The sequence below is a fragment of the Pseudarthrobacter sp. Hb11 genome (assembly GCF_059383655.1).
This window is the reverse complement of record NZ_JBWZCM010000003.1, coordinates 1-55,342: the sequence shown is the minus strand read 5'-3', so window position 1 is coordinate 55,342 and position 55,342 is coordinate 1. Positions and strand designations below refer to the sequence as shown.

At 65.4% G+C, this 55,342-nt stretch carries 54 protein-coding genes (1 of these 54 cut by a window edge); 30 read left to right on the top strand and 24 right to left on the bottom strand.

Annotation, left to right across the window (positions count from 1 at the left end):
- Positions 1-445 carry the 3' portion of a DnaJ family domain-containing protein gene (locus tag AC50X7_RS06850; RefSeq protein WP_494978596.1) on the top strand. 149 nt of this gene lie to the left of the window's left edge, so the window shows 445 of its 594 coding nt (coding positions 150-594); its start codon lies off the left edge, out of view; its stop codon occupies positions 443-445.
- A gap of 67 nt (positions 446-512) precedes the next feature.
- Here the strand turns inward: AC50X7_RS06850 and AC50X7_RS06845 are convergent, their stop codons facing one another.
- Together AC50X7_RS06845 and AC50X7_RS06840 are read right to left on the bottom strand one after the other, a co-directional pair.
- Positions 513-596, bottom strand: a complete 84-nt coding sequence (locus AC50X7_RS06845; protein ID WP_494978595.1) for a hypothetical protein — start codon at positions 594-596, stop codon at positions 513-515.
- 63 nt (positions 597-659) lie between these two features.
- Positions 660-2,825, bottom strand: coding sequence for a transglycosylase domain-containing protein (locus AC50X7_RS06840; protein WP_494978594.1), 2,166 nt, complete (start codon positions 2,823-2,825; stop codon positions 660-662).
- Between the two features lie 178 nt (positions 2,826-3,003).
- On the opposite strand from AC50X7_RS06840, the gene AC50X7_RS06835 reads away from it, so the two are divergent.
- Positions 3,004-3,618 carry a PadR family transcriptional regulator gene (locus tag AC50X7_RS06835; RefSeq protein WP_494978303.1) on the top strand — a complete coding sequence of 205 codons (615 nt, stop codon included), beginning with the start codon at positions 3,004-3,006 and terminating at the stop codon, positions 3,616-3,618.
- Positions 3,619-3,637: 19 nt separating this feature from the next.
- On the opposite strand, the gene AC50X7_RS06830 is transcribed toward AC50X7_RS06835, so the two are convergent.
- The 3 genes from AC50X7_RS06830 to AC50X7_RS06820 all read right to left on the bottom strand — a co-directional run bounded on the left by AC50X7_RS06830 (position 3,638) and on the right by AC50X7_RS06820 (position 6,314).
- Positions 3,638-4,975 (bottom strand): ammonium transporter, encoded by a 1,338-nt coding sequence (locus tag AC50X7_RS06830; protein ID WP_494978302.1) that lies wholly within the window; start codon positions 4,973-4,975, stop codon positions 3,638-3,640.
- A gap of 308 nt (positions 4,976-5,283) precedes the next feature.
- On the bottom strand, positions 5,284-6,078 hold the full coding sequence (locus tag AC50X7_RS06825) for a carbon-nitrogen hydrolase family protein (RefSeq protein ID WP_494978301.1): 795 nt from the start codon (positions 6,076-6,078) through the stop codon (positions 5,284-5,286).
- Positions 6,078-6,314: a DUF2630 family protein gene (locus AC50X7_RS06820; RefSeq protein ID WP_494978300.1), complete on the bottom strand. Its 237-nt coding sequence runs from the start codon at positions 6,312-6,314 to the stop codon at positions 6,078-6,080. The genes AC50X7_RS06825 and AC50X7_RS06820 overlap by 1 nt, the downstream gene beginning before the upstream one ends.
- A 57-nt stretch (positions 6,315-6,371) precedes the next feature.
- Between AC50X7_RS06820 and AC50X7_RS06815 the strand changes: the two genes are divergently transcribed.
- Positions 6,372-6,770, top strand: a complete 399-nt coding sequence (locus tag AC50X7_RS06815; protein ID WP_494978299.1) for a hypothetical protein — start codon at positions 6,372-6,374, stop codon at positions 6,768-6,770.
- A 14-nt stretch (positions 6,771-6,784) separates the two neighbouring features.
- Here the strand turns inward: AC50X7_RS06815 and AC50X7_RS06810 are convergent, their stop codons facing one another.
- A complete protein-coding gene (locus AC50X7_RS06810; RefSeq protein WP_494978298.1) occupies positions 6,785-7,120 on the bottom strand; it encodes a DUF202 domain-containing protein in 336 nt (111 codons plus the stop codon).
- 4 nt (positions 7,121-7,124) lie between these two features.
- Positions 7,125-7,529, bottom strand: a complete 405-nt coding sequence (locus AC50X7_RS06805) for a YidH family protein (RefSeq protein WP_494978297.1) — start codon at positions 7,527-7,529, stop codon at positions 7,125-7,127.
- An 81-nt stretch (positions 7,530-7,610) separates the two neighbouring features.
- On the opposite strand from AC50X7_RS06805, the gene AC50X7_RS06800 reads away from it, so the two are divergent.
- From AC50X7_RS06800 to AC50X7_RS06780, 5 genes are all read left to right on the top strand, one after another.
- A complete protein-coding gene (locus tag AC50X7_RS06800; RefSeq protein ID WP_494978296.1) occupies positions 7,611-8,645 on the top strand; it encodes an LLM class flavin-dependent oxidoreductase in 1,035 nt (344 codons plus the stop codon).
- A 233-nt stretch (positions 8,646-8,878) separates the two neighbouring features.
- Positions 8,879-9,976 (top strand): ferredoxin reductase, encoded by a 1,098-nt coding sequence (locus tag AC50X7_RS06795; protein ID WP_494978295.1) that lies wholly within the window; start codon positions 8,879-8,881, stop codon positions 9,974-9,976.
- Positions 9,977-9,989: 13 nt separating this feature from the next.
- Positions 9,990-11,174 carry a fatty acid desaturase family protein gene (locus AC50X7_RS06790; RefSeq protein ID WP_494978294.1) on the top strand — a complete coding sequence of 395 codons (1,185 nt, stop codon included), beginning with the start codon at positions 9,990-9,992 and terminating at the stop codon, positions 11,172-11,174.
- 244 nt (positions 11,175-11,418) lie between these two features.
- Positions 11,419-11,616, top strand: a complete 198-nt coding sequence (locus tag AC50X7_RS06785) for a hypothetical protein (protein WP_307093886.1) — start codon at positions 11,419-11,421, stop codon at positions 11,614-11,616.
- Positions 11,617-11,712: 96 nt separating this feature from the next.
- Positions 11,713-12,549 carry an alpha/beta fold hydrolase gene (locus tag AC50X7_RS06780; RefSeq protein WP_494978293.1) on the top strand — a complete coding sequence of 279 codons (837 nt, stop codon included), beginning with the start codon at positions 11,713-11,715 and terminating at the stop codon, positions 12,547-12,549.
- 147 nt (positions 12,550-12,696) lie between these two features.
- Here AC50X7_RS06780 and AC50X7_RS06775 read toward each other — a convergent pair whose 3' ends face one another.
- Positions 12,697-13,440 (bottom strand): GAF and ANTAR domain-containing protein, encoded by a 744-nt coding sequence (locus AC50X7_RS06775; protein ID WP_494978292.1) that lies wholly within the window; start codon positions 13,438-13,440, stop codon positions 12,697-12,699.
- A gap of 292 nt (positions 13,441-13,732) precedes the next feature.
- Between AC50X7_RS06775 and AC50X7_RS06770 the strand changes: the two genes are divergently transcribed.
- From AC50X7_RS06770 to AC50X7_RS06760, 3 genes are all read left to right on the top strand, one after another.
- Complete coding sequence (locus tag AC50X7_RS06770) at positions 13,733-14,326, top strand: adenylate kinase (RefSeq protein ID WP_494978291.1); 594 nt, start codon at positions 13,733-13,735, stop codon at positions 14,324-14,326.
- On the top strand, positions 14,323-15,195 hold the full coding sequence (locus AC50X7_RS06765; RefSeq protein ID WP_494978290.1) for an NAD-dependent epimerase/dehydratase family protein: 873 nt from the start codon (positions 14,323-14,325) through the stop codon (positions 15,193-15,195). Before AC50X7_RS06770 ends, AC50X7_RS06765 begins: the two co-directional genes overlap by 4 nt.
- Positions 15,196-15,362: 167 nt before the next feature.
- On the top strand, positions 15,363-17,210 hold the full coding sequence (locus AC50X7_RS06760; RefSeq protein WP_494978289.1) for a S8 family serine peptidase: 1,848 nt from the start codon (positions 15,363-15,365) through the stop codon (positions 17,208-17,210).
- Between the two features lie 36 nt (positions 17,211-17,246).
- On the opposite strand, the gene AC50X7_RS06755 is transcribed toward AC50X7_RS06760, so the two are convergent.
- Positions 17,247-18,359: a DNA alkylation repair protein gene (locus tag AC50X7_RS06755; protein ID WP_494978288.1), complete on the bottom strand. Its 1,113-nt coding sequence runs from the start codon at positions 18,357-18,359 to the stop codon at positions 17,247-17,249.
- Positions 18,360-18,500: 141 nt separating this feature from the next.
- On the opposite strand from AC50X7_RS06755, the gene AC50X7_RS06750 reads away from it, so the two are divergent.
- Positions 18,501-19,316 (top strand): phosphatase PAP2 family protein, encoded by an 816-nt coding sequence (locus tag AC50X7_RS06750; protein WP_494978287.1) that lies wholly within the window; start codon positions 18,501-18,503, stop codon positions 19,314-19,316.
- 75 nt (positions 19,317-19,391) lie between these two features.
- On the opposite strand, the gene AC50X7_RS06745 is transcribed toward AC50X7_RS06750, so the two are convergent.
- Positions 19,392-19,712: a MerR family transcriptional regulator gene (locus AC50X7_RS06745; protein ID WP_307093893.1), complete on the bottom strand. Its 321-nt coding sequence runs from the start codon at positions 19,710-19,712 to the stop codon at positions 19,392-19,394.
- A 136-nt stretch (positions 19,713-19,848) separates the two neighbouring features.
- Between AC50X7_RS06745 and AC50X7_RS06740 the strand changes: the two genes are divergently transcribed.
- The 3 genes from AC50X7_RS06740 to AC50X7_RS06730 all read left to right on the top strand — a co-directional run bounded on the left by AC50X7_RS06740 (position 19,849) and on the right by AC50X7_RS06730 (position 21,263).
- A complete protein-coding gene (locus AC50X7_RS06740) occupies positions 19,849-20,274 on the top strand; it encodes an Hsp20/alpha crystallin family protein (RefSeq protein ID WP_494978593.1) in 426 nt (141 codons plus the stop codon).
- 100 nt (positions 20,275-20,374) lie between these two features.
- Positions 20,375-20,797, top strand: coding sequence for a J domain-containing protein (locus AC50X7_RS06735; RefSeq protein WP_494978286.1), 423 nt, complete (start codon positions 20,375-20,377; stop codon positions 20,795-20,797).
- Positions 20,798-20,885: 88 nt separating this feature from the next.
- Complete coding sequence (locus tag AC50X7_RS06730; RefSeq protein WP_307093895.1) at positions 20,886-21,263, top strand: hypothetical protein; 378 nt, start codon at positions 20,886-20,888, stop codon at positions 21,261-21,263.
- 70 nt (positions 21,264-21,333) lie between these two features.
- Here the strand turns inward: AC50X7_RS06730 and AC50X7_RS06725 are convergent, their stop codons facing one another.
- Positions 21,334-22,719, bottom strand: a complete 1,386-nt coding sequence (locus tag AC50X7_RS06725; protein WP_494978285.1) for an AAA family ATPase — start codon at positions 22,717-22,719, stop codon at positions 21,334-21,336.
- Positions 22,720-22,840: 121 nt separating this feature from the next.
- On the opposite strand from AC50X7_RS06725, the gene AC50X7_RS06720 reads away from it, so the two are divergent.
- Positions 22,841-24,403 (top strand): glycoside hydrolase family 1 protein, encoded by a 1,563-nt coding sequence (locus AC50X7_RS06720; protein ID WP_494978284.1) that lies wholly within the window; start codon positions 22,841-22,843, stop codon positions 24,401-24,403.
- A gap of 71 nt (positions 24,404-24,474) precedes the next feature.
- On the opposite strand, the gene AC50X7_RS06715 is transcribed toward AC50X7_RS06720, so the two are convergent.
- Both AC50X7_RS06715 and AC50X7_RS06710 read right to left on the bottom strand, forming a co-directional pair.
- Entirely contained in the window at positions 24,475-25,566 is a 1,092-nt protein-coding gene (locus AC50X7_RS06715) for an App1 family protein phosphatidate phosphatase (RefSeq protein ID WP_494978283.1), read from the bottom strand.
- Positions 25,567-25,633: 67 nt separating this feature from the next.
- On the bottom strand, positions 25,634-26,365 hold the full coding sequence (locus tag AC50X7_RS06710; protein ID WP_494978282.1) for a DUF72 domain-containing protein: 732 nt from the start codon (positions 26,363-26,365) through the stop codon (positions 25,634-25,636).
- 87 nt (positions 26,366-26,452) lie between these two features.
- Here AC50X7_RS06710 and AC50X7_RS06705 point away from each other — a divergent pair, with 87 nt between their 5' ends.
- The 3 genes from AC50X7_RS06705 to AC50X7_RS06695 all read left to right on the top strand — a co-directional run bounded on the left by AC50X7_RS06705 (position 26,453) and on the right by AC50X7_RS06695 (position 29,379).
- Entirely contained in the window at positions 26,453-28,261 is a 1,809-nt protein-coding gene (locus AC50X7_RS06705; protein ID WP_494978281.1) for a glycoside hydrolase family 15 protein, read from the top strand.
- A gap of 117 nt (positions 28,262-28,378) precedes the next feature.
- Positions 28,379-28,669 carry a hypothetical protein gene (locus AC50X7_RS06700; protein WP_494978280.1) on the top strand — a complete coding sequence of 97 codons (291 nt, stop codon included), beginning with the start codon at positions 28,379-28,381 and terminating at the stop codon, positions 28,667-28,669.
- Complete coding sequence (locus AC50X7_RS06695; protein WP_494978279.1) at positions 28,669-29,379, top strand: HAD family hydrolase; 711 nt, start codon at positions 28,669-28,671, stop codon at positions 29,377-29,379. Before AC50X7_RS06700 ends, AC50X7_RS06695 begins: the two co-directional genes overlap by 1 nt.
- Before the next feature lie 70 nt (positions 29,380-29,449).
- On the opposite strand, the gene AC50X7_RS06690 is transcribed toward AC50X7_RS06695, so the two are convergent.
- Complete coding sequence (locus AC50X7_RS06690; RefSeq protein WP_494978278.1) at positions 29,450-29,698, bottom strand: hypothetical protein; 249 nt, start codon at positions 29,696-29,698, stop codon at positions 29,450-29,452.
- 178 nt (positions 29,699-29,876) lie between these two features.
- On the opposite strand from AC50X7_RS06690, the gene AC50X7_RS06685 reads away from it, so the two are divergent.
- Positions 29,877-31,052, top strand: coding sequence for a zinc-dependent alcohol dehydrogenase (locus AC50X7_RS06685; protein WP_494978277.1), 1,176 nt, complete (start codon positions 29,877-29,879; stop codon positions 31,050-31,052).
- A 69-nt stretch (positions 31,053-31,121) separates the two neighbouring features.
- Here the strand turns inward: AC50X7_RS06685 and AC50X7_RS06680 are convergent, their stop codons facing one another.
- The 5 genes from AC50X7_RS06680 to AC50X7_RS06660 form a co-directional block, all read right to left on the bottom strand.
- Entirely contained in the window at positions 31,122-32,276 is a 1,155-nt protein-coding gene (locus AC50X7_RS06680; RefSeq protein ID WP_494978276.1) for a serine hydrolase domain-containing protein, read from the bottom strand.
- A 94-nt stretch (positions 32,277-32,370) separates the two neighbouring features.
- Entirely contained in the window at positions 32,371-33,183 is an 813-nt protein-coding gene (locus tag AC50X7_RS06675) for a bifunctional allantoicase/(S)-ureidoglycine aminohydrolase (protein ID WP_494978275.1), read from the bottom strand.
- A 10-nt stretch (positions 33,184-33,193) separates the two neighbouring features.
- Positions 33,194-34,471, bottom strand: coding sequence for a DUF6986 family protein (locus tag AC50X7_RS06670; protein WP_494978274.1), 1,278 nt, complete (start codon positions 34,469-34,471; stop codon positions 33,194-33,196).
- A gap of 3 nt (positions 34,472-34,474) precedes the next feature.
- Entirely contained in the window at positions 34,475-36,073 is a 1,599-nt protein-coding gene (aceB, locus tag AC50X7_RS06665; protein WP_494978273.1) for a malate synthase A, read from the bottom strand.
- A gap of 37 nt (positions 36,074-36,110) precedes the next feature.
- Entirely contained in the window at positions 36,111-37,547 is a 1,437-nt protein-coding gene (locus AC50X7_RS06660) for an NAD-dependent malic enzyme (protein ID WP_494978272.1), read from the bottom strand.
- A 211-nt stretch (positions 37,548-37,758) separates the two neighbouring features.
- Here AC50X7_RS06660 and AC50X7_RS06655 point away from each other — a divergent pair, with 211 nt between their 5' ends.
- Positions 37,759-38,514 carry an IclR family transcriptional regulator gene (locus tag AC50X7_RS06655; protein ID WP_494978271.1) on the top strand — a complete coding sequence of 252 codons (756 nt, stop codon included), beginning with the start codon at positions 37,759-37,761 and terminating at the stop codon, positions 38,512-38,514.
- Positions 38,515-38,618: 104 nt separating this feature from the next.
- On the opposite strand, the gene AC50X7_RS06650 is transcribed toward AC50X7_RS06655, so the two are convergent.
- Positions 38,619-40,124 (bottom strand): nucleobase:cation symporter-2 family protein, encoded by a 1,506-nt coding sequence (locus AC50X7_RS06650; protein ID WP_494978270.1) that lies wholly within the window; start codon positions 40,122-40,124, stop codon positions 38,619-38,621.
- A gap of 177 nt (positions 40,125-40,301) precedes the next feature.
- Positions 40,302-41,210, bottom strand: a complete 909-nt coding sequence (gene pucL / locus AC50X7_RS06645) for a factor-independent urate hydroxylase (RefSeq protein WP_494978269.1) — start codon at positions 41,208-41,210, stop codon at positions 40,302-40,304.
- A 359-nt stretch (positions 41,211-41,569) separates the two neighbouring features.
- Here pucL and AC50X7_RS06640 point away from each other — a divergent pair, with 359 nt between their 5' ends.
- Positions 41,570-41,758: a hypothetical protein gene (locus tag AC50X7_RS06640; RefSeq protein WP_494978268.1), complete on the top strand. Its 189-nt coding sequence runs from the start codon at positions 41,570-41,572 to the stop codon at positions 41,756-41,758.
- Between the two features lie 98 nt (positions 41,759-41,856).
- Here AC50X7_RS06640 and AC50X7_RS06635 read toward each other — a convergent pair whose 3' ends face one another.
- Complete coding sequence (locus AC50X7_RS06635) at positions 41,857-43,224, bottom strand: 8-oxoguanine deaminase (protein ID WP_494978267.1); 1,368 nt, start codon at positions 43,222-43,224, stop codon at positions 41,857-41,859.
- 410 nt (positions 43,225-43,634) lie between these two features.
- On the opposite strand from AC50X7_RS06635, the gene AC50X7_RS06630 reads away from it, so the two are divergent.
- The 8 genes from AC50X7_RS06630 to AC50X7_RS06595 all read left to right on the top strand — a co-directional run bounded on the left by AC50X7_RS06630 (position 43,635) and on the right by AC50X7_RS06595 (position 52,962).
- Positions 43,635-44,129: a nucleoside deaminase gene (locus AC50X7_RS06630; protein ID WP_307093915.1), complete on the top strand. Its 495-nt coding sequence runs from the start codon at positions 43,635-43,637 to the stop codon at positions 44,127-44,129.
- Positions 44,130-44,138: 9 nt separating this feature from the next.
- On the top strand, positions 44,139-45,659 hold the full coding sequence (locus AC50X7_RS06625; RefSeq protein WP_494978266.1) for an NCS2 family permease: 1,521 nt from the start codon (positions 44,139-44,141) through the stop codon (positions 45,657-45,659).
- A gap of 107 nt (positions 45,660-45,766) precedes the next feature.
- Positions 45,767-46,987 carry an XdhC family protein gene (locus tag AC50X7_RS06620; protein WP_494978265.1) on the top strand — a complete coding sequence of 407 codons (1,221 nt, stop codon included), beginning with the start codon at positions 45,767-45,769 and terminating at the stop codon, positions 46,985-46,987.
- On the top strand, positions 46,978-47,898 hold the full coding sequence (locus tag AC50X7_RS06615; RefSeq protein WP_494978264.1) for an FAD binding domain-containing protein: 921 nt from the start codon (positions 46,978-46,980) through the stop codon (positions 47,896-47,898). Before AC50X7_RS06620 ends, AC50X7_RS06615 begins: the two co-directional genes overlap by 10 nt.
- Positions 47,899-47,900: 2 nt before the next feature.
- A complete protein-coding gene (locus AC50X7_RS06610) occupies positions 47,901-50,735 on the top strand; it encodes a molybdopterin-dependent oxidoreductase (RefSeq protein WP_494978263.1) in 2,835 nt (944 codons plus the stop codon).
- 92 nt (positions 50,736-50,827) lie between these two features.
- Positions 50,828-51,808: an aldo/keto reductase gene (locus AC50X7_RS06605; protein WP_494978262.1), complete on the top strand. Its 981-nt coding sequence runs from the start codon at positions 50,828-50,830 to the stop codon at positions 51,806-51,808.
- Between the two features lie 44 nt (positions 51,809-51,852).
- Positions 51,853-52,503, top strand: a complete 651-nt coding sequence (locus AC50X7_RS06600; protein WP_494978261.1) for a uracil-DNA glycosylase — start codon at positions 51,853-51,855, stop codon at positions 52,501-52,503.
- Positions 52,504-52,566: 63 nt separating this feature from the next.
- On the top strand, positions 52,567-52,962 hold the full coding sequence (locus AC50X7_RS06595) for a DUF5655 domain-containing protein (RefSeq protein WP_494978260.1): 396 nt from the start codon (positions 52,567-52,569) through the stop codon (positions 52,960-52,962).
- 65 nt (positions 52,963-53,027) lie between these two features.
- Here AC50X7_RS06595 and nboR read toward each other — a convergent pair whose 3' ends face one another.
- Both nboR and AC50X7_RS06585 read right to left on the bottom strand, forming a co-directional pair.
- Entirely contained in the window at positions 53,028-53,705 is a 678-nt protein-coding gene (gene nboR, locus AC50X7_RS06590) for a nicotine blue oxidoreductase (protein WP_494978259.1), read from the bottom strand.
- An 80-nt stretch (positions 53,706-53,785) separates the two neighbouring features.
- On the bottom strand, positions 53,786-55,342 hold a 1,557-nt coding region (locus AC50X7_RS06585), incomplete at its 5' end, for a transketolase-like TK C-terminal-containing protein (RefSeq protein WP_494978258.1).

Here is a 55,342-nt window from a genome sequence, read left to right as displayed (position 1 = left end):
CGCCCGGGCCGAGTACCTGGTCCGGGATGCGATGGCGCACGGGAAGTTCGACAACCTCAAGTACGCGGGCAAACCGATTCCGGGGTTAGGGGAATCGTACGACCCCGACTGGTGGGTCAAAGGCCTCATCCAGCGCGAAAACATCAGCGGCCTGGGTCCGGCGGCCATCCTGCTCCGCACCGAGGACGCCGAGCTGGACGCCAAGCTCGATGCGCAATACACGGAGCAGCAGGTCCGCGACATCCTGGAGGACTTCAACCGCCGGGTTGTCGATGCACGGCGCCAGCTCCAGGGCGGCCCGCCGGTTATCACCAGGACCCGGGACGTGGAGGAGGAAGTGGGGTGGTGGCGCGAACGCCGGGTTGCCTCACAGGTTCCACAGCCCGCGCCCGTGCCGCAAATGCCTCGCTCGTGGTGGCGACGGCTGTGGAAGGGGACCGGCTAGTGGAGTGTTTTCGCCTCGAATAGCTCGCAGGTGGAGTTGTAGTACCTGTCGGTCTGTCCGCGGTGGGTCATGCCGATGCGCAGGCAGACCTTTGGGAGGCCGTGTTTGCCGGGGTGGTGACTGCCGCTACCTTGTCCAACCCGCTGTCCAGTGCGTAAGCGAGGGCTGTGACGGCAGCCTCTGTTGCGTAGCCATTTCCCCATTACCTGTGCGGCTAACGGCCCGGAGTGGGGCCGGACATTGATCGCGGAGGTTTCGGGAACGGCGCCGCCTTATAGAGCGGAGCCACCTTCAGCATGTATTTGGCCCACTGCGGCCCGGCGATCATATAGCCGTCAAGGCGCGGGTAAAACGTCCCGTTGATGGTGACCTTCTGCCCGGAGCGTTTCTGGCCTTCCAGCGCATCCCCGAAGAAGGAAGCGGTGGACAGCCCGGTGGTGTAGCCAGCTACCCAGGTGGCTCCGTTGTTGTTTGAAGTGCCGGTCTTTGCTGCCACGGGAACCTTGTCGTGGACCTTGGGCTTGATCCACACACCGGAGCCCCTCTTCATGACGTCCTGCAGCACGGAGTTCACGCCACGGGCCACGTTGGGCTTCACGGCGTCCCTGCACTCGCTGGTTTGAGCCGGAAGCTTGGCGCCGGCTGCGTTAGTAACCTTCAGCAGGGCGATGGGTGCGCAGTACTTTCCGTCATTGGCGAAGGTGGCGAAGGCGTTCGCCATGTGGAGCGGTGCCACATTGGTGGCGCCCAGAAGGTTGCCCAGCTGGTGCATGTTGATGGGGGAACCGTCGTGGCCGTTGTGCAAGCCCACGGCGTCCACCATCTTCTGGATGCCGCAGAAGTCCAGCTGCGTAGCGGATGCGAAGGTGGCTGTGTTGATGGAGTTGTAGAGGCCGTAGTTGATGGGCATTTTCCGGTAGAAGCCCGGCTCGGCATTTTGGAGGTCATCTGCCGCGCCCAGTTCAGGGTTGTTCTGGGCAGTGCTGTAGGCGCCCAACACCTTTCCGCAGCTTGACCGCCACGGGAACCCCAGCGGGTAGACCCGCTTTGACGCGTCCACCTCCGCGTTGAGCCGCTTGCCCTCATTCAGCCACTCGGCGAACGTAAAGGGCTTCATGGTGGATCCGGTCTGGAACCCGCCGGCACCGTTAAGGTCATTGCCCTGCGGATCCTTGGCGTCCACGTTGAAGTTAAGTTGGGTGTCGAACTTGCCCGGCTCGGGCAGGAACACGGTGTTCTGTGCCATCGCAAGGATTTTGCCGGTTCCGGGCTGGACGGTCACCAAGGCTGCCCCCCAGCGGTCAGGGTTACGGCCCGCGGTCCCGTTCACCTGTGACTGGGCTGCAGTCTGCAACCTGCTGTCCAATGTTGTGGTGATGGTGAGGCCACCCCGGTAAAGCTTCCTCTCCCGTTCCTTCTGCGTGGGCCCGTACGCGGGGTTGTTCAGGATGAGGTGCGAAATGTAATCGCAGAAATACGGCGCCATGGTGGCGTTGGCACAACCTTGCCGCTGCGGGCTGATTTTCACTGCGATGGGGCTGGCAACGGCCTCGTCATGTTCAATCTGGGTGATCTTTCCCTGCCGCAGCATCTCGCCAAGCACCTGGTCACGGCGGACAACGGATTTTTCCGGGTTGAGGGCGGGGTTATAGAACGTGGGGCTGTTCACCAGGCCAGCCAGCAGTGCAGCTTGGGGAAGGTTCAGGTCTTTCGCGCGGGTGTTGAAGAAGTAGCGGGCTGCAGCTTCCACGCCGTAGGCGTCGCTGTTGAAGAACACGATGTTCAGGTAGCCCTCAAGGATCTGTTCCTTGGTGAACTTCTTCTCCAGGGCAACAGCCAGTTTCATCTCCCGCAGCTTGTCCCCAAAGTCTTTCTGGCCGCTGAGGACCACCTCGTCCGGTCGTTCCTGGGACAGCTTTGCCTCATTGAGCACGTTGGTGACGTACTGCTGCGTAATGGTGGACGCCCCCTGCTGGTCGCCCTTTGTCAGGTTGGTTACCACGGCACGGAGGATGCCCTGCGGATCAAGGCCGGCATGTTCATAGAACCGGCTGTCCTCAATGGCGATGACGGCGTCCTTGATGTACGGGGACATCTGGTCCAGCGGGATCCTGACGCGGTTCTCGGCGTAGAACGTTGCGATCGCCTTGCCATCGGAGGTGAGGACCCTAGTGGATTGCGACGGCGGCTGGACGGTCAGTTCCTCGGGCAGGTTTTCGAAAAAGTTGATGGACGTGCTGACACCGTAGCCTGCCGCAGCAACAGACGGCACAACCAGGCTGGCCGCCAGCACGCCGCACATGACGCTCGCTGCAAGGAATCCCAGGAATCGCCCCCACGGAGAACTATTACCGCGCCTGCGCTTCTTTTTCTTCGCCATGATCCAGTCCTCGAGCTCGAAGAGTGCCACAAGATTACGTCTCCTGGGCAGGGCAATCCAGAGAGCGGAAGGTCATGATTTGATGAATTCTATTATTGACTCGGCGATAGCTATCGATATATCGTTAACTATCGCCGAGTATAACGGTGAACATCCAAAATGAAAGGACGATGCCACGATGAAGGGCATTTCTCATGACGACATTCCCGGATCGCACTCCGGCAGGGGCCGGTTCGAGCGTGGCCGCGGCAGGCGCGGACCGCACGGACACCGAGGAGGCGGCTTCGGACCGGGCTTCGGAGGCGGGTTCGGGCCAGGCTTTGGTCCGGGCTTCGGGCCAGGTTTCGGGCGCGGCCCGCGCAGGGCAAGCAGGGGTGACGTGCGCTCCGCCATACTCTCGCTCCTGGCCGAGGCGCCCTCAAATGGTTACGGGCTGATAAAGGCGATTGCCGAAAAAACCAGCGGAGCCTGGCGCCCGAGTCCAGGATCGATCTACCCCACACTGCAGCAGCTGGTGGACGAGGAACTTATCACGGCGCTCAGCGAAGGCCGCGGAACCGAGTACACGCTTACGGACGCCGGAAGGGCATGGGTGGCAGAGCATGCTGAAGAACTCGAAAATGCCTGGGACTCCGGACCTGACAGTCCCGACAAGGACTTCCACCAGTGCATCGGGAAGCTGATGGGCGTTATCCACCAGTTCCGTACGGGTGTCACTGAAGAACAGCGGGCCGCTGCCATCGAGAAGCTGGACGAAACCCGCCGGGCCCTCTACAAGATCCTGGCTGACTGACCTGCAGCCCGCCGGTCAGTCAGGCGAAGGCGTCTTCCTTGGCCCGGCGCTCGGCCTGGTTTTGGACTGCGGGGGAGTGGGAAACGGCGGGGGAATGCGGGGCTGCGTGGCTGCCGGGGTTGAAACCGGCCCCCATCTCCCCAAAGGCATAGGCGCTCTCGGCGTGCTCGGACAGGTCCACACCGGCGGTCTCTGCCTCACGGCTGACGCGGAACCCGATGGTCGTGTTGATGGCGCGGCCGATAACCAAGGTCCCGGCGCCTGACAGCAGCACCGTGATCACCACAGCCACGGACTGCGCCACAAGCTGCTGGAAACCGCCGCCATAAAACAAACCGCCGCCCTGGCCAGCCACCGGGAGGGCAATAAAACCGAGTGCCAGGGTCCCAATCAGTCCTGCACCCAGGTGGACCCCCACCACATCGAGGGAATCATCCAGCCCGAACCGGTACTTCAGGTCCACGAAAACAGCGCAGGCTGCTCCGGCCACCAGGCCCAGGCCGATGGCCGCCACGGGGCTGATGTTGGCGCAGGAGGGAGTGATGGCAACGAGCCCGGCCACCACGCCGGACGCAGCTCCGAGCGATGTGGGGTGGCCGTGGCGGATCTTTTCGGTCACCAGCCAGCTGAGCATTGCCGCTGCCGGCGTCACCAGGGTGTTGACCCAGATCAGGCCGGCCTGTTCCGCCGTCGTCGGCGCTCCGCCATTGAAGCCGAACCACCCGAACCACAGGATGGCGGCACCCAGCATGATGAACGGCACGTTGTGCGGCCGGTGGTTGGGGTCCTTGGCGAAACCGTGGCGCTGACCCACGATCAGGGCGAGCACCAGCGCGGCGGTGCCCGAGCTGATTTCCACTACTGCGCCGCCGGCGAAGTCAATGACCTGGCCGAAAATGGCGGTGAGGGCTCCGTCGGCACTCATCAAGCCGCCGCCCCAGATCATGTAGGCGAGGGGGCAGTAGACCACGGTGACCCACACGGGAACGAACACGGCCCAGGCCCCGAACTTGGCGCGGTCGGCAATGGCGCCGCTGATCAAGGCCACGGTGATGATGGCGAACGTGGCGCTGTACCCGGCCTTGATCAGGTCCGGGGAGCCCATCAGGTTCTGGAGTCCGAAGCTGGCGAAGGGATTGCCGAAGATGCCGAGCACGCCGTCGCCTGTTGTCATGGAGTAGCCCCAAAGAATCCAGACCACCCCGACGATCCCGGCGGAGATGAAGCTCATCATGATCATGTTCAGGGCTGCTTTGGCCCGTGTCATGCCGCCGTAAAAGAGGCCGAGCCCGGGCGTCATCAGCAGTACCATCGCGGCTGAAATCATCAGCCAGACATGTTGGGCAGTGATCTCCACCTGCGGGTCCCTTCGCGTTGCGCCTCGAAGCGGGGCGCTTTGCCGGCCCTCGCATTTCCCCCGCCGTCCATCTTTCGGGTTCCGTGTTTCAGGAAATGGCCAGAAAAGTTGCGCTGGTGTTACGGAAACTGCGGCTCTGTGAAGTGCCTGTGTTAAAAATGTTTCGGCTGTGTAAACGGACTCCATCCAATGAGCTAAATTCTGAACATTTGAAACGACGACGGCGCCCCGCGCGGAAAATGCGGCGCGCCGTCGTCGGGAGCTGTGAAATCCGGGAAGATTAAGCGGCCGGCAGGCCCTCGGGAGACTCAGAACTGGCGGGCGTTAGCCAGTACGGGAAGCTTGGTGCGCACCTCGTCCACCACGGAGGGATCGATGTCGACGACGGCGAGTTCCGGCTTTCCGCCAAGGGCAGCTACCGCTGAGCCCAGGGGAGTGATGACGGCGCTGTGGCCGATGCCCGTGGGCGCCGTTCCCGCCTGGCCTCCTCCAACGGTCTCTGGATCGCCCTGGCCGCAGGCCACGACGAAGGTGGTGCTGTCCAGGGCGCGTGCACGCACCAGGAGGTCCCACTGCTCTGCCTTGCCCTCACCGGCTCCCCAGGAGGCGCAGACGATATTGACCTGAGCGCCTGCGCGGGCATTGGCCGTGAACAGGGCAGGGAAGCGGACGTCGTAACAGGTGGCCAGGCCAAACACGGTGCCGTTGATTTCGAAGGTGACGGGGTTGGTGCCCGCATCCACGGTTTTGGATTCGGCAAAGCCAAAGGCGTCGAATAGGTGCACCTTGTCATAGGACGTATCCACTCCTGGGCCGGTGACCAGCAGGGTGTTGCGGACGCGGCCGTCCTTCCCGGGCGTGAACATTCCCGCTACGATCGCAATGTCCAGTTCCCTGGACAGGGCACGGACCTTCTCCGCCCACGGGCCGTCCAGGGGTTCTGCGATGTCAGTCAGAGAGTTCCCGAACGCGCGCATGGCGGCCTCGGGGAACACCACAAGCTCGGCGCCGGCGGCTTTGGCCTCGGTGGCGTAGTCCCGGATCAGCTCCAGGTTGGCGGCAGGGTCTGCACTGCTGATGATTTGGGCGACTGCTAGACGCATTACTGCTTGTAGCCCTCTACTTCGCTGACGGGCCGGGGCTCGGCCTCGTTGGGGTTTTCGCCGGATTCCGCTTTGGCCCTGCGCTGGCGCAGCAGGTCCCAGGCCTGGTCCAGCCTTTCTTCCACCTGCTGGAGCCGGCCCTGGTCCGGCGCCTGGCCGTCGCCGGCACCATCGCGGAGGGTGTGTTCCTCCTCCACCAGGGCCTGGATGCGGGCCAAAAGATCTTCGTCGTTCATGTCTACACCCTTCCGCCGGAAACATTTCCCTCAGCGTACGCCTGTACCATCAGAATCATGCCCACTGTGCTTGATATGGCAGGTCCAATCCTGGAAATGCTCACCTGGTTGTGCCTGCCCGCCGGGCTGGGATTGCTCTTCTATACAGGCTTCCTGCGCCGCTTTGTGCACCCGTGGGCCGTGGCCGAAGCCGTGGTGTATTCGGACAACACCGGTGTGGGCTTCCGCTGGTTCGACCGGAAGTACCAGGTGCACCATGCGCCCATGTCTCCGCACGACATCCAGGACCTGGCTGTGGGGGATACGCTCCCCATCTACTACCACCCCAAGCGGCCCACCCAGTGGCAAATGGCGGCTCCGGAAGAAGAAGGCAAAACCGCGGCCGTGCTGGGCCGCTGCCTCACCGGAATTGGTGCGGTTGCGCTCCTTGCGGGATTTGTCCTGCCGATGTTCTAGCGCCGGGACCCGGCCTACCAGGCAAGGACCACGGCGACGCCGAGGCCGCCCAACGCAACCCCTGCAAAAGCAGTCCAGAGCACTGCGGTGATGTCGGCGTCGACATTCTCCCTGGCGATGCCGCGGGAGCTCGTGCCGTAGCGGCGGCGCTGCGTGAAGTAAATCGCCGCGGCTGCCCCGGCCGAGACGGCGAACAGAAGCAGGATGGGGAGCCCGTGGATCGGAAGCCAGCGCAGGAAGATCGCACTGACCGTCACCAGGGCCATCATCGTCCTGCCCCAGGCCAGGGCGGTACGCTCCGGCTGAAGGCCCGGATCCCCGTGGCCGCCGGCGGGGTACTGGGTGGGCACAGGTTCAGCGCCAGAGGATGAAGATCAGCACGACGGCGGCCGCCAGCGCCCCTGCCCCGGCAAGCAGCGGGACAATAAGCGGCAGCGGCAGCGGCGCCTTGTTGCGCATGCTTCGTTCCACGCGCAGCCACCGCACCGCAGAACCGGCGCTCAGCAGCATGCCCAGCAGGAGCAGCACCACTGCCAGGCCCTTCCGGGCAGGCTCCAGGAAAAGGTCTGCGGTGAAGGCCTCGACGGCAATGCCGCCGGCCAGGAGCGCCAGGGACGTGCGGATCCAGGCGAGGAAGGTCCGCTCGTTCGCGAGCGTGAACCGCGGGTCCGGTTCCTCGCCGCCGGGCAGCAGCCGTTCGGCGATCTTCCCGCGCGACGGCGGCACGATGGCGCTGTCAGGCTGCTCGCTGTTGGTCACCGTGCCAGTTTAGCCAGGGGCTTCCTCCGGTTCCTGCGGGTGCTTCGGGAATGCCCGGAGTGCCGGCGAAGTTAGGGCAGTATGGAGCGCATCGGATTCCTTTCATTCGGCCACTGGGGCCCGGGTCCGGGTTCCCAAACCCGGACGGCGGGGGATGCCCTCCTCCAGGCCATCGACCTTGCTGTCGCCGCTGAGGAACTGGGGGTGAACGGGGCATTCTTCCGCGTCCACCACTTCGCCCGGCAGCAGGCCTCGCCGTTTCCCCTCCTGTCGGCCATTAGTGCGCGGACAAGCCGGATCGAAATCGGTACCGGTGTGATCGACATGCGCTACGAGAACCCCTTGTATATGGCGGAGGAAGCTGCCGCGGCTGATCTGATCAGCGGCGGCAGGCTTCAGCTCGGAATCAGCCGCGGTTCACCCGAGCCGGCGCGGGACGGGGCGGCTGTGTTCGGCCACCGTCCCCAGCCCGGGGAGACGGACGCCGATATGGCACGCCGGCACACAGCTGTCTTCCGCAAAGCGATCAGCGGCGCCGGGGTGGCGGACGCAGATCCCCGCTACGCCGGGGGTGCCACCGGACTCCTGCCTGTGCAACCGCAGTCACCCGGCCTGGCCGAGCGCATCTGGTGGGGAGCCGGCAGCAGGAAGACAGCCGTGTGGGCTGCGGAGCTGGGCATGAACCTAATGAGCTCGACTCTCCTGACCGAGGACACCGGCGTACCCTTCCATGAACTCCAGGCGGAGCAAATCCGGTTGTTCAGGGACGCCTGGGCCGCCGAAGACCACCAGCGCACGCCCCGTGTTTCGGTCAGCCGCAGCGTACTTCCCATTGTGGATGGGGAGGACAGCCGCTACTTTGCGGGCAGTGCCCTGCGGGACAGCCGGGACCAGGTGGGCGTCATCGACGGACTGACTGCCCGATTCGGGAAGAGCTACGTGGGCGCACCGGATGTCCTGGTGGAGGAACTCGCTGCGGACTCGGCGGTACAGGCGGCGGACACCCTGCTGCTCACCGTGCCCAACCAGCTTGGCGTCAATTTCAACGCCAAACTCCTGGGCAACGTCACGCGCTACGTTGCGCCTGCAATCGGCTGGAGCCCGGACCGGTCCTGAACCAAATAAGCAGGGGGTAACGAAGATGGCCACAGCATAAATATGTCTCTTGCCGCTCCGGACCGCGGTATACTAAGCATGCTTATTGAAAACGTGGGGAACCTTCTGCGGACTGCAGCCGTTACTCTTGAAGTGCGGCTTGGGGGCTTAGCGCCCCCACTACAGCGTGACTGCGGAACGGTCATATGACGGAGAGAGAGAAATATGGCCCGCGCCGTTTTAGGCTTTATCGCATGATCCGGCTACGTCAGCTTGCCCAAGCGGCCTCTGTGCTCACCACGCCTTTGGCGCCGGAGGACATCCTAGCGTTGTTCAACCCCGTCTACTCTGCGCGGCAGCTTCGCGGTGTGGTCACCCGGGTAGTGCAGGAGACGGCGCAGTCCGCCACCATCTTCTTCCGGCCCGGCCGCGGCTGGCACTCCCACCTGGCAGGCCAGTGGGCGCGCATCGGCGTGGAACTTGACGGTGTCCGCCACTGGCGGTCCTATTCCCTCAGCGCCCCCGCCGGCCAGGATCCCGCGATCACGGTCACCGATGTTGGCGCAGTCTCCGGCACGCTGGTACGCACCACCCGCCCGGGCGATGTCCTTTTCCTGGCGCCCCCGCAGGGCGACTTCGTGCTCCCGGAGCACCCCCGGCCCCTCCTGATGGTGACGGCGGGCAGCGGCATTACTCCGGTGATGTCCATGATCCGCACGCTTGTTCCGCGGCGTCCTGATGCCGACGTCGTACTGGTCCACTCGGCCCGCACTCCCGGCGACAGCCTGTTCCGCGAAGAACTCGCCGAGCTGGCCGACCAATTCCCCAACTTCCGCCTTGCCCACTGGTTTACGGGTGAGCAAGGGCGCATGGACCTGACCAACACCGCGCAACTGGATGAAATCTGCCCGGACTGGAAGGATCGCGCCGCCTACGCCTGCGGTCCGGACAGCTTCCTGGACGACGCCGAGGCGCTGTGGAAGCAGGCAGCGCTGACAACGGCGGCACCCGGCTCGGACATCGCGGTGGCCGGCGACCCCGGCAACCTGATGATCGAACGCTTCAACACCACCTTCGCCGGCGGTGTTGGGCACGACGGCGGACTGGTCACCTTCGAAGCATCCGACCGTGAGGTGGATGCCGACGGCGACACCCCGCTGCTCGACGTCGGCGAGGATGCAGGCGTGCTGATGCCCAGCGGCTGCCGCATGGGCATTTGCCACAGCTGCCTCACGCCACTCCTGTCCGGCCAGGTCAGGGACCTTCGCACCGGGGAAGTCCATGGCGAACCCGGCCAACTGATCCAAACGTGTGTCTCGGCAGCCGCCGGACCCGTCAACCTCGAAATCTGAGGAGCACCACGGTATGTCTGTAATTACACCCAGCAAGCCCACACCCACCGAAGGCAGTTCCACCGGAGGGGCAAGGACGCGCCCCGGAAAGCTGGCGGAGTCCGGCAGTCCAACGGTCCGGCCTCCCGCTGCCGCCCACCTGACCGACGAGCAGGTGGCCGAGCTCGGACGTGAACTCGACGCGATCCGCGACGAGATCCTGGCCAAGCGCGGAGCGGAAGACGCCGCCTACATCCGCCGCATGATCAAGATCCAGCGCGGCCTGGAGATTTCCGGCCGCGCCGCCCTGCTGGTCAGCAAGAACAAGGCTGCCTGGGTCACGGGCACCACGCTGCTGAGCCTCGCGAAGATCCTCGAAAACATGGAGCTGGGCCACAACATCCTGCACGGCCAGTGGGACTGGATGCGGGATCCGGACATCCACTCCACCACCTGGGAGTGGGACTTCGTCACGCCGTCGCGGTCCTGGCAGCACACGCATAACGACCTGCACCACCGCTGGACAAACGTGGTGGGCAAGGACAACGACGTCGGATACAACCTCCTCCGCATGGACGAGAACCAGCCGTGGAAGCCCATCAACCTGGCCAACCCGCTGTTCAACGCCATCCTGGCGCCCGTCTTCGAGTGGGGCATCGCCATCTATGACCTCGAGCTGACCGAGTACAAGGAAGGCACGAAGTCCAAGGAAGCCCTGCTCAAGGACCTCAAGGCGCTGGGCAAGAAGGTTGTCACCCAGTTCACCAAGGACTACGCTGCCACCCCCGCCGTCGCCATGCTCACCGGCTCCGGCAAGCAGGCCCTCTACGGAACCTTGGCCGCCAACGCCATCCGCAACGTCTGGGCACATGCGGTCATCTTCTGCGGGCACTTCCCCGAAGGCACCGACACCTTCACTGAGGAAATGGTGGAAGGCGAAACCCGCGGTGACTGGTACGTCCGCCAGATGATCGGGTCCGCGAACATCTCCGGTTCCAAGTTCATGCACATCATGACCGGCAACCTGTCGCACCAGATCGAGCACCACCTGTTCCCGGACCTGCCCTCCAGCCGGTATCCCGAGGTTGCCCCGAAGGTCCGTGAGATCTGCCAGCGCTACGGCCTGAAGTACACCACAGGTCCGCTGCTCAAGCAGGTCGGCTCCTCCTGGGCCAAGGTCTTCAAGCTCGCACTTCCGGGCAAGCCGGCCACGGCCTGATCAAAGCAACAACGCCTGAATTAACTAACGGCTGATAGTAGAACACCGAATGCACCTCCGGTACCGGGAACCAACCCCGGCGCCGGGGGTGCATTTCTGTTCCCCGCCCCGACGCTTTATCACCTTTCGCATACTTTTCCCCGACGCTCTATCACCTTTCGGGGACGTTCTTCAATCGCTCTCTCACTTTTCGTGCGGACGCCGCATAATTGATCCCACAGCAGCCGCGGCCTATGGAGGAATCATGCGGATACTCGGAGCCCTTGTTGTCATCTGGCTGATCATTGGCGGTGTGGCCGCCTGGCAGCGCGGCTATTTCGGGGGAGCGCCGGATAACTGCGCGCAAGCCGGGACGATAGCCATCACCATTGCCGCCGGCCCGCTGAACTACATGGGCGCCAATCCGCAGATAACCTGCGAGCTTCCGCAACCGTCCCAGTAGCCCAGGGCACGGCGGACCACCCTAGAGTAGGAATCGCGCGGGCAAGGCAGTTTTCCCGCCCGCATCGATCCCACACTCTCGAAAGGACCCGCCGCGATGGCTTTCATCACCGTTGGAACTGAAAACAGCACGGACATCGAGCTTTACTACGAGGACCATGGTTCGGGCCAGCCCGTGGTGCTGATCCACGGCTACCCCTTGGACGGCGCCTCCTGGGAGAAACAGACAACTGCACTGCTGGGCGCCGGCTACCGCGTCATCACCTACGACCGCCGCGGCTTCGGCAAATCGAGCAAGACCACAGAGGGCTACGACTACGACACCTTCGCTACCGATCTCAATACCATCCTGACCACCCTGGACCTGAGCGACGCGGTGCTGGTGGGCTTCTCCATGGGAACCGGCGAAGTTGCCCGGTACCTAAGCACCTACGGCTCCGCCCGCGTTTCCAAGGCAGCGTTCCTCGGCTCCCTGGAACCTTTCCTGCTGAAGACCGACGACAACCCCGACGGCGTCCCGCAGGAGGTCTTCGACGGCCTGAATGAAGCAGTAACGGCAGACCGGTACGCCTTCTTCACCGAGTTCTTCAAGAACTTCTACAACAGCGATACGTTCCTGGGCACCCCCCGCCTCAGCCAGGAGGCCGTTACCGCGAGCTGGAACACCGCGGCCAGCGCCGGCGCCACCGCATCCGTTGCAGCGCAGCCCACCTGGCTCACGGACTTCCGCGGTGACATCCCCAAGATCGACGTCCCCGCACTGATCCTCCACGGCACAGCGGACAACATTCTTCCCATCGATTCCACGGGACGGCTGTTCGCCAAGGCCATGCCCAGCGCCGAGTACGTTGAAATCGAAGGCGCCCCGCACGGCCTGCTGTTGACCCACGCCGCGGAGGTCAACGAAGTCCTGCTGCGCTTCCTCGCCAAGTAGTCCGCCCTTAACACAAGAATTTCCGGCGACGGCGGGAATCCGCCGTCGCCGGAATTGAGCGAGCGTTGAGCAAAAGTTTGCCAAAGGTGAGCGGCCGTGTGGAAGGGCTTGGTGAGGTAGGTACACAAAGAGGCCTGGCGCCGGCTGCTACCCGTCGTAGTGGGTGCGTGCCGGGCCCTGGCCCAGCGAGTTGACCACTACCGTGGCAACCTCGTGCAGCTTCGAGTTGCGTGTGCTGGACGCAGTCTTGAGGATCTCGAACGCGTCCTGCTGGCTGCAGCGGTTCTGGGCCATGATGATCCCCACCGCCATATCGATCACCGTCCGCGATTCAAGGGTGGCGCGCAGGTTTGCAGCGGTCTCGCTGTAATGCGCAAAGCGGACCGCAAGCCGGAGTGCGAGGGACGTCTGGCTGACGAAGTCCTCGGCGAATTTCAGCATCCGGGCTTCAAATCGGTGGGGACGGCCCGAGTACAGCAGCAACGCAGCCTTGGTGCCGCCTTCCAGCTGGAACGGCAGCGCCAGGACGGAGCGGACGCCTTCGCCCAGCAGCGCGGCCGAGTAGTCAGGCCACTGGCCGTCGTCGCTGATGTCCGGCACCTGGACGGTCTCCTGGGTGGTGCAGGCCGTCATGCTGGGCGTTTGGTTGAACTTGTACTCATGCCGTGCCACGGCCTCGGCGGCCGGACTGCTGCTGGCCACCGTGGCGGCCCTCCGCTGCCGCAGCAGGGTTATGGCGCACAGAATCTCATCGCCGGGCTCGGAGAGATTGCGTGCGGACACCTGCGCGAGTTCGTTAAGGAAGTCCTCAACATCGGAGCTGTTGAGGACAAGTTCATGCAGGTGCTCAGTAATGGATGTATCGGTTTTTACAGTTGACTCGCTGGCCACGGTTTTTTTGTGCCATTCGCTCAGGTCAAAACGAGCAGGTAACAAGCACCGTCCAGCCAACAGGCGGAAGGGGGCAATGCTCGCTGGATCGACGAACTTTCCAACGGCCTGCTGCTAAACCGATATCCAAAAGTATATACATTCCCCGGGGGCGGGAATCGTCATTTGAGGCACCGCCAGTCCGCGGACGCTGGCGCTGGAGCAGGCATTACCGGCAGAATAAGGCACGCGCCGGCGCTGCCGGTGGCGGACCCGGAAACCAGCCGTTGCTGCGCTATGGAGGGACAGAAACATGACCAGATTGCTCATCATCGGTCCGCCCGGCTCCGGCAAGGGTACGCAGGCGGAGCACCTGGCCCAGCACTTCGGTATCCCCGGCGTGTCCACGGGTGAAATTTTCCGGAATAATGTCAGCCTGCAGACGGAATTGGGCAATGAAGCCGCAAAGTACCTCGACGACGGCGATTTCGTGCCGGACCGCCTCACCAATGCCCTGGTAAAGGACCGACTTTTGGACGCCGACGTCCAGGCCGGTTTTCTTCTCGACGGTTACCCGCGGACCGCGCCCCAAGTGGTGGAATTGGACAACATGCTCGCCTCGAAGGGCCACGGGATCGATGCAGTCATCGAGCTCCGGGTTCCCGATTCCGAGCTGGAACAGCGGATGCTGCGGCGTGCCCAGGACGAGGGCCGCAGGGACGATACGGTTGACGTGTTCCGGCGCCGCCTGGATCTCTATCACCGTGAGACGCACGAAGTCGTGTCCGTCTACGCAGGGCGGGGCTTGCTGGTGCCGGTGAACGGCAGCGGCGACCCCGGCGACATCACCAAACTGGCGATCGCCGCCGTCGAACGCTTCATTAATGAAAAAGGAGAACGCGCATGAGGGTGGCAGTAACCGGAGGCAGCGGAAAGCTGGGGCGGCACGTGGTGCGCAGACTCACCGGCGACGGGCACCAGGTGCTCAACCTGGACCGTGCGGGGGAGCGGAATCCCGGGCTGGTGGTGGTGGACCTCCGCAACTACGGCCAGGTTGTGGATGTCCTGCTCGGTTTGGACGACCGGCACGGCGGGTTCGACGCAGTGGTCCACCTCGGTGCCGTTCCCGCGCCCGGCATCATCCCGGACGCCGCCACGTTCGAAAACAACATGCTCGCCACCTACAACGTGTTCCAGGCGGCCCGGCGGGCAGGAATCAAGAAGGTGGTGTACGCCTCGAGTGAGACGGTGCTGGGACTGCCGTTCGACGTCGACCCGCCCTACATTCCCGTCGACGAGGAGTACCCCGCTCGGCCGGAGAGCACCTACTCGCTGGTGAAGCACCTCGAGGAGCAGATGGCGGTGGAACTGACGCGGTGGGACCCGGAGCTGAGCATCTCCGGCCTCCGGTTCTCCAACGTCATGGACGTTGAGGACTACGACAGCTTCCCCGCATTCGACGCCGATGCCACGCTGCGGAAATGGAACCTCTGGAGCTACATCGACGGCCGCGACGGCGCCCAGGCCATAGTCCGCGCGCTCGAAAACGCCAAGCCGGGCTTCGAGGCGTACGTCATCGCCAACGCGGACACCGTGATGAGCCGGTCCAGTGCGGAACTGGCGGCGGAGGTGTTCCCTGCCGTCAAAGTCACCAAGGACCTTGGCGAGCACGAGACCATGCTGTCCATTGACAAGGCCAGGCGCCTGCTCGGTTTTGAGCCCGAATACTCCTGGCGGAACCACCAGCCAACCATCCCCGCGGGAGCCTCAATCTGACCCCTGGCGCCCAGCCGCAGGAATCCCAAAGGGTTGGCACAGGATCCTGCAAAGACCCCGTTCCAGCGCGGAAACGGGTCCTAATCTTGAGGTAGGGCGGATGGTTTACCTGCCCGCACAGAGCGCAACGCCGAAGCAAGGACCCCAAAATTCGCACTCCATCCTTTGTGCTGCCCGCCGCAGCAGTGCTGGTTTCCGCAGTCGCCCTTTCCACAGCCGCCGTGCCGGCATCGGCCGCTCCGTCGGCCGATTCCGGTGCGACGGGCCGCTACATCGTCCGGTACGCAGCCAATGCCGATGTTGCCGCAGAGGCAGCCGGCATGCGGGGTCAGGGACTGGCCGTGGGCCGTACCTTTACCCGCGCCTTCCGCGGCGCAGTGGTAAACGCCAACCCGGCACAGGCTGCTGCGCTGGCCCGCTCCGGCCGCGTGGTTTCCGTGGAAGTGGATGCACCCATCAGTTTTTCCGCATCCCAGCAGCCCGCACCCTGGGGCCTGGACCGGGTGGACCAAAGGCCCCTGCCCCTGTCCGGGTCCTACTCCTGGACGGCATCCGGAGCAGGTGTGAGCGCGTACGTGGTGGACACCGGTGTCCTTGCCTCGCACGCAGATTTCGGCGGACGGGTGGCAGCCGGCTGGTCCGCCGTGGCCGACGGCCGGGGTTCGAGCGACTGCAACGGCCATGGCACCCACGTGGCCGGCTCGGTGGCCGGTTCCACCTACGGTGTGGCCAAGGGCGCCACCGTGGTGCCGGTGCGTGTGCTCGACTGCAACGGCTCCGGCTACAACTCGGACGTGGTTGCGGGACTGGACTGGATCGCCGCCCACCACACAGCCGGGACGCCTGCAGTGGCCAACCTCAGCCTCGGCGGCGCCGCCAGCTCCGCTGTTGACGCAGCCATCCAGGCTGTTATGGACGACGGCGTTACCGCGGTGGTTGCCGCCGGCAATTCCGCCGTGGATGCCTGCAGCAATTCCCCGGCCCGCGTCTCCGGAGCAGTAACGGTGGCTGCCAGCGACTCCGCTGACCGGCAGGCATCTTTCTCCAACTTCGGCTCCTGCGTGGACCTCTACGCGCCGGGCGTGGGCATCACCTCGGCCCACCACACCTCTGCCACCGCCGCGGTGTCGATGTCCGGAACCTCGATGGCCTCTCCCCACGCGGCCGGGGCAGCCGCAGTGCTGCTCTCCCAGAACCCTGCCCTCTCACCGGCCCAGGTGGCGGGAGCGCTGATATCCAACGCCACGGCGGGAGTGGTCAGCGGTGCCACGAGCGGTACCCCCAACCGGCTGCTGTTTGCCGGCGCTGTTGCTCCGGCACCCGCGCCGGCACCCGCGCCGGCACCCGCGCCGGCACCCGCTCCCGCTCCGGCACCCGCTCCCACCGTTACCGCCGCTACCCCGGGAGCAAACGCAACCGCCGTGGCAACGGGAACAAATGCCACTGCCACTTTCAGTGCCGCCGTCCAGGGCGTCACCACGGGGACGTTTGTGCTCAAGAATGCGGCGGGCAGCACCATCCCTGCCGCCGTCACCTACAACGCCACCACCCGTACTGCCACCCTGAACCCGGCGGCCGGCCTGGCAACCGACACCCGCTATACGGCCACGCTGGTGGGCGGCGCCTCGGCCATCCGTGACAGCGCAGGAACCCCGCTGGCATCCACCAGCTGGACCTTCCTGACCGGCCCGGCACCCGTTGTCACGGGCACGACGCCCACCAGCAACAAGCTGCTGGTGCGCCGCACCAACAACATCAGCTTGAACTTCAGCGAAGCGGTCCAGGGCGTCAACGGAACCACCTTCACGGTGAAGAATACCGCTACCGGTGCGGTGGTGCCAGCGGCCGTTTTCCGGAACTCGACTACCAACCAGTGGATCCTGAACCCCCAGCAGGCATTAGCCGCCAGGACCGAGTACACCGTGACGGTGACCCGCGGCACCGCCGGAGTGCGCGACCTTGCCGGGAACCCGTTCGCCGGCAGGAGCTGGCAGTTCACCACTGGTTCCTTGTAGGGCAAAGCAGCAGGAACTGGGCCAGCGGAGCAGGAACTACGCCATTTCCAGCAGGAACTCGGTGCGCCCATGCACGGCGCCGTTGATCTGAAGCTCCAGCGCATGCAGTCCCGGATGGTGCACCCTGGTGGTCATCTGCCTGAACGCGTGGCGCTTGGACAGGCTCCTGCTCTCGCCGGGCGCAAGGGTCAGGATTGAGATTTTGAAGACCTTCGCGGACTGGCTGCCATTGGCCTTGCGGTAGTGGACCAGGTAATCCACCGCAAGACGCACGTCCTCGGTGCCGGTATTGGAAACCTCAAAGGCAAAGGTCAACTCACCCGGCACCGAGAGGATTTCCTGGTCGAGGCGCGGCCCGGTCACAGCCACCGACGCCGGCGTGAAGCCCAGCAGCGCCAGTGCGCCGGGATGCCCCTTCTTGACCAGCGTGCGGAGCCCATGGCGGACCACCCATCCGGTGTTGCCGTCCGGTGCGGAGAGCCACTGACCAGCTGTGGCCACAACAGCACCGGGTGCATGCCGGGCGAGATCGTTGAGGTGGTTGGCCACGGAACGCCGGACGTATTCGGACGGGTCGCGGTAGAGGGCAGTGAGGATGGGCAGGGTGGCTTCTGGCCGCTGGACGAGGGCCGGGACTCGCACGGCCCACGGCAGGTAGGGACGCGTGCCTTCGCTCGCGAGGCGGCGGACGTGCTCGTCGGGGTGGGCCGTCCAGCCGAGGATTGCTGCCAAGGCCCGGTCCGGGTCCCTGGCAAGGAGGCGGCGGACGGCGAATTCCCCGGTAAGCCTTGGCGTCAGTTCAGCGAGCAGGGCCAGGCAGTCGTCGAAGTCCTCCGTTGCACCGGACGCGAGGGCCAGAGTGACGGCCGCCTCCGAAACCGGCCAGAGGACCCAGCCGGTGAATTCCGGGACTGACAGTGCCGCCCGGAAGCTGACGGACGCCGTCGTATATCCCGGGACCGGACTCGTGCTGATATCAGCCACAAGGGCTTCGGCCACGAGATCGGTCCGCGCGCGTAAGTTCAGGTCACCAAGCAGGGATGCAGCGAGAGCCGTTTGTGCCCACTGCACTGCCGGTGCGCTTTCCGCCAGGATGCGGGTGAGCGCTTCAATGCTTGGCGGATCGATCAGCTCGTTCATAACGCCCATGCAGTCAGGCTACCGCCGGGGTACGACCATTCCGGCCGCCCACCAGCACCGTGGCGGAAAGGGCCGTTCCTGGCTACTGATCAAAGCGGGCAAGCGGGATAATCTTCACCCTAAGTATTTCTTCACCACCTAGGGATGGGCATGGCAGCACAGCAGGGGTCTATGGGTTCCGGAGTCACCGGGAAAGGTGCCGGCAAATGGCGGGTATTCCATGACAAGTTCGTGGTAGAGGAGCGCTATCTGGAGCCGGGCGACCGGCGCGGCCTGTACTGGTCGGCCATCATCCTTGCGTTGCTGGGGGTGGCGCTCTTCCTCGCGACCCTGATCAGCGTGGTGCAGGCCGATGGCCTGTCTGCCGCCGACGGCCCTGCCCGGGACTGGCTGCTCGGGCTGAGGTCCGAAACCCTTACGGTGGTCATGATCTTCCTGGCCGTGGTCTTCGGTCCCATTGCCCTCCCCATCATTGTCCTGGTGGTGGTTGTGGCGTGGGGATTTGCTGCGAAGCATGCCTGGCGTCCAATACTCCTGGCGTCCGCGATGCTCACCGGGGTCATCATTTCGCAGATCATCCTCCAGATTGTGCGGCGGTCGCGTCCCCCCGTGGACCAGATGCTCTTCGGCATTGACCACACCTTTTCGTTCCCGTCGGGACATGTCCTGGGAGCATGCGACTTCCTGCTGGTGGGTGCCTTCCTGATCTACTCCCGGCGCAGCAACCGGCACGCTGCCGTGTTCGGGTTCATTGGAGCGGGCATCGGCATTGTGCTGGCAGCACTAAGCCGGCTGTACCTGGGCTACCACTGGCTCAGCGATGCGCTGGCGTCGCTTTCGTTGTCCCTGATTATCCTGGGCGGAGTTATCGCCCTGGACACGTGGCGGACGGCGAGGGTTCCGGGCGAGCGGATCACCGGCGAATTGTCGAAGGCGGACGCGCGGGCGACTGAGCCGGGCGACTGAACCGGGCGGGTCAGCCGCAGGCAGCGCGCCTGGACACACTGTCCCGTTGGCTGTTTCCTCCCAGCCGCGGATCGCTCAGGCGGGCGGCCGGGACCGGGCCCGCTTGAGGGCAAGATGGAGCTTGACGTTGGCTTCCTCGAGTTCCAGCACCTTGGCTACGCCGGCGAGGTTCAGGCCCTGTTCCAGGAGTTCGCCGATGCGAAGCAGCACCGCGATGTCCGCGTCACTGTACTGCCGGGTGCCGCCGGAAGTACGCGACGGCGTCAGCAGGCCCCGCGTCTCGTAGAGGCGGATGTTCTGCTGGCCTGTGCCCGCCAGCTTCGCCGCAACAGAGATGGCGTAAAGTGCGCGACCCTTTGCGGGCACTGGCGCCCGTCCTGCTTCCCGCTCTGCCATCAGTTCTCCAAAAAACTTCGATGAGTCTTGCTTCAGTGTTTCACAGGTGCTATAAAAAATCTATCTTCACCACCATAGATCCTGGGGTGGATACAGTACCGATCCAACATCTAACAAGTTGAAGGAGTGGGAAATGATGTTGATGCGCACGGACCCGTTCCGTGAGCTGGACCGGCTCACGCAGCAGGTCTTTGGAACTGCCGCCCGTCCGGCCGCCATGCCTATGGATGCCTGGCAGGAAGACGGGGAGTTTGTGGTGGCCTTCGATCTTCCGGGCGTCAAGCTCGATTCACTGGATCTGAACGTTGAGCGCAACGTGCTTACGGTCCGGGCGGAACGCCAGGATCCCACCCAGCCCAATGTGGAGCTGGTGGCTTCCGAGCGTCCGCGCGGCGTCTTCAGCCGCCAGTTGATCCTGGGCGACACCCTGAATACGGACAACATCAAGGCCAGCTACGACCAAGGTGTCCTGACGCTGCGAATCGCGGTGGCGGAACAGGCCAAGCCGCGCAAGATCGAAATCGAGACGCAGCAGAGCCAGCTGCACCAAATCGGAACCTAGGCCGGCAGTGGCGGGCGCAGGGCAACCCGGGTTGTCCTGCGCCGCCCGCATCCGGCACTGCCCGTCCGCCGGGTCAGCCCTGCGGAGCCGGAAGACTGACATGAGCAATACCCCGGATTACTACGCCACCCTGCACGTCCCGCGTGACGCCTCCCAGCAGCAGATCTCGCGCGCCTACCGGGCCCTGATGCGTAGCCACCATCCGGACTTGGAAGGCGGCAGGGATGCGGCCGGCGGGCCGAGGGGCTTGCAGAACGGAGTGGACAATACCGGCGCAGTTGGAGGTACGCAGCAGCGGGAGGCCGAGCTGCTGCGAATCATGCAGGCTTTTGCCGTCCTGCGCGACCCAGTCCGGCGGGAGGCCTATGACCGGGAAGTGCAGGCAGAACCGGCAACCGGCGCAGCACCGGCGAGCCGGACCGGGACGGACATCCCGGTCCGGAAGGTCCGGCACCAGCCGGGTTCTTCCGGAAACACCATCCGAATCACCCCCGTGCGTTGGGAAAGCGGACCGTGGGCCTGATAACCGATTGGCCTGCCGGACCGCACACCGGGACCCTGCAGGCCCGGGGAATCGACCCCGGCCACCACTTCGAGAGGCGGGAAACTGTATGAGCGATTGGCGCCGCTACGATTCACACCTGATGCCGGTGTTCCATGAGCGTTTCGAACAGCGGTGGGGCAAGGGCACCGCGCCGTTCCTGGATCCGGAAGCCCATGAGGAGCCCCTTCCCCGAGCCCAGTGGATCAACCCCACCACCGGCGCGGCGCTGGCTGTGGTCCCGGTGTGGACGAACGACGAAAGGCAGCAGCGGTCTTTCGGGGTGTTCTATCTTCCGCCGTCAGGGGACATTTGGGTCCTGCGGCCGGGATACACAGGGTACCTGGAACCGGCCGACGGCGACACGGAGCACCTGGTCACGCTCCGGAACGATGCCTTCCGCAAGGCTGTGGCTCACGCAAAGGAATTCCTGTTCGGCGACCAGTGAGCTTAAACCAATGCGCCCCTCCCGCCAGTTAACCCGGGAGGCCGGGTTCCCCGAACGGCAACGGTTGCCGTCAGACGGTTCCCACGGCTCCGCTGCCCAGCAGGCTCCGGGTCAGGGATTCGGCGTCACCCAGCAGCTCTTCCGCAGCCGCTGACAGGTGTGAGTCGGACAGCGGCAGGTCCTCGAGGGCCGCGGCCACAACGGCGCGGCGTACCAGTTCGCGGGCGAACGACGCTGTGGTTCCGTCCGTACGTTCGGCGGCGGCAGCCACGGCGTCCGGACTGAAACTGGCCTGCCGGCCGTAAAGCCGAATGAGCTCTATCCGCTCGTTGAGGGCGGGCAGCGGGATCTCCACGGCGAGGTCCACCCGGCCGGGACGCTGCGCCAGCGCACGCTCCAGCATGTCCGGCCGGTTGGTGGTGAGGACAAAAGCGACGTCCGCATCGTTGTCCAGGCCGTCCATGGCATCCAAGACTTCAAAGAGCAGCGGCTGCGGCCCGTGGCCGAAACTCCGGTCCTCCGCGATGAGGTCGCAGTCCTCCAGCACCACCATCGAGGGCTGCAACGCACGTGCCATCCGCGCCGCCTCCGAAATCCGGGCAAGGGAACCGCCGCTGAGGAGGATTGCAGTGGTGCCCTCGCTCTGCCCGAGCAGATACCGAACGGTGTGCGTCTTGCCGGTCCCGGGCGGGCCGTACAGCAGGACGCCCCGCTTGAGGTGCTGGCCGTGCCGCTTCAGGGACTCCCGGTGCGCGGCGATGCCAACCGCGTGGCCCGCCACCTTCTGTAGGAGGCCCGTTGGAAGGATAACTTCCTGCCCCGGCAGGTGCGGCCGGTGGTGGAAGGTAACCCCGCCGCTGCTCGGTCCGAATTCACCCATGGTCAGGGAAACCTGCCCTTTCGGCACACTCTGGCTGTCCATCCGCCGCCTGTACTCAGCCAGGAAGGCCGCGCCCGTTTCGGTGTTTTCCGGCGCCACTTCAAGGGAGGCCGTCTCCCGGCCGGCGCGCGGATCCGCGGCGCGCTGCAGAACAGCCAGCCGGCCGCCGTCGTACGTCATAAGCCGCAGGCCGAAACCCACCGCCTGGCGCTGGGTATCCGGCCCCACGGCCAGGTTGACGTAGTCCGGCTGGGCGAGCGGGAACTGCGGGAAGGCCTGTGACTGCTGAAGCATGTCGCTCAAGGACTGGTGGTGCCGCTGGCCGCCGCCGCCGATCCCCACCAGCCGGCTTTCCGGATCCAGTGCGGCGAGCCCGGCCATCACAATGTCTGCGTCCACGAACCTGTGCGGCGGGATTTGTTCCTCGACCACGGCGAGGTCTTCGGCAGCCAGGCCCAGGTACCCGGTCAGCGTATCCAGCAGCTGCACCCCGGGCTGACGCCGGTGGCTGCGGGCCTGTGCCAGCTGCACCAAATCAGCAAAATTGTCGATGAACTTCCCCAGTTTTTCATCCATTCCCAGACCCTAGCAGCACGCGCACCAGCAGCCCGGGAATCGTGCGAGGATATGGTCTTGACCTCGCGTGGTTCAAAAAACTTTCGTGGGTACCGTTCTGTCCGTAGTAAGGATTTGTTCAATGCATATTTCCGCCAGGGACCTCGCCGCACTCATCCCGCCGGGGTTCACCCTTGGAGTGGCAACTGCAGCCTTCCAGATCGAAGGCGCACTGGATGAGGACGGCCGCGGACCTGCCGGCTGGGATGTGTTTTCGGCCAAGCCGGGCAACATCGTTGAGGACCACAGCCCCGTGGTGGCCTGCGACCACTATCACCGCATGCCGCAGGATGTTGCCCTCATGAAGCAGCTGGGCGTGGACTCGTACCGGTTCTCGTTCGCCTGGCCCCGCATCCAGCCCACCGGCAGCGGCCCTGCGAACAAGGCCGGCCTTGCTTTTTACGACCGGCTGTTGGACGAACTCCTCGACAACGGCATCTCGCCCATGGCCACGATCTACCACTGGGATACACCCCTGGCCCTGGATGAGGCGGGCGGCTGGATGAACCGCGACACAGCCTACCGGCTGGGGGAGTACGCCGGCATTCTTGCCGAGGCTTTCGGCGACAGGGTGGCACAGTGGGTGACCATCAACGAGCCCGCCACCGTGAGCACCAACGGTTATTCACTGGGCCTGCACTCGCCGGGGGAGGAGCTCGTCCTGAATGCCTTCCCCACCGTCCACCACCAGCTGCTGGGCCACGGGCTTGCCGTGCAGGCCCTGCGGGCTGCGAAAGTCCCCGGTGAGATCGGCATGACAAACGTCTACTCGCCCATGGTCCCAAACTCCATCAACCCGCTGGACTACATCAGCGCGGGCATGATGGACCTGGCCCAGAACCGGCTCTACGCGGACCCCGTGCTGACCGGCAAATATCCGGACCTGATCCGCGCGGCCAAGTTCTTCAGCTCCTTCGAGCACCCGCCTGAGGACATGGAACTCATTTCCCAGCCCCTCGATTTCTACGGACTGAACTATTACATGCCCACCAAGGTGGCCGTCGGGCCGGGCGCCGGCGCGGTGCCCGCGAGCATGGCCGAGGCGATGGGCAGCGACCTCAGCGCGGCGGGCAGCGGCGGAACCCCCTTCCACGTGGAAACCTGGCCGGAAGCGGACATCACCGCCTACGGCTGGCCGGTCAAGCCCGAGTACATGGCGGTGGCCCTGAAGGAAATGGCCGAGCGCTACCCCAACCTGCCGCCGGTCATCCTCACCGAGGGCGGGGCCAGTTTCGAGGACATCATCGTCCGGGACAAATCCACCAACGCGCGGTTCATCCCTGACGAGCGCCGCCTGAAGTACCTCTCTGACCACCTTGAGGCAGCGTTGCGGGCCACCGCCCCGGGCGGTGACGCCGAGTCCATCGACCTGCGTGGCTACTACGTATGGTCCCTCATGGACAACTTTGAGTGGTCCGCCGGCTACAACCAGCCCTTCGGATTGCTCCACGTGGACCGGGACACCCTGGAGCGGACACCCAAGGCCTCCTACTACTGGTACCAGGAACTCATCGAGGAGCGCGACCTCGCCATCGCCGCTGATGTTGCCATCGCACAGGCAGCGGCCTCCGAGGATCTCGATACTGAGGTTCTTGATACGGAAGCGCCCGACGACGGCGTGTCCCCTCTGAGTGCCAGCGCCTAGGTAGTTGGGCTGGCCAAGCCTGGGGAGGCGGGACGCGCGGCTGTCAGCACGCGCCTCCCCCTACCCGGGCTTTAGAGCACGTCCAGCGTGGTGAGCTGCTTGGCCATGCCGGCGCCGTCTGGGGAGTAGATCCACGGCACCTGGGACGCGGTGTGGTCCCCGTCCACCGAGTGGCCGCCGGCGAACACTGACTCGCTGACGGACAGTTGCCGGATGGCGATGGCGGCAACCCTGTTCGGGTTTTCCTGCGCAAACTCTGAGTAGATCGCTTCGTCGTGCTGGCCGTTGTCGCCGATCAGGAGCCAGCGCATGTCCGGGAACTCGCTGGCCAGGCGCGCCAGGTTCCGAAGCTTGTGGTCCTGGCCGCTGCGGAACCAGCGGTCCTGCGTCAGGCCCCAGTCCGTGAGGAGCAGGGCGCCGGACGGATACATATTGCGGGTCAGGAACCGGGCCAGCGTGGGGGCCGCATTCCAGGGCCCCGTGGACAGGTAGATCACCGGCGCGTCGGGGTGCTCGATGGTGAGGCGGTCAAGCAGCACGGCCATGCCGGGGGTGGCCATGCGGGCCCGCTCGCTTAGGACGAACGTGTTCCAGAGCGCCAGGAACGGCCGGGGCAGGGCCGTCACCATCACCGTGTCATCGATGTCCGAGACGATCCCGAACTTCACGTCCGGGGCGATGACCCGGATTCTGGCCTCCACAGGTTCTGTTCCTTCGGCCCGGAGGACGGCCGTGTGCCAGCCCGGTGAAAGCTGGACTTTCACCTCCGTATCGATCAGCCCGCCCCGGTCCGCGCGGACGTGGGTGACAACATCGCCGATGGTGATCTCGACGTCGGTGAACTGCAGCGGCACGCTGGTGAACGCGCGCCAGCCGCGGAGGTTCTGGTTGCCATTCTGCGCGGCGTGCTCCGCTTTGCTCCCCGGCAGCGGCTTCTGCGTGAGCAGGACCCGCCCGAGGACCCGGACCTGGCTGGTGGAGCCGTAGCCCTGGTAGGCGATGGTCTGGGGAATGAATTTCCAGCGCTTGGCCAGCCGGATCCGCACCGTGTTAACGGCGTCCGAGACCCGGTGTGCCAGCCGGAACACCTGGTTTCCCGAGAGCGCGTCCGGGAGCAGAGTGTGCGCTGTTTTCTCTGACGAATTGTTCGGAGCCGTGTCCATGGCTCCACTCTGCCACAGGGCCGGGCCGGCGGAAGAGCACTTCGGCCCCTGCGGGCGGTGTGTGACGTCAGCCTTCTCCCAAAATCCCGCGCAGGGTTTCGGCGTTCCGCACGGCGTGACCCTCGCCGTCATTATTGAAATAGGCGTAAACGTCAAGGCCATCTGCGGACCACTCCCGGATCCGGTCCGCCCACCACTGCAGGTCGGCATCGGAGTAGGAACCGGCGTACAGGTGCTGGTGGTCAGGCCCATGCAGCCGGACATAGGTGAAGGGCGCTGTGGTGCGCAGGATGCAGGGAAGATTCGCCCCGCTCATAATGCAGTAGGCAGCCTGATGGCGTTCCAGCAGGGCGAAGACCTCGGGGCAGTCCCAGCTGGGGTGCCGGAACTCCACGGTCACCCGGAGCCAGTCCGGGACTGCGGCGAGGAAGTAGTCCAGCCGGGCATCATCCCGTTCCATGCCGGGTGGCAGCTGGACCAGGAGGACGGCCCGCTTATCACCGAGTTCATGCCAGCAGCGCGTAATGCGCTCCAGCCACACCTCGGGTTCATAGAGCTTCCTGGCGTGGGTCAGGCCGCGGGGAGCCTTGACCGACATGTTGAAGCCGGGCGGCAACCGCTGGTTCCAGCCGGCAAAAGTTGTGTCCCGGGGCCAGCGGTAGAAGCTGGCATTGAGTTCAACGGTATGGAAACGGGCCACATAATGCTGGAGCCGGTCCTTAACCGGCAGCTTGGGCGGATAGAGCACGTTCTCCCAGTGGTTGTAGCTCCATCCGGAGGTGCCGATGTGGATTGCCATGAATGCCTCCGGTGACTACTGCCGATGTTTTGAGGCTACACCCCGCTGCCCGGCCCACTCGGGGGCCGGCTGTGGCAGGGTAAGGGCATGGCGCGAATTGAAGACTATGCAGTTGTCGGTGATCTCCATACAGGGGCGCTGGTCAACAAAGAGGGCTCCATAGACTGGCTCTGCCTTCCCCGGTTCGATTCCCCCGCGTGCTTCAACGCATTGCTGGATACTCCCGACGCGGGGCGCTGGCTCCTGGCGCCGGCGAGCGGCGGCGCCTGTACGCGCCGGGGCTACCGGGACGGCAGCCTTATCCTGGAAACGGAGTGGGAAACGCCCGACGGAACAGTCCGCGTCATCGACTTTATGCCGCCCCGGGATTCGGTGGCGGACATCGTCCGGATCGTCGAAGGCGTCAGCGGAAGCGTAAAGATGCATGGCGAGTTGACCCTTCGCTTCGACTATGGCCATATCATCCCCTGGGTGCGCCGGGACGAATACGGCATGCACGCCATCGCCGGCCCTGACGCCGTCTACTTTGTCACCCCGGCCCCGCTTCACGGCGAGAACATGCACACCGTCAGCGACTTCACCGTCAACGCAGGGGAGCGGGTCCCCTTTGTCCTTACCTGGGCACCCAGCCATGTTGGACGGCCGCACACCGTTGACGCCGAAGAAGTGCTGGGCACCACGTTTGCGTATTGGCGCGGCTGGGCTTCGCAGTGCACGGTGGAGGGCAAGTACAAGGAGGCTGTGGTCCGGTCCCTCGTGACGTTGAAGGCCCTGACGTACGCCCCGACCGGCGGCATCGTTGCGGCGGTGACCACCTCACTGCCCGAGCAGCTGGGCGGCCCCCGCAACTGGGACTACCGCTACTGCTGGCTGCGCGATGCAACCATGACGCTCCAGGCACTGCTGGCCGCAGGTTACACCTCCGAAGCTGCGGCCTGGCGGGACTGGTTGTTGCGTGCTGTGGCCGGCGACCCCGCGGACCTGCAAATCATGTACGGAATCCACGGTGAACGCCGGCTGCCCGAGATGGAGCTGCCCTGGCTGAAGGGCTACGAAAACTCATCACCTGTGCGCATCGGCAACGGCGCCGCCGAACAGCTCCAGCTGGACGTGTGGGGGGAAGTGCTGGACTGCCTTGCGCTGACGCGCAACTCCCTGCTCACACACTCCGACGAGGCGTGGGACGTGCAGGTGGCACTGATGGAGCATCTCGAGACCATCTGGGACCAGCCAGATAACGGACTCTGGGAAATGCGCGGTCCCCGCCGCCACTTCACCCACTCGAAGGTCATGGCCTGGGTTGCCGCGGACCGCATGGTGAAGGGCGTCCGTGAATCAGGACTGCCCGGGCCGGTGGAGCGCTGGGAGACGCTCCGGGACACCATCCACCGGGACGTGATGAACAACGGATTCGACGCCCGCCGGAACACCTTCGTGCAGTCCTATGGCCGGCCGGAGCTCGACGCCAGCCTCCTCCTGATCCCGCGTGTGGGGTTCCTGCCGCCGGATGATCCCCGCGTCATCGGAACCATCGAAGCCATCCAGCGGGAGCTGACCGAGGACGGGTTTGTGCTCCGGTACCGCCCGGCCGAGAGCGACGACGGCCTGCCCGGTGATGAGGGCGTGTTCATTGCTTGTTCCTTCTGGCTGGTTGAGGCGCTGCTGGGAGCAGGCCGCCACAACGAATCCAGGGAACTCTTCGAGCGCCTCCTTGAATTACGCAACGACGTGGGGCTGCTGAGTGAGGAATGGGGCGTCCGGTCGGGCCGGCAACTGGGCAATACGCCCCAGGCCTTCAGCCACTTCGCACTTGTGACTAGCGCTTTGGAGCTGCATCAGGATACGGTTCGGCGAAGTGACACCCCTATTCCGCCGGAAACGGCGGCAGCGCGCTGAGGCGGCGCGTCCAAGGGTGCGGCTTCTCCTTCGCAGAATAGATAAGTATACTTACTAACACCTCATGGAGTGCTCCCAGTAAGCACAGTGCCGTGACTGATGGAGGAGTGATTGCAAATGGCCGGGTATTTTGAGCTCGTGGATGCGCCTGACGGCGGCTACAGGATCCGGATGATGGACGGAGCCGGGAACCTGATGGCCATCTCGGTTACTTTCCCCACGAAAAGGGCCGCGGTTGCCGGCGTGGCAATGGCGCGGGAGATCGCGGGGACAGGCCTTATCCGGGATAAGAGCCACGACGGCGCAGGGACCGTGATTCGGGAGCGCGTGCGTCCCGTGAGCACAGCCAAGGGCGATGCCGCCCGGGCCAGGAAAACTCCCGAGGCCAGGCGGGCAGCGGTCAGCTGATGGCCCCGCCGGACTCCGGGTCCCCCGACGGCGGCCGCCGCCAGGGGATTCTCTTTGATGTTGACGGCACCCTGATCGACTCGTCGTACATCCACACCATCTCCTGGTGGGGCGCTTTCCGCCAGCAGGGTTATGACATACCGATGGCGTCCATCCACTACTACGTGGGCATGGGCGGCGACCGCCTGGTGGACAGCCTCCTGCCGGCGGGCCGGGACCGGTCCCTGGATTCCGAAATTATGGCCAGCCATGGTGCGCTGTACGCCTCCCACTGGCCCGCGCTGCGCACCTTCGACGGCGCCAAGGACCTGCTCGCCCAATGCCATGCTGCGGGGCTCTCGGTGGCCCTCGCCTCGTCGGCGCGCAAGCAGGATCTGCAGGTAATGAAGTCCGTTCTGGACTCAGATGCCTTCCTCGATGCCGCCACCAGTGCCAATGATGCCAAGGAAAGCAAGCCTGCCCCGGACATCCTCGTTGCCGCCCTGGAAGCCATCGGAGTGGAAGCGGCGGATGCGATCTTCGTGGGGGATGCTGTGTGGGACATGAAGGCCGCGGGTGCCTTGGGTATTCCGGCGATCGGTGTCACCTGCGGCGGGGTCCGTGCAAGCGAACTGCGCGAAGCGGGCGCGGTGGAAGTCTACGACGGCCCGCGCGACCTGCTGCAGAACCTGACCTCAAGCGCCATCGGCAGGCTCCTCGCCGGTGCCTGACTCCTCACGCCCACCTACTGATGCCGCGTTCCCTGCCCGGTCGCCGTCGTCGTACCTACCAACGCCCGCGTCAGAGCGTCTGGCCGCCGGTCACAGTGTCCTCGCCACCCGCGTTGGCGGGCTTGTCCCAGGAAACCGCCACGCGCACCGAGCCGTCATCGCTCCGGTCAATATCCGTCACAACGGCCGTGGGGCTGGCGCCCATCTCCACGATCCGCTCGCGGTAGCTTTGCACGAGCAGTTCCAGGCTCTCCTCCGTCCACTCCCCGGGCCGCATGCGGGTGGAGATCTCAACCGGTTCGGGCTGGTAGAGCGACATATTTTTCCTCTTTCACTGGTGCGGGTCTGCAGATGTGCCTCTTCCTACGCTAGAAGCCACAGGGCGCGACGACAAGGATTTTAGTCAGCCTGCTTACTTTTTATTGCAGGAACCGATAGCGTCGAAGGACTGGCTGCCAGCCCCGACTGCAGCGAAAAACTTCCAGGAAAGGCGAATTGTGAAAGCACTGACATGGCAGGGAAAGCGCTCGGTAAGCGTGGCAGAGGTACCGGACCCGGTGATCCAGGAACCCACGGACGCCATCGTCCGGATCACCTCCACCGCGATCTGTGGATCGGACCTGCACCTGTACGAGGTCCTGGGTCCGTACATGCACAAGGGCGATGTGATCGGCCACGAACCGATGGGCATTGTGGAAGAGGTGGGTAGCGCCGTCACCAATCTCCGCAAGGGGGACCGGGTGGTGGTCCCCTTCAACATCTCCTGCGGCCACTGCTATATGTGTAACCAGGGCCTGCAGTCCCAGTGCGAAACCACGCAGGTCAAGGACAAAGGTTCCGGCGCTGCGCTCTTTGGTTTCTCGGAGCTCTACGGTTCCGTCCCGGGCGGCCAGGCCGAATACCTTCGGGTGCCGCACGCGGATTACGGCCCCATCAAGGTGGGATCCGAGCTCCCGGACGAGCGGTACCTGTTCCTTTCTGACATCCTCCCCACCGCCTGGCAGGGCGTGGAGTACGCGGATGTCCCGCCCGGCGGCACCCTCGCCGTGTTCGGGTTGGGGCCGGTGGGCCAGTTCGCCAGCCGCATCGGGGTGCAGCGCGGGCTCCGGGTCATCGGAGTGGACCCCGTTGCAGAACGCCGGGACATGGCGGCGCGGCACGGAGTGGAAACACTCGATTACGCCAAAGGTGTTGCCGACCAACTCCGGGAAATGACGGCCGGAAGGGGCCCGGACGCGGTGATTGACGCCGTCGGGATGGAAGCCCACGGCTCGCCTGTTGCCGGCTTCGCGCACCAGGCTCTCGGACTCCTGCCCGACAAGCTCGCGCAGAAGGCGATGGAAACCGCAGGTGTGGACCGGCTCGCGGTGCTCCATACCTCCATTGACGCGGTGCGGCGTGGTGGAACACTGTCCCTGAGCGGGGTCTACGGTGGCCAGGCCAGCCCGATGCCGCTGCTGACCATGTTCGACAAGCAGATCCAGGTGCGGATGGGGCAGTGCAACGTGCGGCGCTGGACCGATGACATCCTTCCCCTCGTGGAGGACGACGCCGACCCGCTGGGTGTGATGGACCTGGTCACCCACCGCTCGGGGCTGGAAGGCGCGCCCGCCCTGTACGAGAAGTTCCAGAAGAAGGAAGACGGCTGCATCAAGGTGGTCCTCAACCCCTGACCCCTGCCCCGACCCAACTGGCTCGCAGTTAACGTCCCGAAACCGCGTTGTGGCGGCGTTAACTGCGGGTCAGTTTTCCGGGCAGAGCTTGTTCAGGGCCTCCTGCGCCACGTCCTGCATCTCAGAGATCAAGGGGTTCAGCTCGAGGGTTGGCGGCGCGGGCGGGTAAGCGACTGCTAGGGCCAGTTGCTTGCTGCCGTCCTCGCTGGTCAGTGAAATCATGCCGTAACCGTCGATGTCTCCGGGAAGGCCGTAGTAAAAGCGGTTGTTGCAGGTGTTGTTCCACCGCCGCAGGGCAAAGCCGTAATACTGCGAGTAGCCGCCCTTCATGGCCGTCACGGTGTCTGGTGACAGCAGTCTGCCCTGCAACAGTGCGGCGTAGAACCTGTTCACTTCCTCCACTGTGGATAGGACGCCGCCGGAGGGCAGCTCAGCGAACCAGGCCGGCCGCGCCACGTCCAGCCGCTTTCCTTCGATGGTGATGTAGCCGTGAATCATGGTGGCTGGCGGGGACCCGCCGTCCAGACGGGTATTCACCAGGCCCAGAGGCTCCGCGATGTCAGCGGTGAGGACGGCCCCAATCCCTTTTCCGCGGACCCGCTCGACTATCAGGGCAAGGGCTGAGTAGTTCGAACGGGAGTAGTCGAAAATCCGCGCCAGCCGGCCGTCCCAGGGAACGGTGGCGGCCAAGGCCAGTTGCTGTTCGAGGCTGAGCGGCCGGTTCATCGTCGCCTCCCAATTTCCGGAGGCCAGCAGGGGAACATAGAAGTCGGGGATTCCCGACTCGTGGGTCAGGAGTTGGCGGACTGTGACCGGCCCGGGTGGGTGCAGCACGGTTCCGAACTCAGGGAGATAACTGCTGACTTCTGCATCCAGATCGAGCTTGCCCTCCTCCACCAGCTTCATCACCGAGACCGCCACCAGTGATTCGGTGATGCTTCCTATCTGGAGAGAATCCATGATCGTCGCCGGTTCTTTTGACGCCAGGCTGCGGACTCCGGCAGCGTGCGTCCAAGTGTTGTCACCGTTCCTGACGGCAATAAGGACTGCAGGGGCGCCTTCCTCCAGCATCCGGGCACTGAAGTCCTCCAGAAGGGCGAAGGCCGGGTGGTCCGGCTCCGGGGGTAGTGGTTCCTCGATGCAGCCGGTCGAGGACGCCACCAGCAGGACTGAGCACAGGCAGGCCGCAGCCCGCTTCCACGCACGTCTCCGGCGTATGCCCATGGACCAATTTTCCCACCGCTGAGTAGCGCCAGGTGTCCTTTTGACGCTCCAAAACGGCACCTGGCACTACCTGGTTGGGACAGGGGAGGGCGGTTTAGGTGAGACGGATCTGGCGGTTGACGTCCTTGTAGAGCAGGTAGCGGAACTGGCCGGGGCCGCCGGCATAGCAGGCCTGCGGGCAAAACGCGCGGAGCCACATGAAGTCGCCGGCCTCCACCTCAACCCAGTCGTTGTTGAGGAGGTACATGGCCTTGCCCTCCAGGACATACAGGCCATGTTCCATCACGTGCGTCTCCGGGAACGGGATCACGCCGCCGGGCTGGAACGTCACGATGTTGACGTGCATGTCGTGGGCCAGGTCGTCCGGGTCCGCGAAGCGGGTGGTCTTCCAGACGCCGTCAGTGTCGGGCATGGCGCGGGCTTCGACCTCGGCATCACTGGTGACGAACGACTTCGCCTCGTACCCCTCCAGACGCTCGTAGGCCTTGCGGATCCAGTGGAAGGAGACGATGTGGTCCGAGACGTTCTCCAGTCCCCAAGTGGAACCGGCCGCGAGGTAGGCGTAGCCGCCCTCCTCGAGCTGGTGCAGTTCGCCGTCCAGCGTGAGATTGACCTTGCCCTTGGTGACGAAGACGACGCCTTCGACGCCGGCTTCGAACTCGGCCTTGGGCGCACCGCCGCCCGGGCCGATCTCCACGATCAGCTGGGAAAAGGTGGTGGCGAAGCCGGAGATGGGGCGGGCGATAATCCAGGAGCGGGTGTTCGAGAAACCGGGGAGGTTGCTGGTGACGATGTCCGTCATGACGCCCTTGGGGATGACCGTGTAGGCCTCCGTCACGATGGCGCGCTCGGTGGTGAGGTGGGTCTGCGGCGGCAGGCCGCCTTGGGGGTAGTAGTACTTGCCCATGGTGGGGTCCTTACTTCGAGGTGGTGGCCTGCGACAGCCGGGGGTGGGCCAGCGCAGTGAGTTGGGGGATTCCGACGCCGGCGAGCGCCTGGACTTCATCGGCACCTACGGCGCCGCACTGGACGCCGCGCAGCACAAACGCTGCCAGGGCCCGGGCGGTGGCGGGCTCGTCCATCACACCGCCTGCAGTCTGCTCCACATAATTCCGCAGCCGGCCCGCTGCGGCGGAAAGTCCCTGCCGGTAGAAGGCGTAGGTGGCGGCAAAACGGCTCGGCAGCTGGGCCGGGTGCAGGTCCCAGCCCTGGTAGTAGCCGCGTTCCAGCGACCGCCGGACCAGACGCCCGTGCAGCTGCCAGGCGTTCTCCACGTTGTCCCCCACCGGAATGATGTTGGTGGATCCGTCGGAGAGCCGAATGCCGGTGCCTGCTACTGCCAGCTGCATGACTTCCTTGGCGAAGTCCGCCACCGGGTGCTCCATGGACTGGTATTCGGCGGAAATCTGGAGTGACGCCGAGTAGTCGTAGGTGCCGTAATGCAGGCCACTGATCCGGCCGGGCACGGCATGCGGCAGTTGCGCCACCGGGGAGGTGCCCTCGGGTCCGAGGATCAGCTGAGGCGTCTCCACCTGGACCTCGAAGCGGAGCCGCCCTGCCGGAAGCGAGTGCACTTCCTCCAGCCGCGAGACGGCGTAATCCATCGCCTGGACCTGGGCCACCGTGGTGACCTTGGGCAGGGTCAGGATTAGCCCTTCCGGCAGCTCGCCGGCCGCGGCGAGCCCGGAAACGAACAGGTCAAGCGTCCGCAACCCGCGCGACCGTGTCGGTGCCTCAAAACACTTGAAGCGGATCCCGATGAACGGGGGAGCGGAGCCGGCAGCGACGGCGGCGGCCACAGCGGATGCCGCAGCAACCGCGGCGGCGTCCTCGGCGTCGTCACCCCTGTCCCCGAAGCCGTCCTCAAAATCGAGCCGCAGGTCCTCGATCGGTTCACTGGCAAGCTTCGCTTCGACGCGGGAGGCAACTGCCCCGGCGAGGCCCGCGTCCTGGCTGAGCAGGGCGCCGAGTTTTTCCAGTCCGCCATGCGCGGCAGCAGTGGCCAGTGCCTCGGCGCCCCAGTCGGCAGCGAGCGACGGCGTGAACCGGTCTGCGGGGACGTACACCGTGTGGACGGGCTGGCGGGAGCCGTCGTCGCCCGGGTAGTTCTGCTCCAGCAGGCGGTCCGTGGGGGCCAGCTGCCCGTCGATGTGCGCGAGGTCCCCCGGGGACAGCGAAGGCTTTGGTCCAGCCATGCCTCAGCCCACCAGTTCGTAGGCCGGGGTGGTGAGGAAGTCCGTGTAATCCTCCGAGAGGCAGATGTCCCCGATCAATGCGCTGGCCGGCTGGTAGTAGCGGCGGTAGGCCTCGTCGCCCACCTCCGTGCGCAGCCGTTCCGTTTCCTCGCCCAGGATCCGCTCCACCAGCTCGCGGGTGACGGTGTTGCCGGTGTCAGCGAGCACTGACTTGTTCCGGATTTGCTGCCACACCTGCGAGCGGGAAATTTCCGCGGTGGCGGCGTCCTCCATCAGGTTGTGGATGGCCACGGCGCCGTTACCGGACAGCCATACAGCGGTGTAGGCAACGGCGACGTACAGGTTGAGCCGCAGCCCGGACTCGGTCACCTGACCGTCGGCGGAGGCCACATCCAGGAGCTGCTCTGCAGTGACGGAGACTTCCGGGCGCTGCTTGTCCAGCTGGTTCGGCTTGTCGCCGAGCACTGAGTCGAAGACTTCCCGGCAGGTGGGGACGAGGTCCGGGTGCGCAACCCATGAACCGTCGAAGCCGTCGTTAGCCTCGCGGGTCTTGTCAGCGCGAACCTTGGCGAAGGCCGCCTCGGTGACCTCGGGGTGCCGGCGGTTGGGGATGACGGCGGCCATGCCGCCCATCGCGAAGGCACCGCGCTTGTGACAGGTCTTGACCAGCAGTTCGGTGTAGGCGCGCATGAACGGTGCGGTCATGACAACCGAGGCACGGTCCGGCAGCACAAACTCCTCGCCGGCATCGCGGAAGTACTTGATGATGCTGAACAGGTAGTCCCAGCGGCCGGCGTTGAGGCCGGAGGCGTGGTCCCGCAGCTCGTACAGGATCTCGTCCATTTCGAAGGCAGCGGGGATGGTCTCAATCAGGACGGTGGCACGGACGGTGCCCTGGTTCAGTCCGAGGTAATCCTGGGCAAAAACAAAGACGTCGTTCCAGAGCCGCGCCTCCAGGTGGCTCTCCATCTTGGGCAAGTAGTAGTACGGGCCCTGCCCGTTGAGGACCAGCTGCTTGGCCACATGGAAGAAGTGCAGGCCGAAGTCCACCAGAGCACCCACGGCGGGTTCGCCGTTGATCAGCAGGTGCTTCTCCGGCATGTGCCAGCCGCGGGGGCGGGCCACCACGACGGCGAGCGGCGCGTCGGTGCGGAGCCTGTATTCCTTGCCCTCGTCCGAGGTGTGGCTGAGGGTGCCCTGGGCGGCGTCGCGGAGGTTCAGGATGGCGTCGACGACGTTGCCCCAGGTGGGTGTGCTGGCATCCTCGAGATCCGCGAGCCACACCTTGGCGCCGGAGTTCAGTGCATTGATGGCCATCTTTGCCGGTGAGGCGGGCCCGGTCATTTCCACCCGGCGGTCCTGCAGGGCTGCGGGCGCGGGCGCAACCTTCCAGTCGCCGTCGCGCACGTCCTGCGTTTCCGGCAGGAAGTCCAGCTTGCCCGTCTCCGCCACGCGCTGCCGCTTGGCGGACCGGGCGGCCAGGAGTTCGTTGCGGGTGCCGGCGAAGCGGGTGTGCAGCTCCTCCACGAAGGCCAGCGCCTTGGGGGTAAGGATCTCCTCTGCGCGGTTGATGGGCCGGGGATCTGTGACAGTGATGGCCATTTCTGGTCCTTTCCTTGTGCTGAAGTCAGGCGGTGAATCAGGCGCTGGCCAGGGCGGCTTCGGGTGCCGGTGCTGCTGCGGCGGCAACGCTGGCGTTGTGGGCGGCTGCGGCCACTGCTGAGGCAACATCGGCGGCGACATGGGGATCGAAGACGCTGGGGATAATGTAGCTGGCATTGAGCTCGTCGTCAGCTACCCGGTTGGCGATCGCCTCCGCGGCGGCCACCAGCATCTCCGGGGTGATGTCCGAGGCCCCGGCGTCGAGCAGGCCGCGGAAGAAGCCGGGGAAGGCCAGCACGTTGTTGATCTGGTTGGGGAAGTCGCTCCGGCCGGTGGCCACCACGGCGGCATGGCGCGATGCGATGACGGGGTCGATTTCCGGCGTGGGGTTGGCCATGGCGAACACGATGGCGTCCTGGGCCATGGCGGCCACCTGCTCCTCGCCGATGACGTGCGGCGCGCTGACGCCGATGAACACGTCAGCACCCACGAGCGCTTCGTGGAGGGTGCCGGCGAAGCCTTCCTCGTTGGTGTTCGCGGCGATCCAGCTGCGGTGCTCGTCGCTGTAGGTCTCACCCGCGTGGATGGCGCCGGAGCGGCCTGCGGCGATGATGTGCCGGGCGCCCTGGGCCTTGAGGAGCTGGATGATGGCGGAACCGGCAGCGCCGACGCCGGAGACGACGATCCGGACCTCATCGAGCTTCTTGCCCACCACGCGGAGTGCGTTGACCAGGGCAGCGAGGGTGACGATGGCGGTGCCGTGCTGGTCATCGTGGAACACCGGGATGTCCAGTTCCTCGCGGAGCCGGTTCTCGATTTCAAAGCAGCGCGGGGCGGCGATGTCCTCGAGGTTCACGCCGCCGTAGACGGGTGCGAGGGCCTTGACGATCCGGATGATCTCCTCGGTGTCCTGCGTATCGAGGCAGACGGGCCAGGCGTCCACGTTGGCGAACTGCTTGAACAGGGCGGCCTTGCCCTCCATCACGGGCAGTGCCGCGGCGGGGCCGATGTTGCCCAGTCCCAGCACGGCGGATCCGTCCGTGACGACGGCGATGGTGTTGCGTTTGACGGTCAGGTTGCGGGCAGCTGCGGGGTCCTCGGCGATGGCGAGGCAGACGCGGGCGACGCCGGGAGTGTAGGCGCGGGAGAGATCGTCACGGTTGCGCAGGGCTACTTTGGGGACCACCTCGAGCTTGCCGCCGAGGTGCATCAGGAAGGTGCGGTCCGAGACGTGTTGGACCGTGACGCCGTCGAGCGCGTTAAGGGCGTCCTTGACGCGGCCGGCGTGTTCGTCGTCGGTGGTGTTGCAGGTGACGTCGACAACCAGGGTCTCGTGGTGGGACTCGCTGACGTCCAGAGCGGTGATAGCGGCGCCGGCGGCGCCCACGGCCGCGGCGAGCTCGCTGGTGGCGCTGAAGCTTGACGGTGCTTCCACGCGCAGTGTGATCGAATTTCCGGGGCTGGGGTTCGCCATTGAATGTCCTCCTGTTGGGCCCGTTACGGGCAGTTGCTCAATCCGAATGTTTTCGTATTATGGATATTATTATCTACTTTGTGGAATTACAAGCCCTCCTGTTCCTTCGTCGCTTCCGTTAGGCCTGTGCTGTATCTTGAGAGCATTAGGGCAATTCTTTTCACGATGCGGATAAGGCTTGTCGGAATCCGAGTCCACAGGAGACTGGTACATGGCTGAAAAAGCCGCAGGCGGCGTCCAATCCGTTGAGCGCGTCTTCGAACTGCTGGAACTGATCACGGATGCGGGCGGGGATGTTACCCTCAGCGAACTGTCCTCCTCCACCGACCTGCCGCTGCCCACGATCCACCGCCTGCTGCGCACCCTGGTGTCGCTGGGCTACATCCGCCAGCTCCCCAACCGGCGGTATGCCCTGGGCCCGCGGCTCATCCGGCTGGGCGAAGGGGCCAACAAGCAGCTCGGCGCAGTGGCGCGCCCGCAGCTGAAAACGCTGGTGGACAGGCTGGGCGAAACCTCCAACATGGCCGTGCTCGACTCGGACATGGTGATCTACGTGGCGCAGGTGCCGTCGCTGCACTCGATGCGCATGTTCACCGAGGTGGGCCGGCGCGCCCATACCCACGCCACCGGCGTCGGCAAAGCCATCCTGGCCCAGCTCGACGACGATACGGTCCGCGGCATCGTCACCCGCGCCGGGATGCCCACCCCCACGGCGAAGAGCATCGGCGACGTCGATGAGCTTCTGGCCGACCTCAAGCTCATCCGGGAACGCGGCTACTCCGTCGACGAGGAGGAGCAGGAGCTTGGCGTCCGCTGCTTCGCCATGGCCGTGCCCAACGCCCCCACCCCCGCCGCCATTTCGGTCTCCGGGCCGGTATCCCGGGTGGACGAAAACTTCGCCGACAAAGCCGTGCCCATCCTCCGCGAAGCCGCCGAGGCGATCTCCCTGGAGCTCAACCGCACCTGACGCACCCAAGCGGCAGCCCGCCGTCGTACAAAACACGTGAAATGACAGTTCACCGCAGTGCCCGGAAGGAACATTGCGGTGAACTGTCATCTCGCGCGGGGTTGTTAGTGGTCTGACGCCTTCTCGGACGACTGGATTGGGACTTCCTTGCCGTCGCAGTCGATGAGCTTGCCGCCTTCGAAGCGGTCGCCGTCGGCCAGGCACTTCAGGTCCTCTTCCCGGATCACGCGTTCGGTCCCGGCGACGAATACGGACTGGTTCTCCGAGTTGCCGGCCTTGAAGTGGTTGAACAGCAGGTTCAGCAGGATGGCCATCACGGCGGCCGAGCTGATGCCGGAGTGGAGGATGGTGCCGAACCAGGACGGGAACTGATCGTAGAACGCCGGAGCGGCAATCGGGATCATGCCGAACCCGATGGAGGCCGCCACGATGATCAGGTTCATGTTGTTTTTGTACTCCACCTTGGCGAGGGTGCGGATGCCGCTGGCGGCCACCGTGCCGAAGAGTACGACGCCGGCGCCGCCCAGGACAGGCGTGGGCACCGCTGCGACCACCCGGCCCAGGACCGGCAGCAGGCCGAGAATTACCAGGATCAGGCCGCCGGCGCTGACCACGAAGCGGCTCTTGACGCCGGTGATCGCCACCAGGCCCACGTTCTGGGCGAAGGCGCTCTGCGTGAAGGAGTTGAAAAGCGGGGAGATGGCGCTGGACAGCATGTCCGCCCGGAGGCCGTCGCCGATCCGCTTGGAGTCCACTTTGGTGCCCACAATCTCACCCACCGCGATGATGTCTGCCGAGGTCTCGGTCAGGGTCACGAGGATGACGATGAGCATGGAGATGATGGCGGCAATCTCGAACACCGGCGGCCCGAAGGCGAACGGTGTGGGGAAGGCGACGATCTCGCCCTGGGCCACCTTGGAGAAATCGGCCATGCCGAAGGCGAAGGCGATCAGCGTGCCCAGGACCATCGCGAGCAGGATGGACAGCCGTGAAATGGCGGCGCTGCCCACTTTGCTCAGCAGCAGGACGATGGCCATGGTGGCGGCGGCCAGGCCGATGTTGGCCATGCTGCCGTAGTTTTCCGCTTTGTTATTGCCGCCCATGGCCCAGTTGGCCGCCACCGGCATAAGCGTGAGCCCGATGGTGGTGATGACGGTTCCGGTTACCACCGGCGGGAAGAACCTGATGATCTTCGAGAACAGCGGCGTGATCAGCAGGCCGATCAGTGATGCCGCGATAACGGACCCGAAGACTGCCTGGATTCCGCCGCCGCCGTGGACGATGGCCACCATGGTGGAAACTCCGGCGAAGGAAACGCCCTGCACCAGTGGAAGCTGGGAGCCGAAGAACGGGACGCCGATGGTCTGCAGTATGGTGGCAAGGCCGCCGACGAAAAGGCAGGCGGCGATCAAGAGGCCGATGTCCTGCGAGGACATGCCTGCCGCAGCGCCAATGATCAGGGGCGGGGCAATAATCCCGCCGTACATGGTGAGGACGTGCTGGAAGCCGTAGGCGAACGTGCTGGCGATGGGGAGGCGCTGGTCCTCAGGCCGGGTTGAATGCTGGCCTTTTCCGGCGATGGAAGCAGCCGGTTTCTTTCTGATGTTCATGGCAGACTTTCTTGGTTCATGGCAGACGACATTGTCTGGCTAACGGGGTCTGGCTAACGGTGTGGCTGAAAGATGAGAGGTGTGGCCCGGAGTTTTGTCCAGGTGATGGGCGTTTTGAGGCGCTCAGGGGTCGAAAACGTGGACAAAATCTCCGGGCTTGGTGGTTGGTATTGCGGCTTAGCAGAAGCCGGCGATTCCTGACCAGGCGATGTCGGCCGGGGTGGCGTCGTCGCGCTGGACGGTGGCCTCGATCAGGCCGTAGGGGCGGTCGGCAGCGTAAAAGACCTCGTTAGGGTTGTCGAGGCCGAACGGTGAGAGGTCAACGAGGAAGTGGTGCTTGTTGGGCATCGAGAACTTGATTTCGTCGATCTCGTTGTGGGCTTCGAGGACCTTGGTGCCCATGTCGAACAGGGTCTGCTGCAGGGCGTGGGAGTACTTCTCCGTGAAGCCTTCGAGCAGGAGTCCTTTGACGTCGTCGTAGCTCTTGTTGAAGTCCAAGGCCCTGAAATCGGTTCCGGTCTTGAACCGCCAGCGGGCCGAGACGTCGGTGGCGAGGATGCGCTCCGTGGTTTCCGGCAGGGTGGTGTACCGGTCCTTGGGGTAGCCCGTGAAGCCCGACTGGGTGGACTTGAGGACGGTCAGGTCCTTGAGTCCGGAGATCAGGTGGCTGGTGCCGCCGTCGCGGACCAGGACGGCGGTGCGGACTTCCTGGCCGTTGCGCACGAAGGAGTGGTCGTGCTCCGCGCCGTGGGCCTGGATCCGGTTCCAGCTGTACGACTCGGCTTCCCAGCGGCCGCCGTTTACCCAGTCAAAGCTGGAGGTGAAGTGCTCGCCGAGCCGAAGCAGGAACGCCTCGGGGGAACCGACGCCGTCGCGGGCGAAGGCGTAGATGGTGTTTTTCTGGGTGTCCGTGGCCACCACGTGGGCGTTGTCGCCCTCGAGGTGGGCGGCGGAGAAGTCTCCCCGCAGCTGCGAGGTGACGCTCAGGTCTTCGATTTCGTGGCGGTCGGTGTCGCGGGTGATCTTGACAACCCGGACCTCGGCCTTTCCGTACTGGTTTTCGCCGAGGATGATCTTGCTGCTCATGGTCTGTTCCCAACTTCCGGTAAGTGGAACCTAGGTTCCATCACTGAAATTAAGCGCGCGTTTCGAGCGCGTTTTCGGTGGAGCCGACCCAACAAAAAAGAGCCGGCATCCATTGATGCCAGCTCATTACGACCCTGCCTGCTGCTCCCAGGTTACGTGACTTACACCACGAATTGACATCCAGCGTACCCCCGCAAGGCGGTGGTGTACATCACAACTTGAAAATCCGGTTTGTGACTGGCCGTCCTCTCGGTTGTCATTCGGGCCATTGACGCTTCCGTGGCCGGCACTTAGGCTATTCCACATAACAAAAGTTATTTTCCGTCAAGCGGAACAAGCAACCTTTGAAGGAGGATCAGATGTACCAGCAGGACAGCACGCCGGTAGCACCGGCACCAACGGCGGCACCCTCGGTCCAGGAGTTCTACCTCCCCCTTGGCGGCGGGACGGATCCGGACTTCTACCTGCCCGCAGACCGTGAGCACATTCCGGGACGCTTCTCGCGCTGGGTGCACGGCCTGCCCGGTTTCGGCGGCCAACGGTCCTGACGGGACTTGCGACGCGGCAGTTCACCGCCATTTCGACGGTTCCCTGCCCATTCGATGATGCGAATCGTCGTCCGGGCGGGGAACCGTCGAAAAGGGCGTCAGCCGTTCACCAGCCGCCGCGCAGCCGTTGAGTGATCAGCGATAAGTCCGGCGATATCCAGGCCTGGAATCTGCCCGTCCACCACGCGCCACGAGCCGCCCACCATCACCCGGTCCGCACGGTCCGCGGCGCACAGCAGGAGTGCAGCGATGGGATCGTGGCTGCCGGAAAAACGAAGGTCATCCAGCCGGAACAGGGCCAGGTCCGCCTGCATTCCGGGGGCCAGCTGACCCAGCCCCGAACGGCCCAGCACTGAGGCCGAACCGCGGGTGGCCCAGCCGAGGGCCCGCTCCACCGGAACGTCCGCCCCGTACCGCAGCCTTTGCAGGTACAGCGCCTGCCGCGCTTCCAGGATCATGTTCGAGGCATCGTTCGACGCCGAGCCGTCCACTCCCAGCCCCACGGGAACCCCGGCGTCCTCCAGTTCCAGGACCCTTGCGGTGCCGGATGCCAGCCGCATGTTGGAGGTGGGGCAATGCGCGACGGCGGTGCCCGCGGCTCCCAGCCTGGCGATCTCGGCGTCGCTGAAATGGATGCCGTGGCCCAGCCACGTGCGGTCCGTCAGCCAGCCCACGCTGTCCAGGTAGTCAACGGTCCGCAGTCCGAACATCTCCCGGCAGAAGTCCTCCTCGTCCAGGGTCTCGGCGAGGTGCGTGTGCAGGCGGACGTCCAGTCGCTCCGCGAGCGCTGCACTTTCGGCCATGATCTCCTTGGTCACCGAAAACGGCGAGCAGGGTGCGAGGGCAATCTGGATCACGGCGTCGTCACCGCGCTCGTGGTACTGGCCCACCAGCCGCTCGCTGTCGGCCAGCACCACCTCCGGTTCCTGCACAGTGGACTGGGGCGGCAGGCCGCCGTCGTCCGTTCCGAGGGTCATGGACCCGCGCGTCAAGGTGGCGCGCATTCCCAATCGGCGGACCGCTTCAACCTGGATGTCGATGGCATTCTCCAGCCCGCCCGGGAAGAGGTAGTGATGGTCGGCGGCCGTGGTGCAGCCCGAGAGCAGCAGTTCCGCCAGCGCCACGGTGGTGGCCAGCTCCAGGTCGCGGGGCGTAAGCCGGGCCCACACCGGATACAGGTTTTGCAGCCACGGGAACAACGGGGCATTGGCAACCGGACCCCAGGCGCGGGTGAGGGTCTGGTAGAAGTGGTGATGGGTGTTGATCAGGCCCGGCAGCAGCACGTGGCTGCCGGCGTCGAAGACCTCGCTGCAGGGTTCGGAAGGCACCTGTCCGGTGGCGAGGACTTCCACGATGACTCCGCCGCTGACCACCAGTCCGCCCGAGGCGTCCAGGTGATTGGCGGTAAAAGCGGCCTGCGGATTCTTGATCCAGAGGCGGGAAGCGGGTGCGATGGATAGCGTCATGGCGGTCCTTGTCTGAGTGTGGTGGGTGTTCATGCCAGCTCAGTGGGGCCCTGTCTGCTGATCCAGGTGGCCGCGCCGGCGAGCAGAAGTGCTCACAGGCAGCGCGGCTGGGACCAAGGCTAGGACGCTTCCAGTGGCAGCGTCAACGGCGCCGCGAATGTGACCGGGGGAAGTGAAGTGCACGAAACGTAGATTTCACATTACGAAATTAAATTTCCAGAAAACTATGGCGCAGCCCACATTCCGGTGCTAATCTCGATCTTGCCAAAGGCGGGCACCCGGACCCCGGGAAGCTATCTACCAGGCGCAACTTAACCTTCACAGCACATGCTGAAGCCTGGTAACCGTTCGCACCTGGTTCTACTGGTCCTGCAACGGACTACAGGCTTCCCGGCAAAGGGAGTCGCATCATGAGTACCACCGTCACGGCCGAGGAGTTCCTGGCCAGATCCATCAGGTTGGCAACGGCCAACGTCCTGAACAGTGGGGGACCCTTCGGAGCAATGATCGTCACGGCTGACGGCCGGACGTTCGACGGCGTCAACCGGGTCACCGCGGACAACGATCCCACCGCCCACGCCGAAGTCACCGCCATCCGCACGGCCTGCCGCGAACTTGGCACCTTCGACCTCAGCGGAGCCGTCCTTTACACCAGCTGCGAGCCGTGCCCCATGTGCCTGGCGTCAGCGCTCTGGGCCCGGGTTGAACGGGTTGTCTTTGCTGCCGACCGGCACGACGCCGCGTCCGTCGGCTTCGATGACGCCGTCTTTTACGAATACTTCGAAAACCAGGACAGGAACTCCCTGATGCCGGTCTCGAAGCTGGAGTTGGACCGCACGCAGGGCCCCGCCCCGCTGGAGCCGTTCAACACCTGGAACACACTCGATACCAGGATCGACTACTAGGCGGCCGGGATGACCATCCTGGATAGTTCCCACGAGGAGCATTCGGCTCCAACCCCACGCACCCCAAAGCCCGCAACGGGCACCCCCCAACCGCCGGCGTCGGACTCTTTCCTGGACCGGTTCTTCCAGATCACCCAGCGCGGCTCCACCCTGGCCCGCGAATTCCGCGGTGGCCTGGTCACCTTCTTCACCATGGCGTACATCGTAATCCTCAACCCCCTGATCCTGGGCGGATTCAGCGCAGGCAATGCCCCCACCGACGTCGCCGGGGGCTGGCTCTCCGCCGCGCAGGTAGGTGCAGTCACCGGACTCACCGCCGGGGTGATGACCATCCTCTTCGGACTCGTTGCCAACCTGCCGTTCGGCCTCGCCGCCGGCCTCGGCATCAACTCCTTCCTGGCCGTCTCCGTGATCCAGGAGGTCACGTGGGCGGAGGCCATGGGCCTGGTGGTGATCAACGGCATCCTGATCGTCCTGTTCGGTATCACCGGCGCCCGCACCGCCATCTTCCGGGCAGTGCCCAAGGAGCTGAAGGCCGCCATCACGGTAGGCATCGGCCTGTTCATCGCCTTCATCGGCTTTGTGGACTCCGGTTTCGTCAAGGCAACGGCGGGCGGCCCGCCGGTCCAGCTGGGCAACGGCGGCTCCATCACCTCCATCCCCACGCTGGTGTTCGTCGTCGGCCTGCTGGCCATGGGCATCCTCGTGGCCCGCAAAGTCCAGGGCGGCCTGCTGATCGGCATTGTGGCAACTACCTTCCTGGCGGCCGTCGTCGAAGCCGTCATGAAAATCGGCCCGGCCAGCGAGACCAACCCCGGCGGCTGGCACCTGAACACCCCGGTGCTCTCCGGCCAGCTCGTGTCGGCCCCGGACCTGGGCCTGGTGGGACAGTTCGACCTCTTCGGAGCCTTCAGCCGGATCGGCGGGCTCGCCGCCACCATGTTGGTATTCACATTGGTGTTTACCAACTTCTTCGACGCTATGGGCACCATGACCGGCCTGGCCAAAAGCGCCGGCGTCGCCCACAAGGACGGCACGTTCCCCCGGCTGAAGTCGGCCTTCATCGTGGAAGGCGTCGGCGCCGTGGCGGGTGGAGCAACCTCCGGCTCGTCCAACACGGTGTACATCGACTCCGCCGCCGGCATCGGCGAGGGGGCACGGACCGGCCTGGCGTCGGTGGTGACCGGCGTCCTGTTCCTCGGTTCCATGTTCCTCACGCCGCTGACCAGCGTGGTTCCGCTCGAGGTGGCAGCAGCTGCACTGGTGGTGGTGGGCGCGATGATGATGGCCCAGATCCGGGAGATCAAGTTCAGCAAGTTCACCGTGGCACTGCCCGCCTTCCTCACCATCGTCACCATGCCGCTGAGCTACTCGATCGCCAACGGCATCGGCGTGGGCTTCATCAGCTGGGCCATCATCGGGGCGGCGTCCGGCAAGGCGAAGAAGATCCATCCGTTGATGTGGGTGGTCAGCGCCGGCTTCCTGGTCTACTTCGCCCGCGGCCCGATCAACCTGCTGCTGGGCGCCTGACCGCACTCTCGGCAATCTCTCCCTGGAGCCGGGTCAAAAGCTTGGCCCGGCTCCGGATAGGAACGACAATATGGACACCACCGCAGCGCGGAAGAAGGAGTGCCGGCATGCTTGACCTGATCCCTTCACTGACCGGCTGGGCTCCCGCCCTGGCCGGACAGCGGTTCGCGGCGGCCACCATCGTGCGTGCCGGCGGCTCCGTCCCGCGGCCCGTCGGCAGCACCATGCTCGTGTCCGAATCCGGCGCCGTCCTGGGCAGCCTCTCCGGCGGCTGCGTGGAGGGGGCCGTGGTGGCCGCGGCGCTGGAATCAATGGACGACGGCGCCACCCGCCTCGAGACGTTCGGCTACAGCGCCGCCGATGCCTTCGCCGTCGGGCTCACCTGCGGGGGCGAGCTGGACGTGCACATCCAGCTGGCCAATCGGAACGACGGTTGCCGGCTGGGTGCAGCGCTGCTGCAGTTGGCGGCCTGCGGGCCTGACGCGCCGGTTGCACTGGTCCGAAGGCTGGATGCGGGCGCGCTTGGTGGCTGCAGCAACGCCGTCGTCATCCGCGATCCTGCTTCCGCCAGCGTAGCCGGGCACCCGGACTTGGCTGAGCTCCTAAATCTGAACGAGGATTCCGGCGTGGGCCGGGCCCTGGCCGTGCAGCTCGAGTCCTTCCTGCGCGGCGGCGCCACCGGAGTGCTGCAGCTGGCCGGGCCGGGCTTGTGTCCAGGGGAAGCCACCCTCCTGGTGGAGTCCCGGCTCGCGCCGCCGCGCCTGCTGGTGTTCGGCGCCAACGACTTCAGCGCCGCGCTGCTCCCCGCCGCCAAACCACTGGGTTACCGCGTCACCCTGGTGGACGCCCGGCCGGCCTTCGCCTCGCAGGCGCGGTTCGGCACTGCGGATGAGGTGGTGACCGGCTGGCCCCACCAGTACCTCGCAGCCGAAGCGGCGGCGGGACGGGTGGACGCCCGGACCGTGATCTGCGTCCTCACCCACGACCCCAAGTTCGACGTTCCCCTGCTGCAGACTGCGCTCGCGCTGGATGTTGCTTTTATCGGAGCCCTCGGATCCAGGCGCAGCCACCTCCAACGCGTGGGCGCACTCCTGGACAACGGCGTCCGCCCCGAAAGGATTGCCCAGCTACACTCACCGCTCGGCCTGGACCTCGGCGCCGTCACTCCGGCCGAAGCGGCGGTTTCCGTCCTGGCCGAAATCATTGCCGCCCGACATCCCGCAGCCTCCCATCAGCCGTTGAGGGAAACCTCCGGCCCCATCCACCAGCAGCGCGCCGCCCAGCCGGCGCCCACCCACGTTAAACAGCAGGAGATCGCATGGACATGAACACCATCGAGGCGGTGGTCCCCACCACCGACCCCGCACAATGGCGCGACGGCGATGCCTGGCTGGCCGGCGGCACCGTCCTCTTCTCCTACGGCAGCTTTGCGTTCGGGCCCCGGCCGTTGAAGCGGCTGCTGGACCTCGGCAGCGCGGGCTGGACCCCCGTGACCGTCAGCGAAGCCGGAATTGAGCTGGCCGCCACCTGTACTGTCACCGAGCTCTACAACCTGCCCGGCTCGCCTGCAGCCGCGGGTCACAGCTGGCCCGCCCTGGACCTGGTCCGGCCCTGCTGCGACTCCTTTGTTGCCTCCTTCAAGGTGTGGAACATGTCCACCGTGGGCGGCAACCTGTGCACTTCCCTGCCCGCCGGCCCCGTCATCTCGCTCTGCGCCGGACTGGACGGAACCGCCACCATCCTCGGCCCCGGCAGCGCCAGCCGCAGCGTCCCGGTGACGGAGTTCGTCACGGGCGAGGCGGCAAACTGCCTCGCACCCGGCGAGCTGCTCCGCAGCATCCACCTGCCAACGTCGGTACTTGCGTCCCGCGTGGCATTCCGCCGACTGTCCCTGAGCAATCTTGGCAGGTCAGCGGTGCTGCTGATCGGCAGGCTCGACGCCGGCACATCCTTTGTCCTGACCGTCACCGCAGCCACAAAGCGGCCAGTTCAGCTGCGCTTTGACGGGCTGCCCGACGCCGACGGTCTGGCCGCTTCCATCAACGGAGCGATCCCCGGCGACCTTTATCACAACGACATCCACGGTCTGCCGGCCTGGCGCCGGGACATGACATACCGCCTGGCAGAGGAGATCCGTGCCGAGCTCGCCGCGCCCGAAGGGGCCCCCGGGATCCGGGTATCCGGCGACTTCTGGCCGCCAAAGGACCGTGGACTCTACGCACACCAGGAAGGGGCCTGAGCATGGCCATCGAGATCAACGGCGTTCCGGCCGGAACCGCACCGCGCCCCGGGCAGTGCCTGCGGACCTTCCTGCGCGAGCAGGGCAACCTCGGCGTCAAGAAGGGCTGCGACGGCGGCGACTGCGGGGCTTGTACCGTCCACGTGGACGGCACTCCGGTGCACAGCTGCATCTATCCGGCCGTCCGCGCCGAAGGGCACGAGATCACCACGATCGAGGGACTGGCTGCAGCTTCCGGCGGAGGCAGCACCGAACTCCACCCCGTTCAGCAGCAGTTCATGGAGCGACAGGGCTTCCAGTGCGGTTTCTGTACGGCGGGCATGGTGATGACCGCCGCGACGTTCGACGACGAACAAAAGGAGAACCTGCCCCGCAACCTCAAAGGGAACCTCTGCCGCTGCACCGGCTACCGGGCCATCTCGGACGCCGTCTGCGGGCACGCCGGGCACCCGGATCCGAAGGGGCAGGGCTCCGGGATCGCGGGGGAGGGGCAGCCCGATCCGGAACCGGGTCAGTTGGGCGCTGACGTCCCGGCACCTGCCAGCCGGGCAGTGGTCACAGGAGCCGCCCGCTACACCCTCGACGTACCGGCGGACCAGCTGCAGGGCCTGCTCCACCTCAAGCTCCTGCGTTCACCGCACGCCCATGCCAAGGTCCTCTCGATCAGCACCGACGCAGCGCTGAAGGTCCCCGGTGTGGTGGCCGTCCTGACGCATCAGGACGCGCCGGAGCAGCTGTTCTCCACGGCCCAGCACGAGCTTTTCACCGACGATCCCGACGACACCCGCGTGCTGGATGACGTGGTGAGGTTCCGTGGCCAGCGGGTTGCGGCGGTGGTGGCGGAAACGGTGGCCGCTGCCGAAGCCGGGGTACGGGCACTGGACGTCCAGTACCAGGAACTGCCAGCGGTCTTCTCGCCGCAGGACGCACTGAAGCCCGGCGCTCCACTGGTGCACGGGGACAAGGACGGCCCGGCGTCGCGCATTTCCCGGCCGGACCACAATGTGGTGGCCGAACACCACTCGGAATTGGGCAACGTCGCCGAGGGCTTTGCCGCCGCTGACTTCATCCACGAACAGACCTACCGCACCCAGCGCGTTCAACACGTCGCCCTGGAAACGCACGCTGCCATCGCCAGCGTCGACGGCGAGGGGCGACTGCATGTGCGGACGTCCAGCCAGGTCCCGTTCCTGGTCCGCCGGACGCTGTGCCGGGTTTTCGGGCTGCCCGAGGACAAGGTCCACGTGGTGGCCGGCCGGGTGGGCGGCGGCTTCGGCGGCAAGCAGGAAGTCCTCACCGAGGACATTGTGGCGCTCGCGGCCCTGAAACTCGGCCGCCCTGTCCAGCTCGAGCTGACCCGGACGGAACAGTTCACAGCCACCACCACCCGCCATCCGTTCACCATCAAACTCAAGGCCGGCGCCAGCGTGGACGGCAGGCTGACCGCCCTGGAACTCGATGTCCTGACCAACACCGGCGCGTACGGCAACCATGGCCCCGGCGTGATGTTTCACGGCTGCGGCGAATCGCTGAGCGTCTACAACTGCGCCAACAAAAAGGTGGACGCCCATGCCATGTACACCCACACGGTTCCGGCCGGGGCGTTTCGCGGCTACGGCCTGAGCCAGATGATTTTCGCCGTCGAGTCCGCCATGGATGAGCTGGCCGCCGGCATCGGCATGGATCCGTCCGAGTTCCGCCGCCGGAACATGGTGCGCGAGGGGGACCGCATGCTGTCCACCCAGCCGGAGCCCGAGGAGGACGTGCACTACGGCAGCTACGGGCTGGACCAGTGCCTGAGCCTGGTCGGCGACGCACTGGCCCGAGGCCGGGAACGCTACCGGGCTGCCGGGCTGGACGAGCTCGGCCCCGACTGGCTGACCGGGGAGGGAACCGCCCTGTCCATGATCGACACCGTGCCACCGCGCGGACACTTTGCACACTCCAGGCTCCGGCTCCTGCCGGACGGGACGTACCAGGCCGACGTTGGAACCGCCGAGTTCGGCAACGGCACCACCACCGTCCACGCCCAGCTCGCCGCCACGGCACTGTCAACGAAGGCCACGCAGGTTTCAGTCCGGCAGTCGGACACGGACCTGATCGAGCACGACACCGGCGCCTTTGGCTCTGCCGGGACAGTAGTGGCCGGAAAGGCCACGCTGGCCGCGGCCGAGGAACTGGCCATCCGGATCCGGGCCTTTGCCGCTGGAACCCACCAGACCCAGGCCTCCGCCTGCGTCCTCGACGGGGACTCGGTTGTCTGCGATGGAACGCCAGTGCCGCTGACGGAACTGGCGCAGGCGGCTGCGGAAGCCGGCGTCGAACTCGCAGCGGAAGGACGCTGGGGCGGGACGCCGAGGTCGGTGGCATTCAACGTGCACGGCTTCCGCGTGGCGGTGAACCGGGGCACGGGCGAGCTGAAGATCCTGCAGAGCGTGCAGGCGGCGGACGCCGGCGTGGTGGTGAATCCGCGCCAGTGCCGCGGCCAGATCGAGGGCGGGATCGCCCAGGCCATCGGCGCCGCGTTGTACGAGGAGGTGGTCGTTGACGATGCCGGCCGGGTCACCACGGATATCCTGCGGCAGTACCACATCCCTACTTTCGCGGACGTGCCGCGCAGCGAGGTGTACTTTGCGGACACCAACGACACGATGGGGCCGCTGGGCGCCAAGTCCATGAGCGAAAGCCCCTTCAACCCCGTGGCCCCCGCGTTGGCGAACGCGATCAGGAACGCCACCGGTGTGCGCTTCGCCCAACTGCCCATCGCGCGGGACAAGATCTACCTGGGACTCAAGGAGGCGGGGCTGGTGCCGAACCTGGAGCACTCGGCGAGGTGAGTGGCATGGCGGCGCGTCGTGCTGGCACCCCGGATCGCGCGGCCGGACCGTAAAATTCCAGCGGCTGCCCGGCCACACCATATAGTCAAGGGATGGAACAGCGGATTTTAGGCAAGACCGGACGGAACGTGTCCATCGTGGGGCTGGGCACGTGGCAGCTTGGCGCGGACTGGGGCCACGTTGACCCGGCCCAGGCGCAGGCCATCCTGGCGGCGTCCGTGGAAGCGGGGGTGAACTTCTTCGACACCGCAGACGTCTACGGTGACGGCAAGAGCGAGCAGGCCATCGGGAAGTTCCTCGCGGACAACCCGGGCCTGGACATCACGGTGGCCACCAAGATGGGCCGCCGCGTGGACCAGCAGCCGGAGAACTACACCCTGGCCAACTTCCGGCAGTGGGTGGACCGCTCGCGGAAGAACCTCGGCACAGACTCCCTGGACCTGGTCCAGCTGCACTGTCCGCCTACTCCCGTGTACAGCAACGCCGAGGTCTATGACGCCCTGGACACCCTGGTGTCAGAGGGTGCCATCCGCAACTACGGTGTCAGCGTCGAACGCACCGACGAGGCGCTGGAGGCGATCAGCCACCCGGGCACCGCCTCCGTACAGATCATCCTCAACGCCTTCCGCCTCAAGCCCCTGGACGAGGTTCTTCCCGCCGCGAAGGCAGCAAACGTGGGCATCATCGCCCGCGTGCCGCTCGCCTCCGGACTGCTCTCCGGCAAGTACTCCAAGGAGACCACCTTCGCCGAGAACGACCACCGGAACTACAACCGCAACGGCGACTCCTTCGACGTCGGCGAAACGTTCTCGGGTGTGGACTACGACCTGGGGCTGAAAGCCGTCAAGGAATTCGAACAGCTCGTTCCGGCCGGCGCCGGCACCGCGCAGGCCGCAATCGCCTGGATTGCTGCGCAGGACGGCGTCACCAGCGTGATCCCCGGCGCACGCAACGCAGAGCAGGCCACGGCGAACGCCGCCGCGGCGGGTCTCGTTGTCGATGAAGACTTCGACGCCGGCGTCCGCTGGATCTACGACCACTACTTCCGCGACGCCATCCACCCGCGCTGGTAAGGCGGCAGGACAGGTTCGCGCCGCCACACGGGACAGGCCGGTGAATGACAGCTTCTTCCGTCAGCACCTTCGTGGAGCGGCTCTCCGCCGTGCCTTCGGGTCCGGGGCTTAACAACTTCTTCGATCTCAGCGAACCGGCCAATGCGCAGCGCCGGCGCAACCTGGAGCTCTACCTGCAGGAGATGCTGGACCGCTCGCCGAAGGTGCTGCTGCTGGGCGAGGCCCCGGGCTTCCGTGGCATGAGGATCACTGGTGTTCCCTTCACCAACCGCACCATGTTCCAGGCCCCGGCCAACAGTTTTGGGCTGTTCGGTCCGGGAAAGGGTTACGAATTGCCTCCCGAGGCGGCGGGAGTGGCAGCTGAGCCTACCGCAACCGTGATGTGGGAGGTGCTGGCGGAACTGGATTTCCTTCCCCTGCTGTGGAGTGCGTGCCCCTGGCACACCCACGTGCCCGGGAAGCCGCAGTCCAACCGCACGCCGAGGACCACTGAAGCCCGTCTTGGAACTCCGTTGTGGCAGTCGCTGGTGGAGGTTTTTGCCATCCGCACAGTGGTGGCCGTGGGCAACGTGGCCCATCGAAGCCTGCTTGCCAGCGGCCTCGATGTGCCCAAGGTCAGGCATCCCTCCCATGGCGGCCGGTCCGACTTCAGACGGGGACTCGAGCAGCTGCTTATTGGTGGAATGCAGGCTTGAAGAACACTGGTCGTCGAATACTTGCCTGGCGGAATCCGCAGCCTGCAGGGCAGGTGCGCCACCATGGTGACTGTGGATGCACAACAGCTTTTTCCAGACGCCCTCGAAGAGATCTATGATGCCCTGTCCGCCCGGGTGCTCGGACTGGGTGACGACATCGCCGAAGAGTTCTCGAGAACCCAAGTAAGTTACGGTGCGGCCCGGAAGTTTGTGTGGCTCACCCCGGTCACGAAGAGCAAAGCCCTTCTGACCATGGACATGTGGGATGAGCACCAGGCTTCGTTCCTCCGCAGCGTTATTCGACTTCGTCATGACAAATACACACACCAGATCGAGGTGCGCCTGGCATCCGACATTGAGACTGTTGCCGCGCTCGGGTGGTTCGAGGAATCAGCCGCCTGGGGCCGGAAGCAACGTGGGCTAAACAACCTGCACGCCCTCCATCGGGATTCTCCGTGATCCCGTCGCGTCGATTGCACCCGCTCTGACCTGCCGTGCCGACCGTGCACCTCTTCAGCAGTCTCCTAGTCGAGAAGCCGCAACTGGTCCGGTGAGTCGATGTCCTCACCCGTGGACTGGTCGCTGCAATCCACTTCGTCCACCAACTCCGGGTGGGACTGCAGGAAGCCGCGGGCCCCGGCGTCGCCGGTTACGGTGGCGCTCACCGCTTCACGCAGGGAGACGTCAATGAGCAGCGGATGGCCGCGAAGCAGCTTGTCCTGCTTTCCGCTTTGCTGCCCAGCCTCCTGCGTGGCCGGCCTGCCGCCGTCGGACGTTTGCCGGCGGTGGTAGGCCGCCGCCGTGATCCGCCCCGGCCGGTGGAATGCCAGCAGGCGGCCAACAGTTGCCCGGGTCAGCCCGGGCTGGTCCACGAGCGCGATCAGCAGATGGTCCGCCGGGTCAGCCTCCCGCTCTGCCAGCAGGAACGAGCTGCCCATTCCGCTGGGCCAATCCGTGTTGACGGCGATCCGGTAGCGGTCCAGGTCGGCGATGGCGGCCACGTCAGGGGCGCCCGCGCCAAGCACCACCACCACCTCGCGGCAGCCCCCGTCCAGCAGGTTTCCGGCAATGACCTCCACAAGCGGAAGTCCGCGGTACGGCAACAATGCCTTCGGACCCAGCCCAAGGCGGGTACCCGCTCCGGCCGCCAGGACGATGCCGGTCGTCCGACGGTCCGGTATGTCCCCGCCACTAATGCCCATAGCTGCACCCTAGATCATGAATGGCAGCCGGCACGGTCTCCCCCGGAAACCGTCCCGGCTACCCGCATATCGGGCAGGGGTCAGGCGTCACCGCCAGCCCCGCCGGTGGTCCCGGCGTTGACATCGAGGAGTTTGTAACGGTCCATGGCGTATTGCGGTGCGCCCTCCTCAACCTCGCCGCGGCGGGCCAGCATCTGCAGAGCCTTCACCACGATGGAGTGGGTGTCGTTCTTGAAGAAGCGGCGTGCTGCGGCGCGGGTGTCGGAGAAGCCGAAGCCATCGGCGCCGAGGGTGGCGAATTCGTTCGGGACGAATTGGCGGATCTGGTCCGGGACTGCCTTCATGTAGTCGGATACTGCGACGACGGGGCCGGTGGCTCCTTCGAGCTGCCGGGTGACGAAGGGGACGCGGGCGGGTTCGCCGGGGTTGAGGAAGGCTTCCTCTTCGGCGGCGAGGCCGTCGCGGCGCAGTTCGTTCCAGGATGTGACGGACCAGACGTCTGCGGAGACGCCCCAGTCCTCAGCGAGGATCCGCTGGGCATCAAGTGCCCATGGGACCGAGACGCCGGAGGCGAGGAGCTGCGCCTTGGGCCCTTGAGTGGCCGACGGCGAGACCCGGTAAATGCCCTTGAGCACGCCTTCCACGTCGAGGTTCCCGGGCTCGGCGGGCTGGGTGATCGGCTCGTTGTACACCGTGAGGTAGTACATGAGGTTTCGGTCCTCAGAGTCGGGCCCGTACATGCGTTCGAGGCCGTCGCGGATGATGTGGCCCATTTCGTAGCCGTAGGCGGGGTCGTAGGTGACCACTGCGGGGTTGGTGGAGGCGAGCAGGGGGGAGTGGCCGTCGGCGTGCTGGAGGCCTTCGCCGGTGAGGGTGGTCCGGCCTGCGGTGGCGCCGATGATGAAGCCGCGGGTCATTTGGTCTGCTGCTGCCCAGAAAGCGTCGCCGGTGCGCTGGAAGCCGAACATGGAGTAGAACACGTAGACCGGGACCAGGGGCACGCCGTGGGTGGCGTAGGCGGTTCCGGCGGCGGTGAACGCTGCTACGGCGCCGGCTTCGTTGATCCCGGGATGGATCAGCTGGCCTTGGGCGGATTCCTTGTAGGCCAGGACGAGGTCCCGGTCCACGGAGAGGTAGTTCTGGCCGCCGGGGTTGTAGATCTTGGCGGTGGGGAAGAAGGCGTCCATACCGAAAGTCCGTGATTCGTCCGGCACGATGGGCACAATCCGGTGGCCAAACTTCTTGTCGCGGAGCAGGTCTTTGAGGAGCCGGACGAATGCCATGGTGGTGGCGGCCTGCTGCTTGCCCGAGCCGCGCTTGGCCACCTCGTAGGACTTGGCGTCCGGCAAGGTGATCTCGGCGTGCTTGGACCGGCGTTCAGGCACCGCGCCGCCGAGTGCCCTTCGCCGCTCGTGGAGATAAACAATTTCCGGGGCATCATGGCCGGGATGGAAGTAGGGCGGGCTGTAAGGGTCTTGCTCCAACCGGGCATCGGAAATCGGAATGCGGAGATAGTCCCGGAATTCCTTCAGGTCGTCGAGGGTGAGTTTCTTCATTTGGTGGGTCGCGTTGCGGCCCTCGAAGTGGGGTCCGAGTCCGTAGCCCTTGACGGTTTTGGCGAGGATGACGGTGGGTTT

Bases quoted from the DNA above. Each gene is read 5' to 3' on its own strand.
- AC50X7_RS06615 (WP_494978264.1), top strand. From the start codon at position 46,978: ATGGACATGAACACCATCGAGGCGGTGGTCCCCACCACCGACCCCGCA.
- AC50X7_RS06675 (WP_494978275.1), bottom strand. From the start codon at position 33,183: ATGGGCAAGTACTACTACCCCCAAGGCGGCCTGCCGCCGCAGACCCAC.
- AC50X7_RS06605 (WP_494978262.1), top strand. From the start codon at position 50,828: ATGGAACAGCGGATTTTAGGCAAGACCGGACGGAACGTGTCCATCGTG.
- AC50X7_RS06825 (WP_494978301.1), bottom strand. From the start codon at position 6,078: ATGCGTCTAGCAGTCGCCCAAATCATCAGCAGTGCAGACCCTGCCGCC.
- AC50X7_RS06780 (WP_494978293.1), top strand. From the start codon at position 11,713: ATGGCTTTCATCACCGTTGGAACTGAAAACAGCACGGACATCGAGCTT.
- AC50X7_RS06790 (WP_494978294.1), top strand. From the start codon at position 9,990: ATGTCTGTAATTACACCCAGCAAGCCCACACCCACCGAAGGCAGTTCC.
- AC50X7_RS06735 (WP_494978286.1), top strand. From the start codon at position 20,375: ATGAGCAATACCCCGGATTACTACGCCACCCTGCACGTCCCGCGTGAC.
- AC50X7_RS06715 (WP_494978283.1), bottom strand. From the start codon at position 25,566: ATGGACACGGCTCCGAACAATTCGTCAGAGAAAACAGCGCACACTCTG.
- nboR (WP_494978259.1), bottom strand. From the start codon at position 53,705: ATGGGCATTAGTGGCGGGGACATACCGGACCGTCGGACGACCGGCATC.
- AC50X7_RS06705 (WP_494978281.1), top strand. From the start codon at position 26,453: ATGGCGCGAATTGAAGACTATGCAGTTGTCGGTGATCTCCATACAGGG.
- AC50X7_RS06690 (WP_494978278.1), bottom strand. From the start codon at position 29,698: ATGTCGCTCTACCAGCCCGAACCGGTTGAGATCTCCACCCGCATGCGG.
- AC50X7_RS06820 (WP_494978300.1), bottom strand. From the start codon at position 6,314: ATGAACGACGAAGATCTTTTGGCCCGCATCCAGGCCCTGGTGGAGGAG.
- AC50X7_RS06655 (WP_494978271.1), top strand. From the start codon at position 37,759: ATGGCTGAAAAAGCCGCAGGCGGCGTCCAATCCGTTGAGCGCGTCTTC.
- AC50X7_RS06725 (WP_494978285.1), bottom strand. From the start codon at position 22,719: ATGGATGAAAAACTGGGGAAGTTCATCGACAATTTTGCTGATTTGGTG.
- AC50X7_RS06720 (WP_494978284.1), top strand. From the start codon at position 22,841: ATGCATATTTCCGCCAGGGACCTCGCCGCACTCATCCCGCCGGGGTTC.
- AC50X7_RS06620 (WP_494978265.1), top strand. From the start codon at position 45,767: ATGCTTGACCTGATCCCTTCACTGACCGGCTGGGCTCCCGCCCTGGCC.
- AC50X7_RS06640 (WP_494978268.1), top strand. From the start codon at position 41,570: ATGTACCAGCAGGACAGCACGCCGGTAGCACCGGCACCAACGGCGGCA.
- AC50X7_RS06680 (WP_494978276.1), bottom strand. From the start codon at position 32,276: ATGGGCATACGCCGGAGACGTGCGTGGAAGCGGGCTGCGGCCTGCCTG.
- AC50X7_RS06630 (WP_307093915.1), top strand. From the start codon at position 43,635: ATGAGTACCACCGTCACGGCCGAGGAGTTCCTGGCCAGATCCATCAGG.
- AC50X7_RS06595 (WP_494978260.1), top strand. From the start codon at position 52,567: ATGGTGACTGTGGATGCACAACAGCTTTTTCCAGACGCCCTCGAAGAG.
- AC50X7_RS06745 (WP_307093893.1), bottom strand. From the start codon at position 19,712: ATGGCAGAGCGGGAAGCAGGACGGGCGCCAGTGCCCGCAAAGGGTCGC.
- AC50X7_RS06740 (WP_494978593.1), top strand. From the start codon at position 19,849: ATGTTGATGCGCACGGACCCGTTCCGTGAGCTGGACCGGCTCACGCAG.
- AC50X7_RS06660 (WP_494978272.1), bottom strand. From the start codon at position 37,547: ATGGCGAACCCCAGCCCCGGAAATTCGATCACACTGCGCGTGGAAGCA.
- AC50X7_RS06815 (WP_494978299.1), top strand. From the start codon at position 6,372: ATGCCCACTGTGCTTGATATGGCAGGTCCAATCCTGGAAATGCTCACC.
- AC50X7_RS06840 (WP_494978594.1), bottom strand. From the start codon at position 2,825: ATGGCGAAGAAAAAGAAGCGCAGGCGCGGTAATAGTTCTCCGTGGGGG.
- AC50X7_RS06835 (WP_494978303.1), top strand. From the start codon at position 3,004: ATGAAGGGCATTTCTCATGACGACATTCCCGGATCGCACTCCGGCAGG.
- AC50X7_RS06670 (WP_494978274.1), bottom strand. From the start codon at position 34,471: ATGGCTGGACCAAAGCCTTCGCTGTCCCCGGGGGACCTCGCGCACATC.
- AC50X7_RS06765 (WP_494978290.1), top strand. From the start codon at position 14,323: ATGAGGGTGGCAGTAACCGGAGGCAGCGGAAAGCTGGGGCGGCACGTG.
- AC50X7_RS06800 (WP_494978296.1), top strand. From the start codon at position 7,611: ATGGAGCGCATCGGATTCCTTTCATTCGGCCACTGGGGCCCGGGTCCG.
- AC50X7_RS06710 (WP_494978282.1), bottom strand. From the start codon at position 26,365: ATGGCAATCCACATCGGCACCTCCGGATGGAGCTACAACCACTGGGAG.
- AC50X7_RS06770 (WP_494978291.1), top strand. From the start codon at position 13,733: ATGACCAGATTGCTCATCATCGGTCCGCCCGGCTCCGGCAAGGGTACG.
- AC50X7_RS06635 (WP_494978267.1), bottom strand. From the start codon at position 43,224: ATGACGCTATCCATCGCACCCGCTTCCCGCCTCTGGATCAAGAATCCG.
- AC50X7_RS06755 (WP_494978288.1), bottom strand. From the start codon at position 18,359: ATGGGCGTTATGAACGAGCTGATCGATCCGCCAAGCATTGAAGCGCTC.
- pucL (WP_494978269.1), bottom strand. From the start codon at position 41,210: ATGAGCAGCAAGATCATCCTCGGCGAAAACCAGTACGGAAAGGCCGAG.
- AC50X7_RS06730 (WP_307093895.1), top strand. From the start codon at position 20,886: ATGAGCGATTGGCGCCGCTACGATTCACACCTGATGCCGGTGTTCCAT.
- AC50X7_RS06650 (WP_494978270.1), bottom strand. From the start codon at position 40,124: ATGAACATCAGAAAGAAACCGGCTGCTTCCATCGCCGGAAAAGGCCAG.
- AC50X7_RS06750 (WP_494978287.1), top strand. From the start codon at position 18,501: ATGGCAGCACAGCAGGGGTCTATGGGTTCCGGAGTCACCGGGAAAGGT.
- aceB (WP_494978273.1), bottom strand. From the start codon at position 36,073: ATGGCCATCACTGTCACAGATCCCCGGCCCATCAACCGCGCAGAGGAG.
- AC50X7_RS06785 (WP_307093886.1), top strand. From the start codon at position 11,419: ATGCGGATACTCGGAGCCCTTGTTGTCATCTGGCTGATCATTGGCGGT.
- AC50X7_RS06600 (WP_494978261.1), top strand. From the start codon at position 51,853: ATGACAGCTTCTTCCGTCAGCACCTTCGTGGAGCGGCTCTCCGCCGTG.
- AC50X7_RS06695 (WP_494978279.1), top strand. From the start codon at position 28,669: ATGGCCCCGCCGGACTCCGGGTCCCCCGACGGCGGCCGCCGCCAGGGG.
- AC50X7_RS06610 (WP_494978263.1), top strand. From the start codon at position 47,901: ATGGCCATCGAGATCAACGGCGTTCCGGCCGGAACCGCACCGCGCCCC.
- AC50X7_RS06625 (WP_494978266.1), top strand. From the start codon at position 44,139: ATGACCATCCTGGATAGTTCCCACGAGGAGCATTCGGCTCCAACCCCA.
- AC50X7_RS06700 (WP_494978280.1), top strand. From the start codon at position 28,379: ATGGCCGGGTATTTTGAGCTCGTGGATGCGCCTGACGGCGGCTACAGG.
- AC50X7_RS06795 (WP_494978295.1), top strand. From the start codon at position 8,879: ATGATCCGGCTACGTCAGCTTGCCCAAGCGGCCTCTGTGCTCACCACG.